Genomic DNA, 57671 nt, shown 5'->3' with positions numbered 1-57671 from the left:
CTGCACCAAATCTTCAAAGGTCGATTTTGCCCAGTTACCTTCACCCTCTGCTGTTGCAGCACCCGCTTCACGGGTGGCATCTCCAAAAGATTTCACTGCCTGGACATTGGCTTTGGCCACAATTTCCTGAAGAACAGCTTGGGCTTCTTGTTCAGTATCACGGGCAATAATGAAAGCATTAACCCCAATTTTCACGGCATGGTTATTGGCTTTGGCTTTTTCACGGATATCGTCGATCTGCTTTTTCAGCTCTTCCGGTGTATTGCCATTGGTAAAGTACCAGTCCGATACACGCGAAGCCATATCTCGTGCTGCACGTGAGCTACCGCCCTGAAAGATTTCAATATGCGGTTTTTGTAGCGGTTTTGGACTGAGGGTGTAATCTTTGAATTGATAGTATTGGCCATCAAAACTGAAATGATCCTGCGTCCAGATACCTTTAAGACTACGGATAAATTCTTCTGAACGTGCATAACGCTGGTCATGTTCAGGCCATTCTTCGCCAATGGCATCAAATTCACCGCGGAACCAGCCACTGACCACGTTAATGGCAATACGCCCATTGGTCAGGTGGTCAATGGTCGCCAATTGCTTTGCAGCAAGCGCAGGCTTCCATGGACCTGGCAAAATTGCAGCGATCACTTTGAGTTTTTCAGTTTTGGCCAGGATGCCATGGCTGAAGCTAACCGATTCATGCTGGTTTTCTGCGTTATAACCGGCAGTAAAACGGATTTGGGTTAAGGCATAGTCAAAGCCGCTTTTTTCCGCAGCTTGAGCCAGACGGACGTTATAGTCATAACTCCAGTCCGTACGCTGTTCAATATCGCTGACCACCAAACCACCACTGACGTTTGGCACCCAATAAGCAAATGTAATGTTTTTATCTTGTACTGACATTCTGTCTACCCTCAGGATGTAATTTTTTAGCGCTCTTAAGCGACTTGTGACTTCGGTGCTTTTTTGCTGTGCAGGCGCGCTTCGGCAGCATCAAGGCTTGGCACTGCAGCAGAAGGAAGGACTTCTTCTTGTTCAATTTGCTTGTTGATACCCAGGTTCTGGTTGGCTAGCTGAGATTTCTCTTTGACCACTTCAGCACGCTGGCCTTTGGCAGGTGCCCATTCAAGAATTGGCAATGCACGTGCTACTGCGAGGGTAATGCGGTCACGCAGCAGTTCACTGTGAATGGTATATTCAGGGGTAAAGTCACGGTCTGTTGCATAGACACCAATCGGTAAGGTTTGTGCCTGGAAAAAGCTGAACAATGGACGCAACTGATGTTCAAGCACCAAGGCATGACGTTCGCTACCTCCTGAAGCTGCCAGCAATACTGGTACATCGACCAGTGCCGTCTGTTCTACAAAGTCAAAGAAGTGCTTGAAAAGTCCGGTGAATGAAGCACGGTAAACTGGTGTGCCGACAATCAGGGCATCTGCTGCTTCAACTGCGGCCAGATCATCCTGTACACGTTGTGGCAACTGGTTACGGTAAATTGCACCGCCCAGTAAAGAACCGATTTCGCTAAATTTAATAAAATGAACATGAATGGGGGTTGCTTCACCGAGTTCATCAATAATGGCTTGTACCAGTGCCTCGGTTTTAGAAGGATTGTTTAAGCCGCCTGATACAGCAACAATATTCAACGGTTTTTGCGCATTTAAAATAGACATTTGGGGATAACCTAAAATATAAAATATCGGAATAGCTTTATTAATCAACAGCAGGCATATTCTGTAAAATAAGCAAATCAAGAAAAGTTATCTTATTTTGAGATATAAAGGAAAAAGTCACCAAAATGTGCTTTTATATGATTTAGTACGTTGATTTATATATTTATCTTGCTTACTGATAAGTATTTTAAATTGGCCGATAAAATTTATATCAAAATATGATTAGGTTTGATGATTTTGCGAAAAACCTTGAAAAAAGGGGATTTTTGAGAAAATAATCTCATATCAGATGAAAAAAGTTATTCATTGCATATCCTTAATAGCACTAGTGTGGTTAGAATAGCTCTTAATGTGCACAAGATCTTTCATGCTGCTTATGAATATTTTAATCGTTGATGATCATCCACTGTTTCGTCATGCCTTGATTCAAGCCGTTCGTTATAGCTTGCCGCAAGCGCAAATTCAGGAAACAGCTGCAGTAAATGAGTTTTATGAACGCTTAGATAATGGGCCGGAACCAGATTTGGTTTTACTGGATCTCAATTTGCCGGGAGCTTCGGGCTTTTCGGCTTTGGTGCATGTTCGTGCACAATACCCGTCCATTCCGATTATTGTGGTGTCTGCACATGAAGAAGTGTCAATTATTCAACGTGCCATAGCCCATGGTGCAATGGGTTATATTCCGAAATCTGCGCATCCAAGCCATATTGGTGAAGCGATCCGTCAGGTACTGGAAGGAGAAATCTGGTTACCGCCAAATTTACCGGCCAACATGAATTTTGACCCGCGTGCAGCGGATGAAACTGCACTGGCAGAACGTATTCAGTCACTTACACCGCAACAATTCCGTGTATTGATGATGGTGGCGGAAGGTTTGCTGAATAAACAGATTGCTTATGAGCTGGATGTTTCCGAAGCGACCATCAAGGCTCATGTCACGGCTATTTTCCGCAAACTGAATGTGCAAAACCGTACTCAGGCAGTATTGGCCATCAGTGCCCTGAATATTGAAGAAAAGAAAATGTAATCTGCTGAATACAGCATTCAACGAAAAAGGCACTTGATCAAGTGCCTTTTTTTGTAATCAGTGCTTTAGATCAGGCGACACAGCTTTGTCTGGGAGTACTGTCTGTGCAAAATAAAGGATTCAGTGCACATTGCAGATCATCAATTTGCTCTTGAGAGACATAGGCTTTCTCTTTCAGATATTCAGCCACACTGTCATCGCGCAAACTTAAAAATGCGGCATCATAAACGCCCAAATCGACAAACAGCGCTGCAGTTTCCAGACTATTAAAGCGGTCTAAATAGACATCACTGCCATACAGCAGGAAAATATGATCTTCATTGGCATGGGGATTGATTCCTAAATGCTTTGCCAATTCCAGTGGTGGGGTTTTAATAAACAGCAAATCAGAGAGTTCATCAAACTGGGTGGTATCGAGCAGATTCTGATCGGTTTTGACTTTACCCAGCCATGCCTTAAACACCAGCACCGCACCACCACGCAATAGCATGCTCCAAATTTGGTGACGTACAGTCTCTGTCAAGTCTTTAGCCTCGGCTGCTAAAGACTGAATCAGCTTGTCTTCCTGTTCAGCGAGGCGATCAAATAAACCCAAACCTTGCGGTTTATAGGCTGCCGGGCTAAAGACATCAAAATTCAACTCATCGAAGACCTGTAAGGCAAGCGGGACAGCACTTTGATACAAGGTATCCAAGGCTTGAATATGAGAGTCCTTTAAGTGGCTGGGTTTAAATAGTTCGGTCCATTGAATTTCGGGTAACAGGGCATTGGCCCCATATTGACGATAAAATTGTTGCGATTGATCTATGCCATAACTTCCGGCTTCAGAAATGTTCATCTTCAACTCCTGTATTTTCTATGATGATCAGTTTCGTGGGCCGTGTTTTGAGGCAGTCTGATAGACAGATTAAACTGACCATTGATTACTCTCATATATGAGCTTGGCTGACTGCAAACGAAATACGACTAAAGTTATGTAATGGATTTTTACTGTAAAAATATTTTTAATAATAACAACTTGAAAAATTGTAACTAATTATACAAATGTATATTTAAATTTTGGTCATCTTTGCCATAGGAAATATGACATTGAATTTTTTGGTCAATAAAGTGGCAGCCAAAATAAAGAAATTGAGCAGTTTTGCCTAAAATTAAAAATAAATTGCCAGTGAGGTTAATAAAGGGTGTTTTTATGTAATTAAAATGCCCATTTCACATACATGAAATGGGCATTTGATCTGCAGTGATTTCTGAATAAAACACTTAAGAACCGGAAATTTTTAAGCCCGACAACCAGGAACGCAGCGATGCCGGTTTTAACGGTTTTTTCAGCAGCACAATATTGAGATCTTTCAAATGTTGTGGCAGTTCAGGATCGGAATCTGCGGTAATCAGTGCCACAGGAACCTGTTCCTGACGGTTGGCCAAAATGAAATCCAGACCAATTTTATTGTTGTTCAGGTGCTGATCGACCAGCCAGACCTGAATATTTTCTTGCTGGATGAGTTCTAGGGCCTGTTCGGGTTCAGTTGCTTTAAAGACCTGATAACCCCATTTGGTCAGTAAGGTCGTCATCCCTTCCAGAATGGTTTCATCATTATCCAGGCATAGAATCTTGTAGGCCTTGCTTTTCAGCGGGGTGGCCTGTACTGGTGCTGCCACGACTTTAGGCGCATCTACGATTGGCACTTCAATCATAAAACATGAGCCCTTGCCATATTCAGAATAGACATGTACCGGATAGTCCAGCAGGCTGGTCATACGCTGCACAATCGCCAGGCCGAGTCCAAGACCCTGCTCGCCCCAAGGCGAAGTATGGCCACAGCGTTCAAATTCCTGAAACAGTTTAATGCGCTGTTCTTCGGCAATCCCGGGGCCGGTATCCCAAACCCCAATCCGGATATGGCGTGGTTTTTCGCTAGAGCGAAGTACCCCCACCACAACTTTGCCTTTAGCGGTATAGCGCAGGGCATTGCTGACAAAGTTCTGAATAATCCGGCGAATCCACTGGGGATCGGTGTCGATCCAGAACTGTGCATCATGCACGCTGAATTTAATGCCACGTTGTGCGGCAATAGATTTAAATTGCAGTTCCAGATCACTTAACAGGTCATGTAAGGGATAAGGCTGACGTTTCGGCTGGATGGTACCACCTTCGAGACGGGCAATGTCCAGCAGGGCAGACAGCATGCTTTCCGCACCATGCAAGGCACGGTCGAGCTGTTGCAGGGTTTTACGGTCTTCATCCGACTGTACGCTTTGTTCTAAAGCGGTACTGAACAGGCGTGCTGCATGCATTGGCTGCAACAGGTCGTGACTGGCCGCTGCAATGAAACGGCTCTTGGACATGTTGGCACGGTCAGCCTGTTCGCGGGCCAGTTGTTGCTCGGAAAGTGCATCGGCCAGCTGTTGGGTGCGGTCTTGTACCCGCGCTTCCAGTACGGCCTCATTTTCACGGAAAGCGGTAATATCGGCAAAGGTGGTGACGAAGCCGCCGCCTTCAATGGGATTACCTCGCATCTGGATGACGCGGCCATCTTTACGGATCCGTTCAAATTCATGCGCGCTGCCCATGGCCATCCAGTGAATCCGTTTGCGCACGTGTTCTTCGACCGAACCAGGCCCGCATTCACCGCGCTCGGCGTTATAACGGATCAGGTCGGCAATCGGACAGCCGACATAGACAATATCTTTAGGATAGTCAAAAAGTTTCAGGTATTGATTGTTCCAGGCCACCAGACACATGTTTTCATCGACTACGCTGACCCCCTGGGTCATATGGTCAATCATGGTCATGATCAGATTCTGGTTAAAGCGTTGCCATTGTGAGGCCTGATCCAGAATATTGGCAACCTGACCGAGTGCCAGACCATTATTCACCATGGCGGTGGTGAGCAGGGTACGCGCCGAAGCAGCACCAATGGTTCCGGCCAGATACTGTTCGGTAAAACGCCACCACATGCCATTGGCATTGCTGTTTTCATTCAGGATCACGTTGTTTTGAGCACAGAATTGCTGAAAGGCATGAGTGGCCGGTCCTTCACCGGTAATCCTTTTGGCCAAGGTAATTAAATCGCCCACTTTCAGGCGGGCAACATCCTGGTGAGAGTAATTGATTTCACTTGAGGCATTGTGGGTCGGCAAAGGTTTGGTTTCATAATAGAAGAAACTTTCCGCCTGAATTTGCTCGGCAATACTGGGACGGAAAATTCGTGACACCCACACATACAGCACGATATTCAGACCCAATGCCCAGGTCACGCCATGGGTGAGGGGAGCAAAAGACTGAAAACCAAACAGTGCTTCGGGGCGTAACCAGTCCATGCCTAAAGGCCCTGCAAGCAAGAACTGCTGGCTAAAATGGCTGTATTCAGCAGGCAGGCTGCGCAGTACGGTAGGCAACAGCAAGGTATAGGCCCACATGACAAAACCGGCAATCAGACCTGCATATACGCCCTGTTTACTGCCACCACGCCAGTACAGACCACCAATCAAGGCTGGAGCAAATTGGGCCACGGCACTGAAGGCCAGCAAGCCAAATACTGAAAGCTGGTCGATGTCATTAAAGAAATGGAAAAACAGGAAACCCAGCAACATGACCGCTAAAATACACACCCGGCGAGTAAATTTCAGCACCAGAGGCAGACGTTTGTCATGACGCGAAAGTATGCCGGTACGCCATAAGGCAGGCATAATCAGGTCATTACTGAGCATAATCGACAAGGCGACTGAAGAGACCAGCAGCATTCCCGTAGAAGCAGAAAACCCCCCCAGGAAAGCCAAAAGTGTCAACCACTCCTGATCATAACTGAGCGGCAAGGACAGTACAGCGACATCAGGAATCGCAAGAAAATGCGGTGCAGCATGCAAGGCCCAGCTGGCAATTGGAATAATCGCCAGTGTGGTCAGAATCAGATAAGTGGCAAACCAGCGACGTGCACCGCGAATATGTTTTTCATCCCGCAGTTCAACCACCGCGACATGGAACTGTCGTGGTAAGCAGATAATCGCCAAGGCTGCGAGTAAGGTTTGCACCCAGAACGTTTCGGGAACACCAAACAGCTGAACCTGTTTAAAGGTTTCTGCGACATCCGTGGAAATTTGCCCCAGGTTTTCGGGGGCATCAAATACAAAGAACAGGGCCACACACAGCAGGGCAAACAGTTTGACAAAAGACTCAAATGCCACGGCTAGCATTAAACCGCCATGCTGTTCGGTATTGGCAATTTGTCGGGTACCGAACAGCATGGCCAGAATGGCTAAAATTCCAGTCAAAAACAGCACACTATTGGTGGTGCTTTGTATGCCGGTATTCTGTTGCAACACTACAGCAGCACTCAAGGCAATGGCTCTGAGCTGCAAGGCTAAATAGGGAATAATTGCGATGACTGCCAGAATGGTGACCAAGGATGCCAGAGGGCCGCTTTTGCCATAACGTGCAGCCACAAAATCTGCAATGGAAGAAATGGCATGATGCTGGCGAACACGTCCTAAACGGCGCCAGATATCATAACCCACACCGACAAAAATCAGGGGACCAAGGTAAATGGGCAGGAAGATAATGCCTTCACGCACCGCAGCCCCGGTTGCACCGTAAAATGTCCAGGATGAGCAATATACCCCTAAGGTTAGACTAAAGAGAAACATGCGACCGCGGGTACTTAGGCGACTGGCGTGTTTTTCACCAAAAAATGCACAGATAAAGAGTAACGCGATATAAAGGGCGAGCACGCCGATAATGAGCCAACTATTCATATTGCCTACAGCATAAATTTATGTCGTAATAATAACCTATCTAGTAATCTTGCCGCTTTAATTGATCAAAATTTAACACCAAAGTAGTAATTACAAGAACCTAATAAGATTGTTAAGTTAGATAACGAAATAATTCGAATTAAAAAAATCACCTATGGCTGGGTGCACACAGGAGCATGATTATGGATGAGGCACATGTAGAACGTATTCTACAGAATCCCAAATTTAAAGAAATGGTCAGCAGAAAAAGCAGATTAAGTTGGACATTAACAATCATCATGTTGATTGTGTATGTCGGCTTTATGCTTTTAGTTGGTTATAACAAAGAATTCTTAATGAGTTCGGTTGGCGGCGGCGTTACCACTTTGGGTATGCCGCTCGGCTTGAGCATTATTGTATTGTCTTTCATTTTATGTGGTGTTTATTCGTATATTGCAAACAATAAACTGGATGCATTAAATGAAGAAGCGATGCGAGAAGTTGCAGCAATTGCGAATGAGAAAGGACAGTAATTAGATGAAATGGAATTCATTGAAAGCGAAAGCAGTTGCTGCTTCTACGCTACTGATGTCAGGTATGGCAATGGCTAGTCCAGATTTGGGTGCTGCTGAACAGCAAGCAACCAACTGGCATGCAATTATTATGTTCGCGATTTTCGTGGGCTTCACCTTGCTGATTACCAAATGGGCAGCAAGACAAACCACCAGTACTGCAGATTTCTATACTGCGGGTGGCGGTATCTCAGGTTTCCAGAATGGTCTGGCGATTGCCGGTGACTATATGTCAGCAGCATCATTCCTGGGTATTTCCGCAATGGTATTCAGCTCAGGCTTTGACGGTTTGCTTTACTCACTAGGTTTCATGGTGGGCTGGCCAATCGTATTGTTCCTGGTCGCAGAGCGTTTACGTAACCTGGGTAAATTCAACTTGTCTGACGTGGTTTCATTCCGTCTGGAAGAAAAACCGGTACGTACTTTGGCAGCTCTTAGCTCTTTGGTTGTTGTTGCCTTTTATCTGATTGCTCAGATGGTAGGTGCAGGTCAGCTGATCAAATTATTATTTGGTCTGAACTACAACATTGCTGTCGTGATTGTGGGCCTTTTGATGATGGCTTACGTAATCTTCGGTGGTATGCTGGCAACCACTTGGGTACAGATCATCAAAGCGGTGATGTTACTTTCAGGTGCAACTTTCATGGCTTTCATGGTAATGAAAGGCGTGGGCTTCAGCTTCACCAACATGTTTGAACAATCGATTCAGGTATTCTCTAAAGTACATGAAATCAGCCTTGCAGAAGCAGGCAATATCATGGGCCCAGGTAAACTGGCAGCGAACCCGATTGATGCGATTTCTTTGGGTCTGGCATTGATGTTTGGTACTGCTGGTCTTCCACATATCCTGATGCGTTTCTTTACCGTAAAAGATGCTAAAGAAGCACGTAAATCAGTGGTTGTGGCTACAGGTTTCATCGGTTACTTCTATCTTTTAACTTTCATCATTGGTTTCGGTGCGATCCTTTACGTATCAAACAACCCGCAATTCATTGATGTGGCGAAAATGGCTGTAACTGGCAAGCTAGAACTTGTTGGTGGTAACAACATGGCTGCGGTTCACTTGGCTGATGCTGTTGGCGGTGACTTGTTCATGGGCTTCATTTCAGCAGTAGCATTCGCAACGATTCTTGCGGTGGTCGCTGGTTTGACATTGTCTGGTGCTTCAGCAATTTCACACGACTTGTATGCAAACGTATTCAAGAAAGGCCAAACTACACCTGAATCTGAACTACGTATGTCTAAAATTGCAACTCTAGGTCTTGCGATCTTTGCGATGATTTTAGGTATCCTGTTCGAGAAACAAAACGTTGCCTTCATGGTAGGTCTCGCATTCTCGGTTGCTGCATGTGCGAACTTCCCGGTACTGGTACTGTCAATGTTCTGGAAAGGCTTGACCACTCGTGGTGCAGTAGCTGGCGGTGTTGCAGGTCTTGTTGCTGCAGTAACTCTAATTGTACTGTCTAAAGCGGTTTGGGTAGATACTTTGGGTGTTTCTGAGACACCAATCAACCCATTCAATGGTCCAGCAATCTTTGCAATGCCATTATCGTTCCTATGCTGCTGGTTATTCTCTGTGACTGACAGTTCGGCACGTGCGCATGCAGAACGTAAAGCTTTCGATGCACAGTATGTACGTTCACAAACAGGTATTGGTATCTCTGGTGCATCAGATCACTAAGATACAGTTACTTTAAAAAAAGCCCCATCAGGGGCTTTTTTTATGACTTTAGCAAATGGAACACAACGTGATTGCAAGGCTGGGCTTCGGTTCTCAATCCTATTGTTAGCATGGATGAGTCTCTCTTTTATCAAACATAAATCTGGCAAAGAAGAGGGCGACTTTTATCATTTTTCTACAAATGTTTCACTTGCAGCTCCAAGCATTCATGCTAAGTTGATTAAAAGAAACATAAAAAATTCAGGCATAAAAAAGCAATATTTTGGAGCAGTACATGCAGGCGATTATGGATGTGTGGAAGGTATTTCGCGTATTGCCTTCAGCTTGGCTACTTTTATTACAATTTATTATTTTAATTCTGTCGGTTGCCGTCAATTACAGCACGCCTTACCGTACGCTTAGCTGGCTACTGGGGGTGCTGGTTTTACTGGTGATTGCCAAAGTCATTCGGCAAACACCGATGTTTACCATTTTGGGCTTAAGTTTTGTCAGTGGTGCCGTGATTTTTTCTTCCCTGATTATATTAGGTATAAAAAATCCATGGCTACAAGTCATTGCCCATGGTTTTGAAGCCGCAGCTTACTTTAGCGCGGCCTATGGTTTGTTGCGTTATATGTTTGAAGACCGCTATTTAACCCGAGATGAACTGTTTGCTGCAGGTGCGGTATTTACGTTGCTGGCCTGGGCATTTGCTTTTTTATATAACGTTTGCCAGCTGCTGGTACCGGGAAGCTTTCAGAATCCCAATGTTGCAGGTTTACAAAGCTGGCTTGATTTATTGTTTTTGAGTTTTAGTTTGCAGTCTGCAACCGGCTTATCGGATTTAATGCCCATAAGTGCCCCCGCACGGGTACTGGCACTACTGCAAATGTTTTCCGGGGTTATGTATCTGGCCCTCATTGTTTCACGCTTGATTGCCTTGCAATATATTGCCCATTTACCCAAGCATTCTAAAGATAAAGACCAATAAAAAAGGACGCATAAAGCGTCCTTTTTTGAATTCTTTTTCTAATTAAAAATTAGAAACGGAATTTAGCGTTTACGCCAACAGTTTGTGTATCAAGCGCAAGTTGTTCAGCATTCGCATTTACGTAAGAAGCGCCCACTGCAACGGCAGGAGTGATGAAGTAATTTACGTTTGCACCCCAAGCTGAGTCTGGTGTACCAGCAAAGCTAGATTCAGCATAAGAAGCACCAACGCTTAACTTAGGCGTAACGAAAAGAGTTGTACCTAGGTTATAAGCAGTGTCGTCACCGTAAACTAAACCAGATTCAAAACCGATTGCCATGTTGGTTCCGTCAATAGCACCAACATATTTGGTACGTGCAGTAATTGCATCTTGATCTTCACCGATCGTAGCAGTTTCACCAACTGATTTAACAACGCCATTAGCCATAACATTGAATGCATCAAGAGCAGTTTGATCAGCAACGCTTGTATAACCTACTGCAACCAAGAAATTAGGCGCAGCAAATGCACCAAGTTCTAAGGCATAACGGTCGCCTTGATCATCAGTGGCGTTGTTATTTTTGCTGTCTAAAATTGTGTGGCTATAAGAAGCGCTAGCATATACAGGTACAACTTGAGTTGGCACATAAGCTTCAGCTTTAACGCCATAGTTATGAGCGATAACGTCGATATCGTCTGAACCTAACTCGCCGTAATTATAAGCAACAGATACGTTAGATGCTTGGTTTAAGAAAGCTGCTTCAGCCAATGGGCCTTTAGAAGAGTCAACATCTTTAAGGTAATAAGTACCTTGCAAACCACCGGTGAAATCTTTGTCATTTGCTGTGGTGTCGATGTATTCAGACTGACCTTGTACTTCTACTTGATATGCTTGAGCACCGGTCATGGCTAATAATAAAGCAGTGGCTAAACCGAGTTTTTTCATATTAATTTCCAGTTCTATTTTCTATTGCAGGTGAATTAAACTACTTTCATTGTATTGTAACAAAACATTAAGTCAATGAACTAAAAGAACATTATTTTGTTGTTTTTTTGTTATACATAATGTAATTGGTTGAAAAAAGTACAATTAAACTGTGTCAGGTCAACTTGAAAAATTTGTTTTTAGAACAAATGAATATGAACATTTTTAAAACTTATTTTTTCAGAAATATGCAAAAAATAAGGACTTTGTGTAATGTTAAATTGGATTAAATTTAAAAATTAATTGTAAAATCCAATTGAAATATATTTTATTGCATGATCTGTATGGCATTTTAAGGCTATTCATTTGATTCTAATAATAAAATTCACCTAAAATGGGATAGTGTTGGTTGAAAAATGCACAAATTTTAATTTATTTAGTGCAAATATCGTGCTGTTGTGATGAATTTTAAATCTTACCGTTTTGATAGGCTTTACTTTTATAACGGTTTTTACGATAATATATCTATCAATTCATACTACATTGCAATAATGTGATGATGATCTGATTCTCCATAAACAAGTTTTTGTTTTATATGCCCAACTTTCCCCAAGGTTGGGTTTTTTTTTATGTCAGAAAAATATTGCAGTTGGCTGCGAAGTAAGAACAGGCCATAAAAATGGAAGCATAATCATATTAATAGCAAAACTTATTTTTAGTCATTAGAGAGTAAATCCTTGAGTAGAAACCCTAGAATTAACTTTTATTGCACCAATATGGTGCTTAATTTGGAGTGGGGGATTAGATTTTTCTTGAAATTTAAGTATAAAAAACCCCAACTTTCAAAGAAAACTGGGGTTTTTCGCCAAAATCTTCGGAAAAATTAAAAAATCTGCTGAGAATATATTTAATTTGCCCTAATGCAGTGCATTATGCACTTATTTGTGGCATGTGTAAATATTTTCTTATCATGCAAGTAGCAATATTTAGATAAGCAGCTAATTGAAACAATATAAATTGGGGGGCTTCCTAGAAATAGTCCTGCATTATTTTGTCGATATCTTTAAGGGAAACAGGATTTTCTATTTAAGCGGCTTGCTTAACTGCAATTTATAGATATGCAAAATTTTTAATTGCACTCAATGAAAAGCAGGTTGCTACTATCTGAAGGAAAGAATAAAAATTAAGTTGAAACTCTACAGATATGCACTGGATCTTAAAGCTTTATTAAAGAATTTAGATTTTTTTTAACTTTTATTTGAGAAAATATTATAAGTGGTTGATAGAATGCAGATATTTAAAAACATTGATTAATTTTTAACTCTTTTTAGATCAAAATCGTGTAATATATTTATATATAATTTGAGTATGATCACAGGTCATTTGGTGTGTATGGTGAGTAATTAATTTATGTATAAATTACGCTCGGAACATATCAGCCGGCGACTGTTTTGGTCGATGATCATTATCGCACTGTCTCTTTTGTTTTTATCTGTTCCCTTAATTGTCAGTAGTTATCATAGCTATCAGAAAGCAGATCGTGCCTTAACTGAAATTTCTGCGCTTCGTGCTGTAGCTGATTTAGCCAATAAAATTTCCCGTGAACGGGCACCTGCTAATAAGGTGATGTCGAGTAGTGCCGATGAACTCGCAGAAAATATAAAAGAATTAGAAGCTTACCGAAAAGAAGTAGATCTGCAGATTGAGCAGACAAGTGCAATTTTAGCTACGGCAGGTTTTTCTGTTCAGGCTCAAGCCTTATCTTCTCATGTAAAAGGGGCTTTGGCTCAAGGTCGTCATGCGGTCGATGTTTATAGTGCCTTGCCGCGATCTGAACGGAGTGCAAGACAGCTGGATCAGGCGATTCAGCAAATGTTTAAGGCATGGGATAGTTGTAAAGCAATTATAGAAAATGTATTGGTACATTCTGAAGCTAAAGGAACTTCAGTCTCAGACTACTATACGCTGATTTTAATTTTGGCTGATTTACGTGATCAGGCTGGTCGAACTGCCTCTAATATTATGGCAGCAGTGACTTTTAATGAAAAAATCCCCGAAGATAACTTGGCGCGGTCATTGCAGACGCAACATCAGGCCCATTATTTATGGGCTTTAGTGAATACCATACAGCCTGAGCAGGATAAAACCCCAGAATATCTAGCTTTACATCAGCAGGTAAAAGCACAGTTTTTAGATCAAGGTATTCCAATAATTACTCGCCTGATGAATGAAAGTATCCATAATCAGGCCTACTCATTGACCGGTACGCAACTCACAGAAGCAATGGTTGATAAATTCCTGACAGTAGTCAATCTGCAAAGCTATATTCTGGATTACAGTGTTACGGTGGCTCAAACCCAGAAGAAACAAGCCCAGCAAAAACTGATTTTAACCTTACTGGTGGCGCTGATCTGTTTAGTCGCAGTTTCTTTTACCATGATCTATGCGCGTAATCATGTTTTTATACCGTTACTTAAAGCCAGAAATACCATTCTTCGACTGGCCCAGCATCAGGTTATAGAGAGTAAACAGACACCATTATCTGCTAAGCCAATCACCTTATTAGACGCCCTTAAAGAATTAAAGCGGGTACTACAGCAGCGTGATGCACTGGAATTTCAGCTCAGAAATATTGCCAATACGGATAATTTGACTGGTGTATCTAACCGTTTGGCTTTAGAGGAATATATCCGTTATCTGGAGAATAAGCCGAATCAGTTCAAGCACACCGGCTTAATCATTATTGATATCGATGACTTTAAGCATGTGAATGATACTTTTGGGCATATTGTCGGTGATGAAGTCATTAAACTGATTGCAGAAAAATTGCAATTGAATGTAAGAGCTTCGGATTTAATTGTTCGTTATGGTGGTGATGAATTTTTGGTTTTAATTGAGCACATTAATTTTCCGGAGGCTTGGGCTATTGCCAATAAAATTCTTCAGGAGATTGGCAGATCTGAACTGTATATTGCTGAACTAAACCAGAATATTCGTGTTTCTGTTAGTGCTGGAGTAGTGGTAGGGGGAGCATCGTGGATGTCATTACTGGAAAAAGCTGACAAATCATTATTTCAGGCTAAGGCAAAGGGTAAAAATAAAGTAGCGGGGTGATGCTAAGATCACCCTCTATTTAGTTTTCTCAATTAAATAATTAATAAAATTTGTGCAGGCTACTAACATAAATTTTGCGTCGATATAACTGAGATTTGATTCTTGGAGCATGGCATGATGAATACCATCGCTATCAGAAGCGTAACCGTAAAGTTGGCTTAAACTTGCTTTAAGTGCAGGGTGTAAACCAAGTTTATCTTCAATAATTTTTAGGGCTTTTCCTAAAGTTGCTTTTTCATCATTGGTCACTATTTTACAAATAGATTCGACAGCACTAATTGATTCTTTAATTGAGTTTCGATAATCAGGGCTTTGACGATCTGAGAGCAATTTCAAAGCTTGATTGAGATGTTCTTGAGCACTTGAATATGGATTTGTATTTATTAGGGCATCTTCAATGGATTGAATTTCTTGTTCTGATGTTATTGGTGTAATTTCATTGTTGATGATTCGATATGCACTATTTTCTTTTTCTAACAGCCGATTCATTAGAGTAATAAAAACTTCTTCTTTTACACTATATTGTTCTGGGTAGTTTTCTAAAGTTTCTTCAATAAAACTATAAATGGTATGCCATTCACATCGAAAGAAAAAGGATCTTATATGCTTGATTGCATCAATTGTTTTCAAGGGAATGGTGTCAGTAGGTTCTTTAAATAAATTAAACCAATAGGAATATATCAAATTTCTTAAATTTGAATCTCTATAATAATTCCAGCGACCATAGTCATGTTTTTTATTCCAAAAACAATCATTGAAAATACTCCAGATACTATTTCTTAACTCAAGATTTATACTTTCTTTTTGGATAATGTCTCGAACAGGTTTATATCCATATCGTTCTGAAAATCGCATTTTGCCCTCAACAAATTTAAAATTTTCTATAAATATTTTTAATCTCCCCTAACCCTTCTTTACGAAAGAGGGGGAACCATACTCCTTTAAAAATTTAGAGGCACTCCCTCCTTTGAAAAGGAGGGATGGGGAGGATTTAATAGATCACTTCAACAACGGCTTCAAGAACTTAGCTGTATGTGAAACTTTAGATTTCACCACTTCTTCAGGTGTACCTTCAGCAATAATCATCCCGCCACCAGCACCACCTTCAGGACCCAGGTCAATCACCCAGTCAGCAGTCTTAATTACATCCAGATTATGCTCAATCACCACAATGGTATTCCCCTTGTTGCGTAGCTCATGCAGAATGTCGAGCAGCTTGGCAATATCATGGAAATGCAGACCTGTCGTCGGCTCATCCAGTACATACAAGGTTTTACCGGTATCCCGTTTTGCCAGTTCGCGTGCCAGTTTGACCCGCTGCGCTTCACCGCCGGAAAGGGTGGTTGCAGACTGACCCAGACGGATATAACCCAAACCCACCTGATTCAAGGTTTCCAGACGACGGTGAATGACCGGGATAGCCTCAAAGAAATGCATGGCATCTTCAACGGTCATTTCCAGTACGTCGGAAATATTTTTGCCTTTATAGCCGACTTCTAACGTTTCACGATTATAACGCTTGCCATGACAGGCATCACAAGGCACATACATATCCGGTAAGAAATGCATAGCCACTTTAATCATGCCATCACCTTCACAGGCTTCACAGCGCCCGCCTTTCACGTTAAACGAGAAACGTCCTGCTGCATAACCACGGGCTTTGGCTTCTGGCGTTTGTGCAAACAGTTCACGAATCGGGGTAAATAGACCGGTATAAGTCGCCGGGTTAGAACGTGGGGTACGTCCAATCGGGCTTTGGTCAATATCCACGACTTTATCGAGGAATTGTAGTCCATCAATCGAGTCAAACTTTTCCGCGGTTAACGTGGTTGCACCGTTCAGTTGAGTTGCGGCAAGTGGTAACAGGGTACGGTTAATCAAGGTCGATTTACCTGAACCCGATACACCGGTGACACAAGTCATCACGCCTAAAGGAATGGTTAAATCGACATTTTGCAAGTTATGACCGGCCGCGCCCATCAGCTTGATTTGCTGTTCCGGTTTTGGCGGCTGAGTTCGAACTTTCGGAACCTCAATTTTTAACTTGCCGGACAGGTATTGACCCGTTAGCGAATTTTCATTGGCTGCCAATTCTTCATAGGTTCCTTCGGCAATGATATGACCGCCATGCACACCTGCACCCGGACCAATATCAATAATATGGTCGGCGGCACGAATGGCATCTTCATCATGCTCGACCACCAGCACGGTATTACCCAAATCACGCAGGCGCACCAGTGTTTCCAGCAGACGGTCATTATCGCGTTGATGTAAACCAATGGATGGCTCATCCAGGACATACATCACGCCCATCAGGCCGGCACCAATTTGCGATGCCAAACGAATACGCTGTGCTTCACCACCCGATAGGGTTTCGGCAGAACGGGACAGACTGAGATAATTCAAACCCACTGAAACCAGAAAATGCAGACGTTCACGGATTTCCTTGAAAATCTTGTCGGCAATTTCGCCTTTGGCCCCTTCAAGATTTAAATCCTGATAATAGCTTTCGGCATCGCCAATCGACATTTTGGTGATCTGGGCAATGGTCTTGTCTTTGACCCGGACATTGCGGGAAATTTCATTCAGACGTGAACCGCCACAGGCATCACAGGCGGCATTAGACAAATACTGGGCTAAATCATCACGTACATAGTTCGATTCCGTTTCACGGTAACGACGTTCCAGATGCGGCAAAATGCCTTCAAAAGGTTGCACCCGATTATGTTTACGACCGCGCTCATCGATATAACTTAAATCGACTTTTTCTTTGCCAGTCCCGTACAGGAATTTCTTTTGGGTCTCTGCATCCAGCTCATTCCACGGCGTATCCAGCGAAAAGCCAAAATGGGCGGCGACTTTTTCAATCATGCTGTAGTAATAAGGACGTTGTCTGTCCCAGCCACGAATCGCGCCCTGGCTAATCGAAATTTCAGTATTGGGAATCAGTTTCTCTGCACTGAAATGGCTGCGGGTTCCCAGACCATCACAGACCGGGCAGGCACCAAAGGGATTGTTGAACGAGAACAGGCGTGGTTCCAGTTCTGCAACAGCACGGTCGCATTCCGGACAGGAGTGTTTGGCAGAGAATACGCGCTCAGGTTGCTCGCCTTTCATCCAGGCCAAAATGGCAATATCGCCCCCTAGGCGCAGCGCAGTTTCGAAGGATTCGGCAATCCGGTTACCCAAGTCATCACGTACTTTAAAACGGTCAACCACCACTTCAATGGTATGCTTTTTCTTTTTATCCAATTCCGGTGGCGTGTCAATTTCAACAATTTCACCATCCACACGCGCACGGACAAAACCCTGACTTTGCAGCTGTTCAAACAGGTTGCTGTATTCACCTTTACGCTCACGTACCACTGGGGCTAGCAGCATCAAGGCTGTACCTTCTTCCAGACTTTTTACCGCATCGACCATTTCTGATACGGTTTGTGCCACCATCGGCAAGTCATGTTCAGGACAATATGGTGTTCCCACACGGGCATATAGCAGACGTAAATAGTCGTAAATTTCCGTGATTGTTCCCACAGTTGAACGCGGGTTATGGCTGGTCGATTTCTGCTCGATGGCAATGGCCGGACTTAAACCTTCAATCGAGTCGACTTCCGGTTTTTCCATTTGCGAAAGGAACTGGCGTGCATAAGCAGACAGTGATTCCACATAACGGCGCTGACCTTCGGCATATAAGGTATCGAAGGCGAGGGATGACTTACCTGAACCCGAAAGTCCCGTAATCACCACAAACTTGTCGCGTGGAATATCGAGAGACACATTTTTCAGGTTATGGGTACGTGCACCTCGAATACGGATGTGACTTTGGCTCATGCAATGATCCTAGAAAATTCATCAAAAACCTATATATGATAGCGCATGAAAAATGTTCAAGCTGTATTAAAAAGAATTTAAACGACATTTTGTGTCGGACTGGTCAAGGATTGAAACTCAAGGCATGGAAATGGTCTTTCTCTGTACCTGCAAGTCATAGATTTAGATATTGAAATTCAGTATTTCGACTAATTCACCGTTAAAATACAAAATATCGTCTGAAAAATAAAAAACGGAAATCTCATGATTATTACAAAAGTTATGATCGCCCTGATTGCTGGGTTGCATCTCTATATTTTAATTTTGGAAATGTTTTTGTGGGATAAACCTCTGGGCATGAAAGCCTTTGGCAATACTGCGGAAAAGGCAAAACTGACCAAGGTGCTGGCACAAAATCAGGGTCTGTATAATGGTTTTTTAGCCGCAGGCCTGATCTGGTCGCTACTTGCGCCTGTAAGCTATGCACCTGCACTGGCGAATTTCTTTTTGGCTTGTGTGCTGGTGGCAGGCATTTATGGCAGTCTTACTGCAAGTAAAAAAATTATTTATATTCAGGCATTGCCGGCACTACTGACCTTGATTGTGCTGAATTTAGTTTAAATAAGCGATATTTTGCAGCTTAGACTATGCGGCTTAATCAATTGAGCTGTTTGGATGGGTTGGGATGCTGGCTTTATTTTTGAAATGTATTTTAGGGGCAGCGGTTGTACTTATTATTTCCCTTCTGTCCAAGAGTAAAGCGTTTTATATCGCCGGTCTGGTACCACTCTTTCCAACTTTTGCTCTGATTGCCCATGTGATTGTGTCTCAGCAGCAGGGTGCAGAAGCTTTGCAGAAAACAGCCCTGTTTAGTTTGTGGTCTTTAATTCCTTATGCCATTTATCTGCTGATGGTTTATATGCTGGCAAGCAAAATGTTGATGTGGTCCTGTTTAAGCATAGCAACCCTTTGCTGGATTGTGGCTGCGGCAGGGCTGATTTATGGCTGGCAGATGTTTCAGCAGTAATGATTTAATAAACAAAAATTAAAGCATCAAAAATATTTGCTATCGCGGAAGAGCCATTCGCAACTGTTCGAGGCATGAGGTGTATACACCGCAAGATTTAATAAGTAATGTTTCTGCGAAAAATTTTATATTTTTTGGTAATCGACGAGTTTTGCGAATGGCAAATGCCTTTGGTTACTTTGGGCGAAACCAAAGTAACGAATGAGCTGTTTCAATTTATGTTATAGCTGTAAGACTCCGCCGAAAAGAAATAGGTATTTTGGATTAATCATCCACACCTAACCACTGACGTTGATCATAAGCACTATCCCAGAACAGCCATTCTAGTTTGGCGGCTATAGTATAGGCGTGATGCATTTTCTCTAAAGTATCTGCATCACAACGAGCAGCTACGCTATCAACCGTCGCAATTACGTTACGAACTGCCTGATTAAACTCTTCACCGGCATAGGTATCAATCCAGGCCTGATAAGGATTATTGGGAATGGAATGCTGAACAATTGCTTTGCCTACTTCGGCATAAATCCAGAAACAGGGCAGTAAAGAAGCCAGAACCACCGGATAGCTTTCTGACCAGGCTGTGGCGGTTAAAAATGAAGTGTAATGATGACAAGCCAGAGTCAGTGGCGTGGTTCTAAATTCTTCTTGGCTAATGTCAAATTCCTGCATAAAGTCAGCATGCAGGCTGCGTTCTACCACAATGGCAATCTTGGCGGCATCTGAAAACTGCATGACATCCTCGGCTGTAAATGCTTTTGCAGCACAGACAGCCAGTGCACGGCCATAAGCCAGTAAATAATGCGCATCCTGAATTACATAATGACTAAAAATGTCTTTGCTCAAAGTCCCTTGTGCAAGTTCTTGGTTAAATGGCAGGGCTAAAGTTTTTTCGTATAAAGCCAAGTTGCGTTGCCATACATCTTGAGAAAAGCTCATGTCATCATCCTGTCGATGTTAAAAGAAAAATTTACAGAAGGCGGGACTATAACAAGAGTTTTTAGCTCAAGATATGCAGTAGAAAAAATAGTGTATTTGTACTCAAAAAAAATCATACCAAGAACTTTGGATTAAAGTAAAAAAGCCGTCATAATTGAAGCGATCAAATTTCAAGTGCTCTCTTTTAGGTTCTGTCCAATGCACTTGATATAAATTATTTGTCTATAGGTCGATTTATCATAATGAAACATTTTGGTTTCTCCATTATTTTTACCATCGTGTGTCTGGCTATATCTGCATACTGGGGTTTTACCCATGGCCCGGAAGCAGGTTTAAAGACCATGTTCACGGCATTGACCATTACTGCCATTCTCGCAGTCATGGAAGTGTCACTTTCTTTCGATAATGCGGTGGTGAATGCCTCGGTACTGCGTGGCTGGGATCATTTCTGGAAAATGATCTTCTTGACGGTTGGTATCATCATTGCCGTATTTGGTATGCGTTTGGTGTTCCCGATTGTCATTGTGGCCGTGACTGCTGACATGGGTATGTTCGAAGTCGTGAAAATGGCCCTGAATGATCCGATCAGTTATTCCGAAAAGCTGATGGCCCATCATGCCGAAATTGCAGCCTTTGGTGGCTCATTCCTGTTGCTGGTATTCCTGAATTTCTTTCTGGACAGCGAAAAAGATACCCACTGGTTCAAATGGCTGGAAGCACGTTTATCCAATCTGGCGAATGTACCGGCAATGTCAGTTTTTCTGGCTTTAATTGGCTTGCTGATTATGGCAGCCAATGTAGAAGAAGCCACACGTTTAGTGGTGACCATGGCCGGGATTTGGGGGATTGTGATTTACATTGGGGTTCAGGTATTAAGCCACTTGTTAGGCGGTGAACCCGAAATTGATGAAGAGGGCAATGCTGTAGCACATGATGCCAGTGGTGCATCTACAGGCGTTATTAAAGCCGGTTTAGGTGGTTTTATTTACCTGGAAGTGCTGGATGCATCGTTCAGTTTTGATGGTGTAATCGGTGCTTTTGCCATTACTTCAGATGTGGTGATCATCATGCTCGGTCTGGCGATTGGTGCCATGTTTGTGCGTTCGATGACCATTTATCTGGTGGAAAAAGGTACTTTGGATGCTTATATCTATCTTGAACACGGCGCACATTATGCTATTGGCGCTTTAGCCTTCATTATGTTGGCCAGTGGTACCGGTGTGCATGTGCCGGAAGTAGTCACCGGTTTAATTGGTGTGGCGTTTATTGTCTGGGCAGTCATTGCTTCCATTCAATATAGCAAACGTCAAGAACGAATCCATTAATGGTTTTTTAAGAAAACCGAGTACAATAGGGACGCATGGAAATGCGTCCTTTTTTATGGGGGTTCATTCCTGAAAAATCAGCATTTATAATATGAATGTTGTAGGATAATCCATCGAAATGAAATTTATAGACCCAAGCCAATTAATATGATGAATGCTTTAGAACGCCGTTCAACCTTTGCCTTAAGCAGTATTTTTGCACTGCGTATGTTGGGCTTGTTCATGATTATTCCTGTGTTTTCGGTGGCAGGGCAGTCATATCAAGGGGCAACCCCTGCACTGATTGGTTTAGCTGTTGGGGTCTATGGTTTAACCCAGGCCATTTTACAAATACCATTTAGTTTGCTGGCCGACCGCTTTAGTCGTAAGCCTTTGATCATTATTGGTCTGTTGCTGTTTGCCCTTGGTGGTGCGGTTGCGGCGATGTCCGAGACCATTTATGGCGTAATCATTGGCCGTGCCATTGCCGGTGGTGGTGCAGTTTCAGCGGTGGTGATGGCACTTTTGGCCGATGTGACCCGTGAAGAACAGCGCAGCAAAGCCATGGCAGTCATGGGTATGAGTATTGGTGTATCCTTTATGGTGGCCTTCAGTCTGGGGCCTTGGCTGACCAGTCTGGTGGGAATTTCTGGCCTGTTCTGGGTGACGACCGTTATGGGTTTGGCTGCCATTTCGATGCTGCTCTTTGTTCCTAAAGTCACCCGTCATCATAAAAATTACCAGCAAGGTTATGCTGCACAGTTGAAACAGGTATTGAAAATGGGCGATTTAAACCGTCTGCATGTTTCAATTTTTGCCTTGCACCTGTTGTTGACTGCGATGTTTGTATATATGCCATCGCAACTGATTCAGTTTGCTGGTATTCCTTTATCCAGTCATGGTCTGGTGTATTTGCCACTGCTCATTATTAGCCTGTTTTTTGCCTTTCCGAGCATTATTCTGGCGGAAAAATATCGCAAAATGCGCGGTATTTTCCTGACGGCAATTGCTGGAATCGTATTGGGCTTACTGGTGCTGATTTTTGGTTATGAATCCAAATATGTTTTATTGGCAGGCTTAGGATTATTCTTTATTGCCTTTAACGTCATGGAAGCCTTATTGCCTTCATGGTTATCCAAATCTGCACCAATCCAGTCCAAAGCGACAGCCATGGGCGTAAATTCCAGCAGCCAGTTTTTAGGGGCATTTTTCGGTGGCATGATTGGCGGTCAACTCTTGTTACTCAATAATACCTCACTGGGCTGGAGCATTCTGGCAGCTATTGCGGTGGTCTGGTTATTGATCAGCTTTGGTTTGGCCCAGCCACGTTATCTTTCTTCATTGGTATTGGCCTTGCCCGAGACAAAACAAACGGATGAGTGGACTTCTCAACTTTTGGCAATTCGTGGTATTGAAGAGGTTGTGGTGATGTCCGACCAGCAATTTGCTTATGTTAAAATTGATAAACAGCTGATAGATGAAGCTGCGCGACAAGATTTAACGCAGTTGTTGGGTAAAGAGGTAGCCATTTAAGCATAACTCTTATAAAGTAAAATATAGAAATGAATAGGAAGTGTACGTCTGATGCGTGGTGTTAATAAAGTTATTTTAGTTGGAACTTTAGGTAAAGATCCTGAAACCAAAACTTTTCCAAATGGTGGTTCTCTGACTCAGTTTTCAATTGCAACCAGCGATTCGTGGACTGATAAAAATACTGGTGAGCGTAAAGAACAAACTGAATGGCATCGTATTGTGTTGCATAACCGCTTAGGTGAAATTGCACAGCAATATCTACGTAAGGGTTCAAAAGTTTATATTGAAGGTTCATTGCGTACGCGTCAGTGGACAGACCAAAGTGGTCAGGAACGCTACACCACAGAAATTCGTGGTGAACAGATGCAAATGCTGGACAGTAACCGTCAGCAAGGTGAACAAGCTGCGAGTGGCGATAACTCGGGTTATAACCAGCCACGTTTCAACAATAATCAAGGCGGCGGTTATAACAACAATAATAACAACCAAGGCGGCTATGGCAATCAGGGTGGTTATAACAACAACCAGAACAATCAGAGCAATAGTTATGGCAACAACAACCCGGGTGGTTTTGCGCCAAAACAACAGCCTGCACCGGCAGCAGCTGCACCGGCAGATTTAGATGATGATCTTCCGTTCTAAATTGTAATTAAAACGGCAAGTCATCTTCAAAACCCTCCTATTGCGGAGGGTTTTTTAATGGACAATTGATGAGTAATTTTTATTTCTTGGCAGAAACCCACATGGTAATGACGGCACGGAATACAACCTCCTGCGCCGTGTCTTTGACTTCAACCTGAACCTGATAATCACTGCCTGCATTCCACTGGAAATTGGCCTGTACCGGTGTAGCTATTGCAACCAAATCGGTATTGGCTTTTTTCAGGTATTCCACCTGCATGCCTTTGGGAATCCAGCGATGAGTAGCCGGTACAGTGGCATCGGTCATGGTTCCCCCGGCAAGCTCTGCCATATTACACATGGCAATGGCATGTACGGTGCCCAGATGATTAAGTACAGCGCGGTGCTTTTTCATTTTGATTGCGCAGTATTCCGGTTCCAGCCTTTCAAATAGGGGAGAGATACTGCTGAAATAAGGCGCTTTTAAGCACAACATTTTTGAAAATGTCCATTTGCCTGCAGGTTTGTTTGCTAAAGCTTTCCATACTTTTAATGCTTGGCTCATCCGAGATGTCCCTGTTTTAGTTTGCAGAGTATTATTCTAATACAGAATATTATTCTGTTATTTGGCACAAATGACTGCTTTTTAATAAAAAATGGTCTATGATTTTGCCTGGTCTCATCATGTATCGAAGCATATGGATATGCAGCAAGCCGATTTACTACACCGCATTTATCCCGGACGCCGTGCCGAACTAAAACGTATTCTGCTGCAACACGCCTTAGAGTGCTTTGCTGAATTCGGTATTGAAGCCACCAGTATTGAAATGATCCGTGAGCGTGCGGATAGCAGTGTAGGGGCGATTTATCATCACTTTAAAAACAAGGAAGGCATCGTAGGCGCACTCTTTAGTGCAGCCTTGCAAGATCAGATGCAGCAGCGCACAGCAGCATTACAGCAAGTCCGAGGTGTGCAACAGGGTGTGACGGTCATCATTGGTCGATATATTGACTGGGTGGTGCAGAATCCCGACTTTGCCCGCTTCCTGTTTATGGCGCGTAGGGCGTTAGGGACAGAGCAGAATGCAGCAGTTGCGGTACAAAACCAGCAACGTAATCAGGCGGTATTTGTCTGGTTACAACTGCAGGCCGATGAAGAGATTGCGCAACTTGCAAAGATTCCAAGAGAATTGCTGTTATCTTTAATGCTGGGTGCAACTGAAAGTTATTGTCGGGCCTGGCTATCACACAAAGTCAGTACTTCTCCAACCCTATATAAACAGGCATTGATTGATGCAGCCTGGCAATCTATCGCGCAGTTTCCCGCTTATCCTTAAATCGATCCAAACGATAAAAAGTAAAGTAGGATAGAATTAATCTAAAAATCCGATAATTTTTATAAAAAAGTACGGTTTTGCCTATTTGAGAATCTTTCGTATTCTAGCTTCACAAGATAAGCAATCCCGAAAACAAGCTAGAGGAATATTTCATGAGTTTAATCAATACTGAAGTGAAGCCATTCAATGCAACAGCGTATAAAAATGGTGAATTCATTCAAGTCTCTGAAAAAGACATAATTGGGAAATGGTCAGTAGTATTTTTCTATCCTGCAGATTTCACTTTCGTTTGTCCAACAGAACTCGGTGATTTGGCAGATAACTATGCTGAATTCCAGAAAATGGGCGTAGAAATTTATTCAGTATCGACAGATACCCATTTCACTCACAAAGCTTGGCACGATTCTTCTGAGGAAATCAAGAAAATCCAGTACACCATGGTGGGTGACCCAACTTGGACCTTGGCGAAAAACTTCGAAGTGTTAATTGAAGCTGAAGGTCTGGCAGACCGTGGGACTTTCGTCATTGATCCGGAAGGCAAAATCCAGATTATCGAAATCAATGCTGGCGGTATTGGCCGTGATGCGCAAGAACTTTTACGTAAGGTCAAGGCTGCACAATATGTCCATGCTCACCCCGGTGAAGTTTGCCCGGCAAAATGGAAAGAAGGCGATGCAACCCTTGCACCTTCAATCGACCTGATCGGTAAAATATAATCTCAAGTTAAAATACTCTCCCAAAAATCCAGGACTTCGATTCTGGATTTTTTTATGTAGGTTCTCGGTAAAAGAGCAAGATAGATCATTCTGACTATATGACAATGATGATATTGATCTAAATGAAATGATTTTTTGTATTAAATTTGAGGGAAAAAATCCATTATTCCATTCTTGGGACGCTGTATATTGCGCTGTGGCTAGGCTGGAATCTTTAAAAAATCTAAGATAAGTGCATATTGTTTCCTAGAGATAGGAGTTTGAAATGAAAAAAATAATTGGCGTTTACCGCAACCAGAACATGCATTGGGTCGGTGACGGTTTTCCAGTAAAAAACCTGTTTTCCTATGATCGCCTAGGGCAGGCAATCAGTCCATTTTTACTTTTGGATTATGCAGCACCCTACCATTTTAGCCAAACGACGCAGCAGCATGGGGTCGGCTCGCATCCACATCGCGGCTTTGAAACCGTGACCATCGTCTATCAGGGTGAAGTGACGCATAAAGACTCGGCGGGTGGTGGTGGAACCATTCAAAGCGGTGATGTGCAATGGATGACGGCAGGAGCAGGTCTGGTACATGAAGAATTTCATTCAGCCGAATTTGCCCAAAAGGGTGGCCTGTTTGAAATGGTGCAGCTTTGGGTCAACCTGCCTGCAGCAGACAAAATGACCGCACCGAAATATCAGGCCATTATAGCAAAAGATATTCCAGTCATTAATTTTGAACAGGATGCCGGGTATATCCGGGTGATCGCCGGGAACTATGCCGGGCATACAGGTCCTGCTTCAACCCATAGTCCGGTCAATGTCTGGGATGGTGAATTAAAAGCCGAGCAGATTCAGCATCTGCATGTGCCTGTCGATCACAATGTACTACTGGTGTTGCTGTCGGGTGAAATACAGCTGAATGGAACGCAGCAGGTACAGGACAGCTCGATTGTGATGTTTGCTCAAGATGGCGAAATTGATATTCGAGTTGAAGCACTGCAAGACAGCAAATTTTTGCTGCTGACCGGTCAACCGTTAAATGAGCCAATTCAAGGCTATGGACCCTTTGTGATGAATAGCAAAGATGAAATCATTCAAGCATTTAATGATTTTAATAGCGGTAAGTTTGGTGAAATCCCGGTTACAGCTTAAGTCGGTATTCACTGGATTGATTCAAAAAGAAACAGCCCCTAAAAATTGAGGGGCTTTTTTGCGAACTGAATTTTTTGTTGTCGGTATATTTGTATAGTTGTGGCTGATGAAAACGTGATGGAGTTATCAGGTTTTAACTTTTTCTATCATAATAATATTGGAGGGTTTTGTAAAACGTTAGTTAAAAAAATGGTTAATATATATTACTTTTTTTAAAGGTTTTTTGTTTTTTATGCTTTAAAAATAAAATAATTTATTAAATTTATTTCAAGGTTTTTTCTATATAAATAAATGTAATTTTTGACTTTATATGCATCATGATGAGTTTTGTTAAAAACATACATTCTGGAATATTTTAATACCGCCTTTTAAGCCGGCTTGGTTCATAATTTCAATAATCTTATGTGTAACTGACGGATAATAATTTTGGATATTGCAGTTATTGGCAGTGGCATGGCTGGGCTAGCTACCGCAAGAATTCTTAAAGATGCAGGACATAGCGTTACTATTTTTGAAGCCTTGGCAGGTCGTGGTATGGATAGCCATAGCATTGAATTCGAGGGCGGCCTGATTGATGCCCCTCTGCGTGTCATGAACCCGCATTTGTGGAAAAACACCCTTAGTCTGGCGGCCTATCTGGGTATCCAGACCTTTCCTGTGCGTACCTATATGGCATGCAGCTGGTTATTTGAAGACCGTACCGAAACCTGGCTGACCACCTCACGCAGCCGTATTGGTAATTTTCCGATTATTAATAACCGTAAAGGCATTCAGCAATATGGCTGGCGCATGGTGAAAGGCATGCTGCAGTTGAAGACGGCGATTGCGAAATTCTTCAGATCGAAGCATCAGGACATCACCCTGGCTGAATTCATTAATCATAATGATATCGAAGAAGTGTTCTGGCATGGTGCCGTAATGCCGGTGCTGTATACCATTTGTACTTGTAACCCGAAAACCATTGGCGACTGGCCTGCCAAACCCTTGCTGGTTTTCTTGCGTCAATTGACCGATGGCGATGCCTTGCTGCGTCTGCAGGGCGGTACACCGGCCCTGGTCGACAAGCTGATTGAAGGCATTGAAATTCGTGGTGGTTCTGCCATTACCCATATTCAACAGCAGCAAGAAAGGGTATTGATTGAAAATGAACAAGGCGAACAGCAGCTGTTTGATCGTGTGATTGTCGCCACACCGACCAATAAAATTGAAACATTCCTGGATAACCAACAATTTGCTGATGATATTGCGCTGTTAAAGAAATTTAAATTTGAGCAGGGCCAGCTGGTGATTCATACTGATCAATCGGTAATGCCACCAAAACGCAAAGATTGGGCCGTACTCAGCTACATGATGGACCGTAAATTTACCCGTCAGCAATTTACCGTCTGGCTGAATTCGGTTGAGCCAACCTTGGTCGGTAAATCGCCAGTATTCCAAACTTGGCAGCCGGTGACAGAGATTGATCCGAAAAAAATCATCTCCTCAGTGACTTTAACCCGTGCTGTAGTGGATTCACAAACAGTGGCATTAAATAAAGAGCTGCAAGTCCGCCATAAAGATTTAAACCGCAAAGTGTTCTATTGCGGTTCATGGTCTTGTGATGGATTGCCTGTACTGGAATCTGCCGTGACTTCAGCCATGCATATTGCAGAGATTTTAGGTGCACCATTGCCGTTTGCCGGATTAAAACCTAAAGTTGAGGTTGCTCCACAACTCGGCTACTAAAATATGAAATGGCTTCAAGCGATTCGGCAGAAACTTCCTCAACATAAATACGCAATCAATGCGAAACAGTTAGGAGATGATGCCGCACTCGCCTGGAGCAATCTGGGCTATTGGGATGATGCAACGTCATCCTATCCAGAAGCTTGCCGTCAGTTGGCAGATCAATTGGCGCAAGCTGTATCTTTAAATGCCAAAGACCGACTGCTGGACCTAGGCTGCGGGCAGGGGGCAAGTTTACTGTACTGGCAACAGCACTATCGGCTTCGGCATATTGAAGCCGTGGAACTGCAAGCCAGTTGTGTCATGCAAATTCAAAAACATTTTCCGCACATTACGGCCATTTACTCACAATCCTTTTTAAATTTAAAACAGATTCCTTTTCAACAGCGCTTTGATGTGGTGCTGTGCATTGATGCTGCTTACCATTCCAATTTAAATTCATTTCTCGATTCAGTAGACAGTGTTTTAAATTCAAAAGGCCGACTGGGTTTCCATTATTTAATCTTGTCCGAGCAATGGCTGAATTTAAATGCACTACAAAAGCAAAAATATAAGTGGCTGCTCAAGGCTGCAGATGTGAATCTGGAGCATTTGATGACGGCATCTGGATTAGAACAGACCTTGCAGCAACATGATTTTAGCAATATTGAAACTCTAGATTTATCCAAAGCCGTTTTATACGGATTTGCAAACTACTTTCAACATTTGCGGCAATCGCCAAAGCAGGGCACAGGTGTGGATGCCTTTAAAATTCGCATGACCGCAAAGCTTTGTCAGCAGCTGTATCAGGATGGGTTGGTCAATTATGTACAGATTAGTGCAACAAAGAATGCCTGAGCATGGTGCAATTTTTAATTTTTAAAAGCACAGTGCAAAAACAACAAAGCCTCACTAAAAAGCGAGGCTAAGTATAAAATGGTGCCGGCACACGGATTCGAACTGTGGACCTACTGATTACAAGTCAGTTGCTCTACCAACTGAGCTATGCCGGCAACGTGCAGAGAATAATAGCGAATTTTGTTGAAAACGCAAGCCAAAAAATGAGCGGTTGAAAGAGATGACTTGGTCTTGATCGGTTCAATTTTTCCCGGTCATCTCGTCAATTGAATAATTGGTTCTCAATTTAAAAGACTATTTACTCCTTAAAATCTGGTCCAGGTCTTGAGCACATTCTTCCAGGGTTAAAGCCATATCGATTTGCATTTGTGGTTTAAGTTCGCTGGCCAGTTTGCGCCATTGTTCGATCAGTCGGAGGGCTTTTTGAATTTTATGTTTATTCATATCCTTGGCAATCGTTGGAGTATAACCACCACGTTTAGCATTCTTGATTTGTTTGACATAATTATTGCTGGTATTCATATCTACTCCCGAATAGCAGTTTTTCTATGTGTTCAATGTGCTGTTACAGGTCGACTTAAGGCTCTGTTATATGATTGTTATCATGGAAATATTGCATTTATATGATCATATCTCGACTGTTTTTTTTACCTTGTGAGCTTGAAATAATGAGATGCAGTAATTGTGCCATTTAGGTGACATGTTAATTAAAGATCGGACTTTGAAGGCTTTTGGTAATCAATGTGAAGCTGATTTCATCGCGTTTGTTGCAGATCAATCATCTAGAGATATTACATTTACAATGATGGAAATTGAAACATGGCTGGAGTTGGAAGATTAAATTTAAGGCGTAGATTAATGCTGATGTAGCGCAACTGATTAATGGCAATGCACAGGATAGATAAACATGACTGAACAAGATAATTCACAACCAGATCAGCAAAAACACCCTAATCCACCCAACCCACAACCGGACCAACCCGACCAGCATATCGGGACAGCCAATCCGCAAAAAAATCCGGACGAACAGCCTGAAAATCCAATCAGACAACAAAAATAAAGGATTTTCTGTAGGTCTTGAATGAGGCATTTCGTTCTTATCATTTCATCGGTAGGGATAAGTGACTGTTTTCTGGCAAAGTGCTTGGATGAGGGTTATTTATCAATAGGCTCAAGGAGAATATATAAGATGACAAAACGGACCAAAATGATCAGTACTGTCGTGGTACTTATGTTTATCGCCATTGCTGCATTGCTGTATTTTCAGTCCAATAAAGAACAGGAATCTGGTGGCTTTGAGGAGGGGACAGAGCAATACTATGGCTATCGCTATGCACAAGACAATCTTAACTCTATAGATCAATGCGATGATGATAAAGATGATCCATCCATGAATTTCAACGAGGAATTTTTTCAGGGATGCCAGAAATATTTTGAAGATAAATAATGTTTCAAAAGCAGAGAATATAAAAACCTCAATTTTGACGATTTTTCCCAGTTTATTTTCACAGTTTTAGAACTGCTGGGTATTTTTGCTGAATAGTATGCGATAAAAAAAGGCTTAAACTATTAGAGTTTAAGCCTTTCATCACTGCTTTGGATTGCAGTTCTTTCGAATTTGGCGAAAGAGGGAGTCGCATTTAAAGTATAAGTTATTGATAATATTTAAATAAAATTTTATTAATGTTATTTAATCCCCCAATTATCCCCCAAAAATTTAATTTAAAAACTTTTTCTTTGAAAAAGAAGTGTCAATTACTTTAAACTATGGATATAAAAAATATTTTGATAATATTAGTTGATGAATACTTTAAGTTTTAGAACCGACACTCTTGAATGGGCTGCAGGCAATATTGGTTTGCGGTTAAGTGATGTCGTGTCTAAAATTTCTAATTCTACTAGAACACAAGAGAAGCTTTTGACAGGTCAATTTTCTGTACCTCAAGCTGAAAGATTGGCTGAAATAACAAAAGTTCCTTTTGGTACTCTTTTTTTAGATAAACCTCCAACTTTATATAAGCCTGAAATTCCTGATTTACGTCAAAAGCAAAATGCAGAACCTTTAAGTGAAATTTTCTATGAGGTTTTAGCTGATATTCAAGAAAAACAAGATTGGTATGTGGATTTTCTGAAAGATCATGGTGCAGAAAAATTAAATTTTGTCGGAAAATTTAAAAATGATATCAATGTAAAAGCAAATGTGGTGGCAGAGGATATCCGCTATACACTAAAGTTATCTAACATTAAAAAGAATAGCACTAGCCGAGATAACTATTTAAAGCTAATGATTGATAAATGCGAGGAAGTTGGAATTCTTGTATTTAAAAATGGTGTTGTCAAAAATGCATCTAAAAAAACATTAGATCCAAATGAATTTAGGGGATTTGTGTTAATTAATGATTTTGCACCAGTAGTTTTTCTGAACGGAAGAGATGCTCCTTCTGCATTAGTATTTACGTTAGCACATGAGTTGGCTCATATTTGGTTAGGATCTTCTGGTGTAGATGATTTAGATATTTATGGAAATGATCCAACAGAAGTATTGTGTAATCAAATTGCCGCTGATGTGCTGGTACCTAAAAATGATTTTCTACAATACTGGGAAATCTTTGAAGGTAATTTTTCTAAAATTGCTGATCATTTTTTTGTTAGTAAATTGATGATTTCTAGAGTAGCTTTGGCGAATAAAAAAATCAGTAAGCAAGAATATCAAGAACATTATGATTATGAATATGAATGCTTTAAAAAATTAAGAAATGATCAGTCTGGCGGGGGAGGTAATTTTATTAATATGGTGCCTGGAAGAAATAGTCAGCTGTTAACAAAAACAATCGTTAATCACGCTCTCTCTGGAAATATGCTTCTTAGAGATGCAGGTAAATTATTGAATGTAAGCCCGCAAAATATTTTAAAATTAGGTGGTGTTTAATAAAATGTCTAATAAATATTTATTTGATACCAATATTTTTATTCAATCTCATAATTTAAATTATCATCCATCTTTTTGTACAAGTTTTTGGGATTGGATTATCGCTGGGTACAATGCCGATAAATTTTATAGTATTGATAAAGTTAGTAAAGAAATTATTCGCCCTCCTGAATCAACAGATGAACTTTCAAAAATGCTTAGGGATTCTGTTATTCCAAAAGAATTTTTTGTACAAAGTATTACCGATGCAAATATTGCACAATCATATGGAAAATTAATAGGATGGGCTTATTCTAGTAATCATTTTTTACCGAAAGCTAAAGATGAGTTCGCTAAAGCTGATTCTGCTGATGCACAGTTAATTGCCACGGCTATGACTTATAATTATGTTATTGTGACCGAGGAACGTTCAGATCCGAATTGTAAGAAAAGAATTTTAATTCCAGATGCTGCAGCCCAATTTGGTGTTCAATGTATTACATTGCCAACATTATTGCGGAGACATGCCGAGAATAATTTTCAGTTGGTTTAAGTTTTTTATATGCATGAAATATAAGGATATTGAAAAAAATCATAATTTTTATGAATGCTGTCCATAGACTATTTTACTGATTTCATAAGACTTCGATCATTCGCTCTGAAAGTGTTAAATTTGGATTAAGCAAATGTTAAGTTTGATCATATGTATAACTTGAATATAGAGTATATAAGTTATTAGGCAGATCAAACTAATGATTTAACTCGTAAGCCTTATGGGCTAAAGCTTACGGTAGAATCCTTGTGGTTAGCCACTGATAGCAAAATTGCGAAGATGATTATGAACGGCATTGGAAATGAGGCGGTTCAAATCAGCATTTTTTTCGATATGTTCCTGTAATGTTCGCTTATGACGAGATTTGTCATAGTAGATTTCTTGCTCCATCCCAAAAGGTTGAATCGATTCTTTATAAGTGTCTTTCACAGATTGGGGGGCATTATTAACTAATTGAGTAAAGCTTAGCCCTTTAAACCCATTGAACAAAAGTGCCTTTAAATTAGTCAGCCGATTATCCATTTTATTTAACACATTAAGCTTGATGTTCTTTTCGGCACGGATGCGCCATTTGCATTCAGGTAAAGGCTGCTTGTTTTGATCCGTTGTTTTGACATAAAGATGCCAGTATTCATCTGCTTTTTTATGATTGATTCCAATGTTATATCCACTTTCTAGTTTTTTCATCATTGCGAGAGGGGTTAATGGAATGGGAGTAAATACGCCTAATTGGTTCTTAAAAACACGGATGTTTTCAGCTGTACTAGGAAGACAAATAGATTTAAAAAGGGCTGTAACAAGCGCTTTGTGCTTAAAACGATAGAAATCAATTGCCAGTTCAAGTTCCATGATTCGAAAGCTGTCTTTATTGCATTGATAATGATCTAAATGCTGGATACGGCGCCGTAATTCGTGCAAAGAATTCATATCATGCAGACGAATAATGAAGCCTTTTCTGTGTTCTGAAATGTAGTGAGCAATCCCTGTTTTTTCGGTTAAGTATTTTTTAATGTCATGCCGTGTAGAAGATTTCTCAATTTCAAAATATAAATCTAAAAAATCAACTTGAGCTTTAATCATGATACTCATAGCTTTGAAATCATAATTATTGATGTTTGAGTAAATAACCGTTTCCCAATCATCTGCTGATTGTGCATTTTTGGCATACATTTGGGTTAATGAATCCATAATGGTGATCATTTCTTCATACGGTGTGAAAATGGATACGCTGAAAACTTGGGGGATAGTCGATGGTAGAAGTAGCGGTCGCTCTGATTTTGCTTTGAGAAATGAGAGCTGAAAATTGATAGCTTGCATTTCTGCATAATAATCCTCGTGAAATGGATCAATTAAATCTAAATGATCAATGTCATTCATAAGTTTTTTGTATTCTGGACTCAGTTGAATATCATTCATGGCTTCTAAATTCCTGTAGATTTATTTGCAATAAAAAACGGCTCTAAGAGCCGTTTTTACTTAGGGTGAAATTTATTAGGAACAAATTTCAGTTTGCTTAAGCTCTTCAATTGCTTGATCAATTTTTTCATTAAGTTCATCAATCAATTGATTTAATGGTGTTTGATCGATGTCTAACTTTTTGATCATTTCATCAAGGTCATAATTAGGAATAATTTTTTCAACTTCTTTCCAATCAGTTTCACTACCGATCAGATCATCCCATTTTTTACAAGATTTGATCTTATCGAAAGCTTTTAAAGCAATTTCAGTAGCTACTTTAGTTTTAACGTCCATGTTGAACTCCTTGGTTCATTTGGTTGCAGGGTGTTGATGATGACTTTATAAAGGCAAGTAAAGTGTTTTCTGAGTAACAGATTTGCCTTCCAATTTCTTTAAACGCCAATTTGTAGACATGTTTGGATTGCCGAATGTTTCTCACAAGCCAGTGATGCCATTGATCCGCAGTCTTATGATGCAAATGGCTTGCTAGAAATTCAGCTGTCTGCTTACGGTTGTAAAATTTGGATTCTGTCATTTTTTAGCCCTGTGCCTTCATCCATGCCTGAACCTCAGACATTCGGAATACAGAAATATTCGAGCCAATTTTTACGGGAGAGGGGAAGCGATTCTGCTGAATCCAACGCCAAAGAGTTTGCGAAGATACACCGATTAACCCCTTGCTATCGGGGCGATTGGCGAGATCTTTCATTCTCAAGAATTCTTCTTGAAACATTTTTTGCACCTATCAATGTAAGTTATTGGAATTCCATGTAATTAGTTGTTACTGCATGGGATAGGTGTATTTTAGGAAGAAGGTATGGGGGATAGTTCCAATTGGAATTCAATTGGAATTTTTACTGGTTAACTTCTTTTGGTTTTAATCTGGGAATATTGAATTGCATATTCCAAATACTTAGCTAGAGTTTTTGGATCCATTGTTTTTCCATCAGGATCCAAACTATCAATCATTGGTAAGAGTTTTTCTTTATGTTCATTTGAGTTTGGTGTGCTGATATCAATTTTTGCAAATTCTGCAAATGCAGCAATTATCAGACCTATACTCTTCTTTTCTTTGATGTGCAAAGGTTTATCTTTATTTGAAGATTCTGGGGTTGATTCATTTAGATTTAGACCAATTTTGGATAGTTGATCTCTACTGAAAAATAAATTACTTAAGTTGATATCTAAATTTAACCTTTTATGCTCCTCTTTTTTATTAAATTGGAAAATATCAATTTCTTCGATTGAATTGTAGTGATTGTAATCTATGTCTTTGTTAAATAAAGATGCATTAATAGAGCGTGTGGTAATTTTTTTTGAATTATATAAACCAGTAATTTCATTAATTGAAATAGAAGCAATATCCACATTTAAAAGGCTAAAAACATGTTCATTTATTTTTATTCTTGCATAGCCTGAATGCGGATAAATACGATGAATGGAACAGTCATCATCATTAAATCCATTTTGCGAAAATTCACAAATGCTGACGCCTTTAATTTGGATAAATAAATCTATTTCATTACCAAATAAGAAATCATTATAAATATCTTGGGAACAGTAATTGTTGCCAAATTTTTTCTTGAAAGAAGGAAGAGCTTTATTGAATGGAATGACACCAGCCATAAAAATTTCTAAGCCATTTTATATTTACGAAAAGGAATTACATTATTCCGTAAACTATCAATGAAATCAGACCATTCTTGCATCATCTTGATTCGATAGTCCATATGTTGAGCATGGTTGTAAGCTTGTGATACGGCATTACCTACTTTATGGGCTAACTGGACTTCGATTGCGTCATGCATATAGCCTTGCTCATGCAGTGTGGTTGAAGCTAATCCGCGAAAGCCGTGACCTGTCATTTTACCGTTATAGCCCATAGTGCGGATTGCACATAAAAGAGCATTACTGCTTATAGGTTTAGCCGTACTGTAATTATAGAACACGTATTGCTTCATTCCAGTGATTGGTTGAATCACTTCCAGTATGTCTAAAGCTTGTTTTGAAAGCGGCACAATATGTGGTAAAGCCATTTTCATTTTATCGGCAGGGATACGCCATAATTTGTTTTCAAAATCAATTTCATCCCATTCCATTAAACGAAGCTCCGCCGTTCTTACAAAAGTAAGCGTCATAAGCTGTAAAGCAGATTTGATAATAAGATTACCGTGATAGCGATCCATACGTTCCAGAAAAGCAGGAAATTCAGTTATATCTAAACGTGCCATATGCTTAACTTTACGGGGCTTTAGAGCTTCTTGCAGGTTAGGGGTAGGATCATGCTCGATTATACCTTTACGTATCGCAAAACGGAAAATACGGCCTGCTAGGGGGATAGAGCGCTTAGCCATCTCCTGTGCGCCACGTTCCTCAATTTTTTTGGCGCAGGCGAGCACATCTTTACCTTTGATTTGATCAATAGGAAGATTACCTAAAGATGGAAATAAATCTTTTTCAAAAACAGAAAGGTCACGTAAATAAGTGGCTTCTTTGATGACTGCTTTACGGTCTTCCATCCATTCCATTGCAAGTGATTTAAACAGCATGCTTTCATCAATTTGCTGTAAGCGTTGATTCTTTAACGCATTGGGGTCAATGTTCTGATACAGCTGGATACGTGCTTCATCACGAGCACGGCGGGCTTGGGCAAGTGTGATTTCAGGATAGCTTCCGATGGTTAACGTGCTTTCACGACCATTAAAACGATATTTTAAGCGCCAAAACTTACCGCTTGCAGGAGTAACTTCTAAATACAACCCTTTTTCATCTGAATAGCGTTTCTTTTTCTCAAGTGGTTTGATCTTTCTAATTTGAGCATCTGTGAGCATTTTGAGGCGCTTCCATACAATTTGGGGGACAAAAATCCGCCGAGATAATTTATCCCCCAATTATCCCCCTCGTTATGGGGGATTGCAACGGATGTCATGAGATTGCATGAGACAACAAAAAAGGCTTAAACCCTTTAGATTTAAGCCTTCTAAGACATCATGTGGCTACATGATAATGAATCTTGGCGGTGAAAGAGGAAGTCGTAAACATAATATAAGATACTGAAATACATAATAATAAATTTAGATAATTTCAAATATACCGACAAATATACCGACAAGTGAAAAAAGTTATGATGTCGGTACACGTATCGTCAATTTGATTCCTTACCTCTCGATTCTTGTATTTTTGAATATAGAACTGACTTTTTAGCTTAAAAAAATATAAAGATGAGCATGTGAGTTGCTGCTCCATTTATTGGACCGGGTAGGGCCAGATTTAGAATCTAATCCTCTATCTTCTCCCTTGCGCGTAGTTGTTGCGAAACTCATTGCTCCAGTTGATATGGATACCCATATTTTGGGTATCGGTATAGTTTCAGATACCCCAAAACTTTGGGAGATTGAACTAAATATCTTTAAGCTAGTCACTTGGTCGCGTTTCAAATGTGAGCAAGTTCCCCAGTGGGGTGAATATTCCTGATCCGCTACTACACTTTAAAGGCAGTTAAGAGATGCACTCAGATTTGAGCGTATCTTTGAGCTACTCACAAAGTTCATCTTTCATCACTGGTGAAAGTTAAGAGATGCCAATATTTTGGGTTACGGGAATCTCTGAAAGCCATACGGTGAAAAATAATTTGCAGCGTATCTTTGTGCGTGAACAATATTCACATGCAAAAATCTTTGCAGTTGCTCATAAAAACTCATATTCGAGGTCTGTCTAGATTTGGACATACCCGACAATATCGGGGGTGTATCCAGTTTTGGATATGCCCATACTCACTTTGAGGATGGCTTTTAAAACACAGGTTTAGCCACCGCAATTTTGCACAGGCTTCGATCCGGAACTTTTCGGAACGCACTTGCACCGGTCCACTACGAAACTTTCGTAGTTCATCACTACTATAGAAAACTTCAGTTTAACGAACGCAATTTTTCGCTGGTTGCTACCAGGGGGAAAGCTAGAGTTTAGAGAGCGCAATTTTGCGCCGTCATGATATTGGACCTAATAAAACTTAATATTCAAAGATGCCCGGGTGTTGACATTTGTTGACATTCAAACGCTTTGAGCTTGTTAAAACTTGTTATTCAGGATAGCTAAAAATAACTATGGATAGCTAAAGGCTAGAACCTGACAAAACCTGACATTTTGTTTTACGTAGTTATACAGAATAGGTTTTCAATAAAAACGGCGTAAACCTTGCTGTACTTAGCTTTGAACATGGTTTTGATGGTCAATTTGATGTGGTGCTGTAAAACAATAAACCTCACAAAACTAGACATTCAAAACGCTGTGCCTGTTATCAATTGTTATGGTTTGGACTTATCAAAACTTAACATTTGAACCTGAAGAAACCTGAGATTCAAAACAGTATGATTGTTAAGAAATGATAAGGTTTGAACTTAGTAAAACTTAGTATTGCAGACGGCGTAAATCCTAAGTAATCCTAAGGTCACAATCTGACATTCACCTAATGCCCATCCGATTTAAATAGACAATAAACATTTGCAGCCGTTCCTGTTCTCTTTTTTCCAGTTCCCTTACGAGTGCAGCAAATGTTCTACAGTGCATGTTTTTAGGCTTTTGATGTACTGACCACTCTCTAAGGTCTTGTGACCATTGCAAGCGACTCCTTAGCCGCCTGACGCGTAGTAGCGGTATATCTGACTTATTCCATTGTTGTGACATATAGTTGAGTTGCTGGCATTGTCTGCAAGCGTATGTTCTGCATTTAAAATATAGTTTGGTGCAGCGTTTACCACATGAGCATACGAACCAGAAACGGACACCGCCATAATTGCATAGTGTATGGGATAGGTTCACTACAAAGGTGCCGTAGTTGTTGCTTATAGTGGCGCTTACTTCCTTTCTGTGTTGCAAGTAATCTGGACTGAATAGCTTTGTTGGATTTAGCTGTTTGATGCTTATAAAACCATAATTTTCTACACTACCTTTCGACATAAAACACCATGTATTTGCTTAATTATTTAGGCGATCAAATTAAATCTAACATTATACTCTGCCAATTTCCCACCCTATAAAAAGAGTGATATAGCTACTAGTTATAGCTAGCTTATGACTATGGATAGCTAAAAATGACTATTGAAAACTAAGGCTGGAACCTGTCAAAACTTGTTATTCCAGACGGCTTACATGCTAAGAAATGCTAAGGTAAAAACCTAACAAAACCTAACATTCACAACGGCGATGTACCTGTTAACAATTGTTAAGGTCAGAACTACTGGGGAGAATCAAGGCTTCCAATACCAGGACTACTCATAAAGCCTTATGCCATGTTTCAGTACCTTCTAGCATGGTTTAAATTGAGCCGATACAGTCGCAAGAGTTGTTGAAGAATAGTGGGTCTTTTTAATGCCTGCCATTTAGACAAAAAAACGTTCACGTTTTGATGTGGTAACAAAAAAAGGTATATACAGGTTTTGATGTGGTAACAGTAAAATTTTGATGTAGTAACATAGTCCACGTATAAAAAATGATCAAAAGTACGGACATTCAGCACATACCCATAATTTTATGATTCATCTCTAAAACCTATAATAAAACCACCCCATAAAAACCTCTTAATTCTCCATCATTTTGACCAGAAAACACCCCCTAAAAATACAGCTATTTTGCATGTAATATCTTACATAAATTATTGAAAAATATAATTAAACATATTGATTGTCATGGTAAAATAATAAGCAATTTATAAGGTTTTTATTTAGTTTTTTTATATCTAATTAGGGTGAAGATTTGGGATTTTTCTAGGCATTATTAGGCCATCCCTATAGCCCTATAAACAAAGAAAGAGGTTATATATGGCTATACTCGACCACACACTACCACTACAAGTTAAATCCATTGACATGATGGGTATGCTTGACCAAGGCTCACAACTTGCGCAGTTTTGGCAAACTCAAAAAACTGACGGTGAATTAAATCGTCTGTACAAAGAAACCAATGGCGACCTTAACAAGATGATGGAGATTGGCAAAACCTCTCCAATGGCTCGCTTTGTTATGCCTCAATTACAAGCTCAACAGGCAGCACAGCAAAAAGCTGCTTTAGATCAGCAAAAAATTGAAGCGGATATTGGGAAAACCAAATCAGAAATTGGAAAAATAGAATCAGAAACCGGGAAGATTGGTGTAGAAACTGGGACTATTAAAATTGATAACTCTGTAAAGCTCCTTGAGAACGCTAACCAGGCACTTAAGGTAGCAGCCCAGACTGGTGATGCGAATGCTGCAAGACTGGCACTCAATAACGCCCACAAAGCAGGCACAATTACACCAGAATTGTATGAACAGTACAGTCAGCAAATTACCTCCATGAGCACCAAGCCTAAAGAGTTAATGCAGTTTGCACAAAGCATCATTCTTTCTGGTGAAAAAGATGCAATGAAGTACATTCAGCCTGATCAGAATACAATTTTGAACAATAAGACATCCCGAGAGAATAACAAGAATACTGTTGCTGCTCAGATTTATGGCATTAAACAAACAGCTGCCACAGCTGATAAAAACCGCGGAGTGCAACTACAGCGCCTTGAGTTTGACAAGATCGTACAGGCGCAAAAAGAAGCGCGTGATAATGGTGAGTTCGAAACAGCTCAAGGGAATGACGGCGTTACTTATGCGGTATACAAGTCCGGTCCGAATGCTGGAAAGGTTGAGCCACTATTGTTAGGAAGTGGTCAGCCCCTCAAATCACAGGCTAAAGGTGGCTCTAACGGAATGACCGAGCAGCAAAGCAAGGATGCTTTGTTTGGTGCCCGAATGCAGGAAGCTAATAAAATCCTGACTGCACTGGAAGCTAAAGATATTAAAGCACCTGTAATGAATAGCCTTCCATATGGAGATAAATTCTCGAATGCTTTACCTAGTATTTTAGGTGGAGCAAGCGCTGAGCAGCAACAATACACTCAAGCGCAACGAGATTTTATTAACGCCGTACTGCGTAAAGAGTCCGGTGCTGTAATCGCGGATTCAGAGTTTGCGAATGCACAAAAGCAATACTTCCCACAAATAGGTGACTCTAAAGACGTTATTGCTCAAAAGGCCAGAAACCGCAAATTAGCAATGAATATGATTATTAGCGGATCAGGTGCTCAAGGAAAAGAGCAGATTGCTAAAGCTACTACCAATAGTGGTGTGAAGGGTGCCACTGTGACGTTAAATGAAGTTAAGCAGGCCGCCAAACAAGCCAATATCAGCACTGAAGAGATGGTCAGAATCCTGAGAACGCAAGGGGTTCAAATCAAGTAAGTGATAGATCAGACCGTCTGCTATGCACTGAATGTGTGGCGGACACTGATTCCAAATTTGCGCCGTCATTCAAGAATAAAAAGTGCTATGAAGCGCCCCCATCTCCCAAGGAGAGAATATGAACTTAGCTCAATTACAAAGGTATGCTTCAGACCCCAATGTTAGAAAAATGTTTGATTTGGTTGCATACACTGAAGGTGTGAAGCATGGCTATAACACCATGTTTGGCAATCAGCGCATTGATAACCTATCAGCCCATCCAAACATCAGAAAGCAATTTAAACAGACTGATGGAAAAATGAATGTCACCACTGCAGCAGGGCGCTATCAGTTCCTGAAACCAACATGGGACGGTCTATCACGCCAGTATGGATTAAAGGACTTTTCTCCACAGTCGCAAGACATCGCTGCAGTTGCTCTTTTAGCTCAAAACGGCGCTCTGCCTTATGTTTTAAAAGGTGACTTTGCTACTGCAATTCAGAAGTCCGGCGGAACATGGGCATCACTTCCAAGCTCCCAATACAAGCAAGGAAAACGCTCCTGGAATGATATAAGTAAGTTTCTTGGTGGGAACCTCAAGCAACCGGATCAGGCATCACAAGAACCAAGTCGATTCTTGTCACCAGATCGGATTGCCAAAGTTCTACCTCAACTCACTAAGGGGCAGGAGTCACAGCAAAGGTTTTTATCACCGGACCGGGTTGCCAAGGTGCTTCCTCAACTCAACCAGCAGCCAGATCGGTTTTTATCCCCAGATAAAGTGACTGAAGTACTCCCTCAAATTAACCAACAGCCAAGCCGTTTTTTAAATGAAGATCAAATAGCCAAAGTTTTACCTCAACTGGCTAAAGGGTAGATAAGACATGACAAGCCAATTAACAATAGATCAAATGGTCCAGCTTGCCAAAAAAGCTAAAAATCAGCCAGTTAATACAAATATACCTAAAAAATTAACTGTAAATGAGATGGTTGCATTAGCAAAATCATCTAAGTCTAAAAGTAATTATCAGCCTTTTGACAACACCAAAGAAGCGCGCCAAAAACGTGAACAGGAAGCACTCAAGAAGCAAGGTCCAACCCAACCATGGGAATCTGTTTTGCTTAGTCTTGCTGATAAGGGCGCCCCGGTGGTTCAAGGCTTCTCATATGCAGGGGACAAAATTAGCAAGGGGATTAATAAGGTTGCAGGAACCAATCTACGCACCGATTCTTATGAGGGTGTCACCAGAGGGCTGAAAACAGCAAATAAAAACCATGAAACTGTACGTAAAGCAAATAACCAAGGTCCTGATTATTGGCGGATCGGAACAGATGTAGCAACAACAATTCCGCTATCCATGGCGAGTGGTGGTGTTGGTGTGCTTAAAGCTGGCACTCCACTTATGTCAAAAGCAGGTGCGGCATTCCTTGGTGAGAATGCAGCGCTTGGTGCTTTGCTTGGTGCAAGTGGTGTTCATGAGAATAATTCCGAACGTCTCAAGAGCATGAGAAATGGTGCTATTGGTGCTGCAGTTGGTGCCGGTGTTGCTAAGAAAGTCGGGGACGGCGTAGCCAAAGCAGTAAACATTAAAAACAATCGCATGGCTCCAGGTGTTAAGGAAGTTAATGATCTAGGGAAAAAGTTCAATGTTAAAACTACGGTGGGAGATGTAAGTAAAAACCAACTGGTGCAGAAAACCGAAGTTGCAATGGAGTCTATCCCTTTGGTTGGTACATCCAAGTTTAGACAAACTCAGCAAGCACAAGTGAAAGACTCAGCCGTTAAGGTGGTTGATGCGCTTAAAACTAAGCTGGATGATGTTGACTACAAGGCTATTCCAAAGATTCAAGCAGCAGCCAATGCGGGCGATAAGAATGCAATTCGCATCCTTGGCGTTGTAAATGGGGCTGGTGATGACACTGGTAAAATTTTGCAGGCAGCCGCAGAGATTAAAAACTGGCGTGGTCAGCGTATATCGTCACAAATGTATGACCGGGTGCAGAAACTAGCTGGTGACGGCGCTATTGCACCAAATAAGACGGTTCAAGCGATTGATAACATCATTGCTAATGATTCTAAAGTTATCCCTAATAATGAGCTACAAGGGGAATTGCTCAGCATTCGCAAAACGCTTGCTGATATGAATATCAAGAAAGACTTTAAGGAGATGCGCGCCGTACAATCCAGACTCGGTGAACTGGTCGATGAGTGGGGACGTCAAGGGAAAAGCACAACCGGGTTTACCAAAATTAGAACGGCCATTGATGATGACCTTTTAGATTTTGCGCAAAGCTCTGGAAATACAAAGCTATTCGGTGAGCTGAAGCAGGCCAATGCACTGTATAAGCAGTTGCAGGAAGGAAAGGATAAGGCATTTGCAAATGCACTACGCAGCGCTGAGCCCGATCAAATTTTCAATCAGTTCATGAAAGTTGGGAAAGGGGATAAAGCAGCGAATTTCTATCAGAATTTAGATCCAAAGGGTCAAGCAGCCTTGCGCTATCAGATGGCTGAAAACGCCTTTGAGAAAGCATGGGACCCAAACAAAGAGGTATTCAGCCCTGCTAAGTTTGCTCAAGAATTTGAGAGAATGAGAGTTCCTTATAGCAATATCTTCAAGGGTGGTGACAAAGCCCAGATGGATGGATTTGTTAAGTTAATGCGCCATGTTGAGAGAGCAGGCCAATATGCTGAAAATCCACCAACAGGAAACAGAGTAGTGAACATAGCCTTTGGTTTAGGTGCTGGCATGAATCCGGCACTTGCTGCCAAGGGTGCTGGAATTTCGGCTGTCGCAAAAGCATTGCTCACCACTGAACCAGGGAAACGAATTTTACTTGCTGCTAAGGACGTTCCGCCAAATTCTCCCCAGATGGCTAATCTGCTTATGCAGGCTCAAAAACTTGGGGCGGTTAGTGGTGCTACCGTTGGTGCAAAAACAGCAAAAGATTAATATTTATGCTATATATTCCCTTGCTTGGGCAGGGGAATATTATGAATAATTTAAAATTACACATCAAATTAAGTAAAGCTAACATAGTACAAGGCGCGTATCTTGATCCAGCTAAATACCACAATAAAGAAGGTCTGGAGCACATTCCCCCAAAGAGAAGGTTTCAGCTAAGCATCAAGGGGAGTGTTAAAAACTTACTGGCAGACAAAGATCTGATTATTTTTGATAATAATAAAGACGCTTTTACGAATATTCACCAGGAGAACACAGCAGATAGCATCATTGTAAACATTAACGTATTTGATAAAGACGATAATAATTTACTCGCAGATCCGTATGTAGATATTCACGATAAATCCCTATACATCGGTGACCTTAATTTTAGTTTTGAGCAGTTTGAATTTATTAAAAACATGGTCGATGACCAGTTTACCACCCTTGTCATTGAGCTGGTGAAGCATGTCACTGGTGATGAAATTCTTGAAAGTCGAGAGAGAAATAAGGGGCACGTCATAAGTCTTGACTATGATTTAGATAATTTGAACTACTCAACTGAGCGAAAAGAAGTAGATGGGGAAGATTTAAGGGTACTTCTCATTAAGCATGATCTGAATAGCGTAAAGGTTGGCTGTTTTTCTACCTCATCCTCAAAGCCCAAGTATGTGAAAAAAGGGGACTGGGTTGATGATGTGTGGTCCCTAGAAGACAGGCTTGAGCGAGAAGAGCCAAATAACGAAGTTACACTTCTTGATGAAATCGATAAAGAGAGAAATAATTTCCCAAAACACATATTTAATGAATTGAAAAAAATTAACTCATTGAACTATGTGCTGATTTTTTTGCTAATCATAGTAATCTTTAAGATATAAGCCATCGATCAAAGCACCTAATCCGCTACTAATTTCCAGTCCTATAAAAAGACGGATTTGTCTAATTAGACTGTGCCGATCTAATCATATCTAAAGCATCGACACGTTATCTATGTCATGTCGATGTTCTGCTACTTTATCGACACGTTACGCCTATCATGTCGATTTAATTTTCGGAGTCCATAAAAAAGGATTAAACCTGCATGGTGATAATGACCATACAGCCAATAAAAAGCTCCCCATATTTAGGGAGCTTCGATTAAAGCAATTGCAGCTCATCGGCTCGAATCTCGGTTATTTCCCGATCCGTTCCTTTACTGTCTTTCCACTTCCTTGTACGCAATGAGCCTTCGATATAAACCTTTCCGCCTTTCTTGAGGTACTTACTTGCAATCTCGGCTAATCGGTTGCTGGTGGCGATTCTGTGCCATTCTGTAGCCTCTTTGCGCTCTCCAGTGGTCTTGTCTTTCCAAAACTCGGTAGTTGCAACGCTGAATGTTGTAATGCTGCCACCGTTGGGAAACTGTTTAGTTTCAGGGTCGCGACCTAGAACACCCATCACTACCACTTTGTTTAAGTTCGCCATTCTTCACACCTATTATTTCTATTTCTCTGTAATTTATCTGCGATTTTGCGTTTTTCCCTTGTATGCCTTTCTCTGTGTGGCTTTCCGCATCGCATCACCCTTGCGATTCATATGCGATGTATGCGACATGAACAAGTAAAAATCGCACGTTCCGCATACGAATCGCATACCATTTGCGACATGGAGAACCCTACACCACAAGGGTTTCAGCCAAAAAACGCAAAATCGCAACTATTTCAGCAATGCCGGATTCAATTCAATGTAAGCGGATCGGTTAATGGTCACCAGTCGAACATAATTGAACTCGATTAACTCGTTTAAACAAGGGTCGAACTCCTTCGCTTTTCTTATTTGAAGTGGTGCGCCTTTCATTGCTATCGTTCTTTGCAACAGGTTGGTTTTTTCCTTTTTGCATTTGGTTAAGAGGTACTTAATCAGCTTCTCAGAATCACTCTCATCAGCAACCTCAATGTCCGAATACCTGAACCACTCAGACAATGAATGTCGAATGACGGCGCAAGCTGCCCGCATGGTTTCTAAATCAATTTCAGACCTGTTTTCAAAGTAAGCTAAGACCGCTCCTAAACGTCTGGCAAGTTCATTTGCACGACTGGCAAAAGGCTGCATAAATTCAAATTGTTTTCCGCTACCTTGTAAAATCTCACACTCATTGTAGAACTCAAGTTCCAGTAGCTCTGCTTCATTTGATAGCTGCATCACTGGAAAGTATGGAACTTCTCCAGAATCATTTAAAAGGACAGGTAGCTCGTCTTTTAAAATATCTCTACAGCGATTCCAAAATTTAGTTAATCGGGGGTCATTGTGTGAGTTTTTCAGCTTTTTTCTAAACTCAATCGTATGCGTCCTTTGTCCAGCAATACTCTCTGGAGCAGTTAAAATAAATCGAGGTAAAAAGCCCTGTCCTCTTAATGTCTGATCGTTTAAAGCCCCAGCCAATACCGCACGTTGTCCAAGTAAATTAAAGGTCAGGCGAACATCATAAGCCGTTCCATTGTCATCGGATGAAGCGCGGTTTCTCTGGCAATACCCATCGTCAAATAATTTAGTGAATGCACCTAATGCACTTTTAGCCGTGTCGCCCTTCATTGTGTGACCATCAAAGAATTGCCCAGCCTCATCACTACTTAACGAAGCATTTTTCACAATTCCTTTAATATAAAACTTGGTCAAGGTTTCGATGGTAATGTCGGAAAAAATACTGGTCGGATCGGTTGGTCTTGGATTATCTAAAGCCCATTGAGCAAACTCTTTTGATTCAATTGTTTTTGACTTTGTGTTCCAATCCTCCAGTGCCTTTTTGTACTCGTCATTTTTCTGGCGCTCATGTTCCCGGATAGGTATCTCAACTAACTTTTGACATGATGACTTGCGCCCACCGCTACCACCTTCAGTTAAGAAAAATAGAGAGGAAGGCATTCCTTCCTTGTTGGTTTCTCTAGGCGCATTCACCTTACTTTGTGCTAAAAATGAAATACTGGCTAACACGCATTGAGCTGCCATTGCTAAGGGAGCTTGAACATATTCAGCGGTGGCTAAAATTGCCTCTCTGACAACTTCAGGAAGTTCATTAATAGGGTAAGGTTTTGATTGAATTAAAGTGTCATTTCTCAGGCTTACTGGAGCTTGCCAGCTTCCAGAAGTATCTGCTTTCTTATCTGCAGGCATCTCCTCAACTTGAGGTTGTACAAATGAATCAGATTCAATTGATTTTATGATTTGCTGCTTTTTTTCAGTAAAAAACTGCTTAACCTGATTGGTTGAAAGTGTCTTAAAACTCTCATTTACCTGAACAAATAAATCCTGATTATGTTTGGATGGATTAAAGCCCACCATCATTCTAAGTATTGATTCCGGCATACCGTTGTTTATAATCTGATACGCTGCATCAATATCCTTATGAAGCACAATGGCCTCTCCAGCCTTCGCAAGTTGCACAAATAAATCTATATTGTCAGTACCCAATACATACGGCGTATATTTATTATTTGTGTTGCTTGCAAATACTCCATTTTTACCAATCGAAAAAGATACTTTTTTAGAGTCAATCTCTTTATAAGGTGTCCGAGTGGTGTCGTATTTTTTGGCAATACCTCTGATTCCATACCCGATGACTTCAGTCAATTGCTGAGGATTGACCAGGGGGAGCGCTTCACATTCTTCGCAGTTATATTCTGGCAATTCAGAAAAAATATAGCTCTCCGGCTTCACTTTAAAATTCTGCTCATCAATACAGCTTTGAGCAAAGTCTTTAAGAGAATGATATTCGGTTCGGGTGCCTGTCACTGGATCGGTGCTGACTGCAAAAGCAATTGCAGTTTTATCACAAGGGAGTTTTGCATTCATGCTGCACCCCCTTCCATAACAGCATAAACCGCAGTTTCTAATGATTCTTTTAATTGTCCAGCCACTAAGAACAGGCCGTGTATAGCTGCTGCTGTGTGGCCTTTAGCTAGATTAAAATCTGATAACTCATCAATAGTGACTACAATGCCATTCGCTAAGTCGATATAAGCGGAAATATATAATTTAGTTTTTACACTGGCACTTTCAATATCTTCTAAAGCACCATTCGCCAGCACTTCACACACACTGAGCATGGCCTTTGCTTTATCATCTGAAAGGTCGCACTGGTCGTAGCTAGTGTACAAGCGAAGCAATACGCTCTCTAGTGATTCAAGATAGACTTGAGCATCTTCTAAATGATTTGCTGCTGTTTTATTGATTTGATTAGGCATGATTAATGCGCTCCTGAGTTTGTAGGAGCCTTGCCAATTACGACCAAGTAATTTAGGTGGCAAAGCTGAAAGGGGTTGGTCGACCAGTAACTCAGGTGACTGGCAAGCGCGAACGCTTCCCCCTCCAGCTCCGCCATAACATGCGAACGCATAGAGATATTACGCATACAAAAAAAGCCCATTAAGCGGACTGTATGCGCTGAGTATTCATAGCCGACCAAAGCTAATTCATCATGTGGATGAACGCTATTAGCATAAGCGGAACGTCCATAGCTTGCAACAAGAAAAACAGCTATTGCCCAGGCTAAAAACAGTTTTAATATGTTTAGGGGTAGGTCTTTCATACTTCAAACTCCCCCCAATAAAGGCAATTTCAACTGAATCTTATCCATTAATTCCTGAATCTTCCTTCGAAGCTCGGGCTTAACTTTTTTCCCAAAGTACTGGAGGTCACGCCCAGCGTTACTCGCTCCATCTTCAGCGTACATATACTGCAAAGTGAATTGGTTTAACTGGTAATGAAGTGATTCTTCTTCATGGCTTAATTGCTGGGCCATTTCTTCATAAGCATTGATATACATCTCAATATATTGGTCATTTACACGACCTGAAGTTCGAGAAATAAGGAAGGTAAAGCCCTGTTGAGTGATTTCATACATCGGGCGTTTTTCACCTTTAGCATCGGTGTATTCAACCAGCTCAAAGTTGCGCTCGTTAAATTCTTTAGAGCATTTGAAGCCACGAATAGTACGAAGTACATTTTTATGATGTAAGCCAAAATCTTTAGAAAACTTTAAACTGGAGATAGTGAGTTTTTTATTCATGCTTGCCACTCCTTCAGTTCATATCGTGCATGAGTGCCAGTACCTGAACTGTTACGCTCGTTATGCGTTGTAATGTCATAGCCTTTAGTTTTTAAGCGGTAAATGGCTGCACTCAATCGAAAACATCCGTACTGCTCTAATGCTTCGATTGGTGAAATGGTTTTGCCTTGTTTAAGGTGGTTTAGAATTTGCTGTTCTTGGGTGTTATTCATGCTCAAGCCTCCAATCCTTTTGAAGCCATCCATGCTTCAACATCTTCAATGCGCCATGCGGTGATGCGCTCGGTTAGCTTGATCGGGGCAGGGAACTCGCCAGCACGCACCTTGTCCCATATGGTTGTTTCACCCATTGGAAGTAAGCCTTGACGCTCAGGACGTGCCTTGATGGTTCGAGTTGTTCCATCTTTGGTGGTGTACTTGCGTTCCTTGCGTGCAGCAGTAGTCGCAAGGCGCGACATGCGGTAAAAACCTTTTGGAGCAGTAGCTTGTTGTTGAGCAGACATAAAAAAACCTCTAACTGTGTGCCGTAGTGCAACGGCGTTAGAGGTAGTTTGTGGTTTGCAATAGCAGTTAGAAACTCGTGAGCTAGCACAATGGGTATCGCGCTAGCACAATGGGTATTTTGCTAGCACGATGGGTAATTATGTTTTGGTCTTATTTTTGGTTGGGCTATATTTATTCGATAGCCACTTTTCTATTGTTTTAGTTGATAAATTGAATTCATTAGCAAATTGCCTTGCACATGCCGCATAAGAGTGGAACAAGCCTTTCTCCCAGGCTTCATAAACAGCAATTCTTGGTTTATCATATTTTTCCGCTCGTGTTTGCCCCCCTTTACTCTGTCCTTGAGTGGCTTCCATTGCGGCTTCCTTTTTAGCTTTCTCTACTGCTTTGTCTATAAAGTGCTTAACTATTTTATTGGTGAGATGCGTTGCTGAAATTTTTTCTAGGTCTGATAAATAGTCGATTACATCAACAAGATAGTTATGATTATCTGGGCCAAAAACTAATCTGTGTAATGAGTTATTGCCCTTAGCAGCATCTTCTTGGCAGCAGTACTTATAAGCAGCATCTAAAGTATTTAGAGCGTAGAAGTGAACCAAAAAATCCGCAGATTGATTCTCTAGTGACCAATACTTAACATTATTTATAAAGTCTTTGATATAGCTATCAGCATGAGGCACACACTCCAGTTTTAAAATCTTTTCAAATACGTGCCTAGTTGTTTCACCGTCTTTAGCTTGTCTGGTAGAAAGGGTGCACACCCTATCAAATATTTTTCTAAAGAAATCGTAATGTTTCCCTTCCAGGGTTAGTGCTTCGCCTATCGATACGGTAGGAACCTTGAATAATTCACTCATGTTTTGTGCCTCCCACAGCACTCCCAAAAGCAGCCAGGTAAACAAGTTGGGTGCTTGCTTGTCGGATGCCTCCTATACCTGGCGATTCAATAATACTGAAAATTATGCGGTTTTAGTGTTCTGTTTGAATTGAATCAGATTTTCACCGACATCATTTGGCTTAAACTTCGATACGTCCCCACCTTGACGAAGGGTATCCAGATAATCTGACCATAGCTGCATCATTTCACGTCTACGGCGTAAAAACTTGGTTCGGTTATAAGCTGTACCATTCGGGTCTCTGACCTTGTGAGCAAGCTGATGTTCTACAATGTCTGTTCTGTATTCGATTTGTTCATCTAGCAGGGTTCGCGCCGTTGCACGGAATCCATGAGCTGTATGTTTCCCTTTAAAGCCTAATCGTTTTAATACTTGGGTAAGGGTATCTGTACTCATGCACTCAGATGAGGTTTTGACACTTGGGAAGACGTATTTTGAAGTGGTCCGCATGTCCTCAAGCTCTTTGAGAATGTCGTAAGCCTGAATTGATAATGGCACGATATGGTCTTGATTGGTTTTACTTGCTGCAAATGATAGGCATCTATTTTCAAAGTCTACCGATTCCCATAGTAAGGTTCTGATTTCTCCTGGGCGCTGATAAATATACGCTGATAGCTTTATTGCTAACTCAGTTCGGATCCGTGTACGTGGGAAGTCTTTGGTTAAGCGCCACGTTTTACGGAGTAGCTCAGCTAACTCTCTCTCATCCGTCACAGCATTGTGATTGCCCTTGATTGGTTGAGGTAGGCTAATGTCTGGAGCAGGATTGTAGGTGATGATTCGGCGCTTTAATGGAAGTTTAAGCACCATATTTATAATTGACTTCACACGTCTAGCAGATTCAAGCGCACCACGTTCTACAAGAGCATCGGTCACATCACGCTCCAGTTGCTCAGTGGTCAGTTGTGCTACTGGTAACTTGCCAATAAAGGGGAGGATATCTTTATCAAGTTTGCGTATTGTTTCACTGTCGACCTTTCCTTCACGTCTGCGCAGTTCTAACCATTCGTTAGCAAATTTACTAAAAGTATTCTCTATAGCTTCTAGCTGCTCACGTTTCTTATTATTGCGTTGCTCGGCTGGATCGATACCATCTGACAGCATCTTCTTAAATTCATCACGCTTGGACCTTGCCTGCTCAAGGCTGACCGTTGGGTAGGTGCCAATTGCCAAAGTGTTATATTTTTGTGTTATGGGTCTGCGGTAATCCATGCGCCAATACTTGGCTTCAGTTTCATCAATCAGTAAATACAGTCCACCGCCGTCAGGGTGTCTTTGCTTCTTTGCCCCATTTATATCAAAGCTAAGATTTTTGACCTCTTTAGCAGTCAGCTTATTAGACTGTTTTGCCATTTCGATTTCTCCTGGTTGTCGGTACAAAATCAGCGCTTTTGAAGAATAGTGGCCAAAATTTAGCTGATTTGAACTTATACCGACAAATATACCGACAAAGTTGTCGGTATACTACCGTTATTCATCGTGGTGCATCGGGCATAAAAAAAGACTCAATCCCTTTAGAATCAAGTCTTTTGCACTACGGTGAACTACCGTAAATATCGAATTTGGCGGTGAAAGAGGGATTCGAACCCTCGATACGCTATTAACGTATACACACTTTCCAGGCGTGCTCCTTCAGCCACTCGGACACTTCACCATTGCGCCGCGATGATAGCGAAAAAAAGCCCTTCTGCCAAGTTGAAACAATTGATTTAGAGCAAAAGTTTTTGCTCAATGATATGATTGCGAAAAAATAGTGTTCAAAACGAAGACGAAATATGCAAAGTACTGCACAAAAAGCCGCATTGCCCGCGATTACTCTGGCAGCATTAGGGGTTGTGTTTGGAGATATTGGAACCAGTCCACTCTATGCGCTGAAAGAATCATTCCATACAGTACATGGCTTGGGGATTAACCCTGAAAATGTATTGGGTATTTTGTCGATTATTTTTTGGACCATGACACTGGTCATTACCATTAAATATGTCGCCATTGTTATGCGTGCAGATAACAATGGTGAAGGCGGAATTATGGCGCTGTTGGCCCTAAATTTGCGTAATACAAATTTTAGTGATCAAAAAAAGTTACTGTTAATTGCGATTGGCTTTATTGGTGCTTCCCTGTTTTTTGGGGATGGCATCATTACCCCCGCAATTTCAGTGTTATCTGCAGTTGAAGGGCTTTCTATCGCTACAAATGTTTTAGACCCTTATATTATACCAATCGCCATTACGATTGTGACCATATTGTTCATCATGCAAAAGTATGGAACAGCCTTTGTGGGGAAGTTTTTTGGTCCAATAACTTTATTATGGTTTTTAGCACTGGGATTCTTGGGAATCTCTAGCATTATTCAGACTCCTGTAGTTTTGGGGATGTTTAGTCCACATTGGGCTTTCCAGTTTATTGTCACTCATCCCTTAATGACCTTCTTTATTATGGGCGCGGTCGTACTGACCGTGACAGGCGGGGAAGCCTTGTATGCCGATATGGGCCATTTTGGTCCTGTTCCTATTCGTTTGGCCTGGTTTTTTGTGGTGTTACCTTGTTTGTTAATTAACTATGCAGGTCAGGGGGCATTATTACTTCGCGATCCAAGTGCGATTCAAAATCCATTCTATTTATTGGTGCCTGAATGGGCTCTATACCCCATGATTTTCTTGGCAACGATGGCCGCGGTCATTGCCTCTCAAGCTGTTATTTCAGGGGTGTTCTCTTTAGCACGTCAAGCCATTCAATTGGGTTATTTACCACGACTGACCATTAAACACACCTCAGACTCAGAACAGGGACAAATCTATGTGCCTTTACTGAACTGGGTTTTACTGGCCTCTATTATTGTACTGATCTTGATTTTCCAAACCAGTTCACGCTTATCTCATGCTTATGGCCTGGCTGTGACCATGACCATGTTATGTGACACCTTACTGATTGCTGTGTTTATTCGTTACACATGGAAATGGAACCTACCGAAACTGATGCTGCTGATTACTCCATTCTTGGTATTGGACTTGGTATTGGTAAGCGCAACCTCACTCAAAGTATTCTCTGGGGGATGGGTTCCACTGTTGATTGGTGGAATTGCTTTCCTTCTATTAATGACATGGAAAGAAGGGCGTGAACTGACCTTCGCCAAGCTCCAGCAAGATACCTTACCTTTAGATATATTCGTGCAAAGTATCGATGAGCAAGCCAATTGGGTAGAAGGGGAAGCTATATTTCTCACGGGTACTCCCACCGTGGTGCCGCATGCCATGTTGCATAATATGAAGCACAATAAGGTCTTGCATCAGAAAAATATTATTTTGACGGTTAAAATTCAAGATGTTCCTTACGTCGCTGATCAGGATCGCTTCCAAGTAGAAATGATGAATCGGCATTTTTATCGGGTTGAACTGTTTTACGGTTTTAAAGATGAGATGAATATTCCGCAGGCACTCGAAGCAGTCTACCAATCGATTGAACTCGAATATAATTTGATGCAAATCAGCTTCTTTGTTTCGCGTGAACGAATTATTAGTACAGTGGGTGACGGTATGGCTTCTTGGCGTGAAAAGCTGTTTATTTCGATGCAGCGCAATACCAGTCCGGTGAGTGACTTTTATCGGATTCCTCCCAATCGTGTGGTTGAATTAGGTAGTCAAATCGAAATCTAAGTTTCAGATTGTGCAGACAATAAAAAACCAAGGTGGAAAATCCTTGGTTTTTTATTTGGAGGATGAAAGCCTGAAAAAGAGCGTGATTAGTTCTCTGTTACCTCTGTCATTGGTACTTCAGGAGAGACCTTTACCGGAGCATCGCTTACAGCAGCTTCTGGTGCTGCTTGTACTGCATCATCTGGCTGTGTCGCTTCAGGGGTGGCTGCAAAGGCTTCCTGGGTTGCAGTGGTCTCAACATGATTTGCTGGTGTGGCAGCCGCAGATTCATTGCTTAGTTCTGCTTGAGGCATATTTGCTGCATTGACTTGTGCATCAGCAGCAGATTGATTGACCGGCGCAGTTGCAATCTGTTGATCTGAACCTTGTTCCGCCTGTTGCGCAGCTAATTCGCTATTCGGTTGTATCTGATTTACATGGTCAGATACAGCCTGAGCTGTTTGCTCAATAGCGGATTCATTTGCTTGTGCGCTAGATGAATCAACTTGTGCTGCTGTATTTATCTCTGACATCTCTGAGCTTTGTGCCACAGTTGCATCTGAAGCTGAGCTGGCTTGTGCTGCGGTTTCAGAACCCGCTACATTCGACTTGGTAGCAACTTGACCTGCATCTACAATGCGGATTTGACCGCTAGCCACTAATTCTTCAATCGAACCTGCCTGACCATTTACTGCAGTGCTTACTTTGACTTTAGATAGACTTTCTAAGGTATCGCCCGGTTGAATGGCTGGTTCTGCGAATGCCGTTGCACTCATCATTCCTGTAACCAGACTTAAACCTAAAAGCTTAAAATGCATAAAATACTCCGTAGCAATCATTATTCAGATTTTTTGCGTATTTTTACCTTGTCATAAGCAGCATCGGTTTTTCAATCAAACATACGTAAAGCTCTTAAGACTGGTTAGAAAAGCTTTAGAAAATGAGACAGACTGTTACAACAACTGTGCTTTTGTTGAACAGTTTTAGGCTAATTGTTAAGCAAATAAAATTTGCTACATATACTTCATTTTAACTGCTTGTTAAGCTCGTGAAAAATGAGGGTTGGTCTCAAAATGGCAGTCAAGAAAGGTAAAACGGGTCAATCTGTAATGCAAATTTTAAAGCGGAATAGTTTAAAAATTATCTTGGGCGTAGTTGCAACCAGTAGTTTTGCAATTGCCTTTGGACAAGAAAGAATTCAACAGCTGATTTCATTGCCATCAGCCTCCAACTCGGCCTGTCTGGATCAGTTTTACCGCGATATTCCGCCGTATCTGGCCAAAAAAAGCCTGACTAAAAATGCCTTTCCGCTGTGCTTTAATGGCTTTAACGTGATGTATTCGGGGGTGTCGAAAACACCTTTATGGGTGGCAGAAGCCCTGACGCCACAACGCTTGAGCCATAAAATTCCACGTGAAGACAACTTCCATGAAGAAACACGTCTAAAGACAGAATATCGAGCGACCTTGGCAGACTATAAAGCTTCGGGCTATGACCGCGGACACATGGCACCCAATGCCGATATGCCGAATAAAGATGCGCAGTTTGACAGCTTCTCATTGGCCAATATGGTGCCGCAAGCTCCGAAGAATAATCAGCAGGTTTGGCGAGAGCTGGAAGAAGCGACTCGCGCGATCGTGACCAAGCAGAAGCAGGATGTCTATATTGTAACGGGACCGGTGTATTCAGCTAAAAAATTGAAGACAATTGGTAATGGGGTGATTGTTCCAACAGCGACCTATAAAGCCATCTATATCCCAAAAACAGGGGCAGCAGGGGTGTACTATGCCGACAATACCCTGAAAAATACTGCACCCAAAGTGCAGGTGATCAGTATCTGTGCTCTGGAAGATCTGACAGGAATTAATATTTTCCCCCAGTTAACCGAAGACCAGAAGCGCAATACTTACAATTTGCCACTAAAGGCAAGTGCAGTGAAAGCAACTCAGAAAATTGCCTATTCACATTGGGATGCAGAAAGCCAATGTGCCGAAGAAGTCAGTGCAGATGAGCTTAACGCTTTGCAGAAAAAGTTTAAATCTTCCTCTGCAAGTTCAGCAAATTTAATCCCTGCACAAGAGAATAATGGTAGTGCAGCAACGAACGGTCCAAATACTCAAGATGCGATTATTAAACAGTTGATTGAAGGGCTTTTGCAGTACATTTTACAGTTGTTGAAATAAGCCTTTTTTAGGTAGGATGAAAGTCGTCATCCTACCTTTTTAATAACAACAAAGATCAGTGAGAATACAATGTTCAAGCCTTTTGAAAATGGTACCGAATCGCATGCCATTCACGACCTTACCTTAGAAAATCAAGAAGACTGTGTCAGTATTTATGGCAATTTACAGCTGACCAAAGATCAGGCTGGGCTTCAGGCAGCGAAAGCCTTGCAGGCTTTTGTCAATGCTGTGGTCAGTGCTTTGGAAAATGAAGCTCATCTTCCGGAAAAAATTGACCGTCAGGATGAACAGGAAATTGAAAATCCATTTTTATAAGCAGCGCTTATGTTCCATGTGAAACATAAAAAAAGCTCACCGACGTGAGCTTTTTTATTCTTCAGGATGTTTGATATTAATCGTGAATTGCTGGTTGATTAATCATAACATGCTGAATAGATATGACATGCATCTGATGATTTGAAGGCAATTTTATACGTATTGTTGTTGTCGCCTGTTAGAACCCATTCAAAATGTCTATATTCTCACCAATAAAAATGTCTAGTTTATGATGGTTTTTATCACCATGGACTGGATATAAAATATAGATGCTGATCACTATGTCTGACAAAGAAATTCAACGTCTTGCAGTTCTGCAAGACGTTCGAGATCA

General features: G+C 41.3%; 51 protein-coding genes, 2 tRNA genes and 1 pseudogene (1 of these 54 running past the window's edge). 27 read left to right on the top strand and 27 right to left on the bottom strand.

Annotation, left to right across the window (positions count from 1 at the left end; genetic code table 11):
• Together sfnG and msuE are read right to left on the bottom strand one after the other, a co-directional pair.
• Positions 1-897, bottom strand: the 5' portion of a protein-coding gene (sfnG, locus tag B9T38_RS09205) for a dimethylsulfone monooxygenase SfnG (RefSeq protein WP_086196512.1). 210 nt of this gene lie to the left of the window's left edge; 897 of the gene's 1107 nt are visible here — the first part of the coding sequence; the start codon lies at positions 895-897; its stop codon lies off the left edge, out of view.
• Positions 898-932: 35 nt separating this feature from the next.
• A complete protein-coding gene (gene msuE / locus B9T38_RS09200; RefSeq protein WP_086196511.1) occupies positions 933-1667 on the bottom strand; it encodes an FMN reductase in 735 nt (244 codons plus the stop codon).
• Positions 1668-2043: 376 nt separating this feature from the next.
• Between msuE and B9T38_RS09195 the strand changes: the two genes are divergently transcribed.
• A complete protein-coding gene (locus tag B9T38_RS09195; RefSeq protein WP_086196617.1) occupies positions 2044-2694 on the top strand; it encodes a response regulator in 651 nt (216 codons plus the stop codon).
• Positions 2695-2764: 70 nt separating this feature from the next.
• On the opposite strand, the gene B9T38_RS09190 is transcribed toward B9T38_RS09195, so the two are convergent.
• A complete protein-coding gene (locus tag B9T38_RS09190) occupies positions 2765-3532 on the bottom strand; it encodes a hypothetical protein (RefSeq protein WP_086196510.1) in 768 nt (255 codons plus the stop codon).
• A gap of 425 nt (positions 3533-3957) precedes the next feature.
• Positions 3958-7449, bottom strand: coding sequence for a hybrid sensor histidine kinase/response regulator (locus tag B9T38_RS09185; protein WP_086196509.1), 3492 nt, complete (start codon positions 7447-7449; stop codon positions 3958-3960).
• 182 nt (positions 7450-7631) lie between these two features.
• Here B9T38_RS09185 and B9T38_RS09180 point away from each other — a divergent pair, with 182 nt between their 5' ends.
• From B9T38_RS09180 to B9T38_RS09170, 3 genes are all read left to right on the top strand, one after another.
• Positions 7632-7961: a DUF485 domain-containing protein gene (locus B9T38_RS09180; protein WP_086196508.1), complete on the top strand. Its 330-nt coding sequence runs from the start codon at positions 7632-7634 to the stop codon at positions 7959-7961.
• A gap of 4 nt (positions 7962-7965) precedes the next feature.
• Positions 7966-9681 (top strand): cation acetate symporter, encoded by a 1716-nt coding sequence (locus B9T38_RS09175; protein ID WP_086196507.1) that lies wholly within the window; start codon positions 7966-7968, stop codon positions 9679-9681.
• Positions 9682-9955: 274 nt separating this feature from the next.
• Positions 9956-10651, top strand: coding sequence for an ion channel (locus B9T38_RS09170; protein WP_086196506.1), 696 nt, complete (start codon positions 9956-9958; stop codon positions 10649-10651).
• Positions 10652-10700: 49 nt separating this feature from the next.
• Here the strand turns inward: B9T38_RS09170 and omp33-36 are convergent, their stop codons facing one another.
• Positions 10701-11576 (bottom strand): porin Omp33-36, encoded by an 876-nt coding sequence (gene omp33-36, locus B9T38_RS09165; RefSeq protein WP_086196505.1) that lies wholly within the window; start codon positions 11574-11576, stop codon positions 10701-10703.
• A 1389-nt stretch (positions 11577-12965) separates the two neighbouring features.
• On the opposite strand from omp33-36, the gene B9T38_RS09160 reads away from it, so the two are divergent.
• On the top strand, positions 12966-14669 hold the full coding sequence (locus B9T38_RS09160; RefSeq protein ID WP_086196504.1) for a GGDEF domain-containing protein: 1704 nt from the start codon (positions 12966-12968) through the stop codon (positions 14667-14669).
• 15 nt (positions 14670-14684) lie between these two features.
• Here B9T38_RS09160 and B9T38_RS09155 read toward each other — a convergent pair whose 3' ends face one another.
• Entirely contained in the window at positions 14685-15524 is an 840-nt protein-coding gene (locus B9T38_RS09155; RefSeq protein ID WP_086196503.1) for an AbiJ-NTD4 domain-containing protein, read from the bottom strand.
• A gap of 144 nt (positions 15525-15668) precedes the next feature.
• Complete coding sequence (gene uvrA, locus B9T38_RS09150; RefSeq protein ID WP_086196502.1) at positions 15669-18500, bottom strand: excinuclease ABC subunit UvrA; 2832 nt, start codon at positions 18498-18500, stop codon at positions 15669-15671.
• Between the two features lie 243 nt (positions 18501-18743).
• Here uvrA and B9T38_RS09145 point away from each other — a divergent pair, with 243 nt between their 5' ends.
• Together B9T38_RS09145 and B9T38_RS09140 are read left to right on the top strand one after the other, a co-directional pair.
• Positions 18744-19100: a DUF1304 domain-containing protein gene (locus tag B9T38_RS09145; protein ID WP_424623801.1), complete on the top strand. Its 357-nt coding sequence runs from the start codon at positions 18744-18746 to the stop codon at positions 19098-19100.
• 64 nt (positions 19101-19164) lie between these two features.
• Positions 19165-19506 (top strand): GlpM family protein, encoded by a 342-nt coding sequence (locus tag B9T38_RS09140; protein ID WP_086196501.1) that lies wholly within the window; start codon positions 19165-19167, stop codon positions 19504-19506.
• 264 nt (positions 19507-19770) lie between these two features.
• Here the strand turns inward: B9T38_RS09140 and tenA are convergent, their stop codons facing one another.
• Positions 19771-20442: a thiaminase II gene (gene tenA, locus B9T38_RS09135; RefSeq protein ID WP_086196500.1), complete on the bottom strand. Its 672-nt coding sequence runs from the start codon at positions 20440-20442 to the stop codon at positions 19771-19773.
• Between the two features lie 239 nt (positions 20443-20681).
• Between tenA and B9T38_RS09130 the strand changes: the two genes are divergently transcribed.
• From B9T38_RS09130 to ssb (B9T38_RS09120), 3 genes are all read left to right on the top strand, one after another.
• Positions 20682-21767, top strand: coding sequence for a DUF475 domain-containing protein (locus tag B9T38_RS09130; protein WP_086196615.1), 1086 nt, complete (start codon positions 20682-20684; stop codon positions 21765-21767).
• A gap of 147 nt (positions 21768-21914) precedes the next feature.
• A complete protein-coding gene (locus B9T38_RS09125) occupies positions 21915-23279 on the top strand; it encodes an MFS transporter (RefSeq protein WP_086196499.1) in 1365 nt (454 codons plus the stop codon).
• 51 nt (positions 23280-23330) lie between these two features.
• On the top strand, positions 23331-23921 hold the full coding sequence (gene ssb / locus B9T38_RS09120) for a single-stranded DNA-binding protein (RefSeq protein WP_086196498.1): 591 nt from the start codon (positions 23331-23333) through the stop codon (positions 23919-23921).
• A 79-nt stretch (positions 23922-24000) separates the two neighbouring features.
• Here the strand turns inward: ssb (B9T38_RS09120) and B9T38_RS09115 are convergent, their stop codons facing one another.
• The gene (locus tag B9T38_RS09115; protein WP_086196497.1) at positions 24001-24465 is read right to left on the bottom strand and encodes a hotdog fold domain-containing protein; all 465 of its coding nucleotides are present in this window, start codon (positions 24463-24465) and stop codon (positions 24001-24003) included.
• Between the two features lie 139 nt (positions 24466-24604).
• On the opposite strand from B9T38_RS09115, the gene B9T38_RS09110 reads away from it, so the two are divergent.
• The 5 genes from B9T38_RS09110 to B9T38_RS09090 all read left to right on the top strand — a co-directional run bounded on the left by B9T38_RS09110 (position 24605) and on the right by B9T38_RS09090 (position 29656).
• Complete coding sequence (locus B9T38_RS09110) at positions 24605-25237, top strand: TetR/AcrR family transcriptional regulator (RefSeq protein ID WP_086196614.1); 633 nt, start codon at positions 24605-24607, stop codon at positions 25235-25237.
• Positions 25238-25389: 152 nt separating this feature from the next.
• Entirely contained in the window at positions 25390-25953 is a 564-nt protein-coding gene (gene ahpC / locus B9T38_RS09105) for an alkyl hydroperoxide reductase subunit C (RefSeq protein WP_086196496.1), read from the top strand.
• 265 nt (positions 25954-26218) lie between these two features.
• Positions 26219-27094: a pirin family protein gene (locus tag B9T38_RS09100; RefSeq protein WP_086196495.1), complete on the top strand. Its 876-nt coding sequence runs from the start codon at positions 26219-26221 to the stop codon at positions 27092-27094.
• A 426-nt stretch (positions 27095-27520) separates the two neighbouring features.
• On the top strand, positions 27521-28819 hold the full coding sequence (locus tag B9T38_RS09095) for an FAD-dependent oxidoreductase (protein WP_143222682.1): 1299 nt from the start codon (positions 27521-27523) through the stop codon (positions 28817-28819).
• A 3-nt stretch (positions 28820-28822) separates the two neighbouring features.
• On the top strand, positions 28823-29656 hold the full coding sequence (locus tag B9T38_RS09090; protein ID WP_086196494.1) for an SAM-dependent methyltransferase: 834 nt from the start codon (positions 28823-28825) through the stop codon (positions 29654-29656).
• 79 nt (positions 29657-29735) lie between these two features.
• Here B9T38_RS09090 and B9T38_RS09085 read toward each other — a convergent pair.
• Both B9T38_RS09085 and B9T38_RS09080 read right to left on the bottom strand, forming a co-directional pair.
• A tRNA-Thr gene (locus tag B9T38_RS09085) sits at positions 29736-29811 on the bottom strand.
• Positions 29812-29950: 139 nt separating this feature from the next.
• Positions 29951-30178 carry a hypothetical protein gene (locus B9T38_RS09080; RefSeq protein ID WP_086196493.1) on the bottom strand — a complete coding sequence of 76 codons (228 nt, stop codon included), beginning with the start codon at positions 30176-30178 and terminating at the stop codon, positions 29951-29953.
• Between the two features lie 385 nt (positions 30179-30563).
• Between B9T38_RS09080 and B9T38_RS16765 the strand changes: the two genes are divergently transcribed.
• From B9T38_RS16765 to B9T38_RS09065, 4 genes are all read left to right on the top strand, one after another.
• Entirely contained in the window at positions 30564-30716 is a 153-nt protein-coding gene (locus B9T38_RS16765) for a hypothetical protein (protein WP_166170752.1), read from the top strand.
• A gap of 129 nt (positions 30717-30845) precedes the next feature.
• A complete protein-coding gene (locus B9T38_RS09075) occupies positions 30846-31103 on the top strand; it encodes a hypothetical protein (RefSeq protein ID WP_086196492.1) in 258 nt (85 codons plus the stop codon).
• 354 nt (positions 31104-31457) lie between these two features.
• Positions 31458-32585 carry an ImmA/IrrE family metallo-endopeptidase gene (locus tag B9T38_RS09070; RefSeq protein WP_086196491.1) on the top strand — a complete coding sequence of 376 codons (1128 nt, stop codon included), beginning with the start codon at positions 31458-31460 and terminating at the stop codon, positions 32583-32585.
• Positions 32586-32589: 4 nt separating this feature from the next.
• The gene (locus B9T38_RS09065; RefSeq protein WP_086196490.1) at positions 32590-33117 is read left to right on the top strand and encodes a DUF4411 family protein; all 528 of its coding nucleotides are present in this window, start codon (positions 32590-32592) and stop codon (positions 33115-33117) included.
• Positions 33118-33369: 252 nt separating this feature from the next.
• Here B9T38_RS09065 and B9T38_RS09060 read toward each other — a convergent pair whose 3' ends face one another.
• From B9T38_RS09060 to B9T38_RS09040, 5 genes are all read right to left on the bottom strand, one after another.
• A complete protein-coding gene (locus B9T38_RS09060) occupies positions 33370-34533 on the bottom strand; it encodes a hypothetical protein (protein WP_086196489.1) in 1164 nt (387 codons plus the stop codon).
• A gap of 75 nt (positions 34534-34608) precedes the next feature.
• On the bottom strand, positions 34609-34869 hold the full coding sequence (locus tag B9T38_RS09055; protein WP_086196488.1) for a hypothetical protein: 261 nt from the start codon (positions 34867-34869) through the stop codon (positions 34609-34611).
• 244 nt (positions 34870-35113) lie between these two features.
• A complete protein-coding gene (locus tag B9T38_RS09050; protein WP_086196487.1) occupies positions 35114-35308 on the bottom strand; it encodes a helix-turn-helix transcriptional regulator in 195 nt (64 codons plus the stop codon).
• A gap of 128 nt (positions 35309-35436) precedes the next feature.
• Positions 35437-36201: a hypothetical protein gene (locus B9T38_RS09045; RefSeq protein WP_086196486.1), complete on the bottom strand. Its 765-nt coding sequence runs from the start codon at positions 36199-36201 to the stop codon at positions 35437-35439.
• Between the two features lie 8 nt (positions 36202-36209).
• Entirely contained in the window at positions 36210-37406 is a 1197-nt protein-coding gene (locus B9T38_RS09040) for a tyrosine-type recombinase/integrase (RefSeq protein WP_086196485.1), read from the bottom strand.
• A gap of 403 nt (positions 37407-37809) precedes the next feature.
• On the opposite strand from B9T38_RS09040, the gene B9T38_RS09035 reads away from it, so the two are divergent.
• The 5 genes from B9T38_RS09035 (at position 37810) to B9T38_RS09010 (ending at position 45642) form a co-directional block, all read left to right on the top strand.
• The gene (locus B9T38_RS09035; protein ID WP_086196484.1) at positions 37810-38049 is read left to right on the top strand and encodes a hypothetical protein; all 240 of its coding nucleotides are present in this window, start codon (positions 37810-37812) and stop codon (positions 38047-38049) included.
• Between the two features lie 2342 nt (positions 38050-40391).
• On the top strand, positions 40392-41840 hold the full coding sequence (locus B9T38_RS09025; RefSeq protein ID WP_086196482.1) for a hypothetical protein: 1449 nt from the start codon (positions 40392-40394) through the stop codon (positions 41838-41840).
• A gap of 118 nt (positions 41841-41958) precedes the next feature.
• The gene (locus tag B9T38_RS16975) at positions 41959-42696 is read left to right on the top strand and encodes a glycoside hydrolase family 24 protein (RefSeq protein ID WP_251992222.1); all 738 of its coding nucleotides are present in this window, start codon (positions 41959-41961) and stop codon (positions 42694-42696) included.
• A gap of 7 nt (positions 42697-42703) precedes the next feature.
• The gene (locus B9T38_RS09015) at positions 42704-44773 is read left to right on the top strand and encodes a hypothetical protein (RefSeq protein WP_086196481.1); all 2070 of its coding nucleotides are present in this window, start codon (positions 42704-42706) and stop codon (positions 44771-44773) included.
• Between the two features lie 41 nt (positions 44774-44814).
• Positions 44815-45642 (top strand): hypothetical protein, encoded by an 828-nt coding sequence (locus B9T38_RS09010; RefSeq protein ID WP_086196480.1) that lies wholly within the window; start codon positions 44815-44817, stop codon positions 45640-45642.
• A 259-nt stretch (positions 45643-45901) separates the two neighbouring features.
• Here the strand turns inward: B9T38_RS09010 and ssb (B9T38_RS09005) are convergent, their stop codons facing one another.
• The 10 genes from ssb (B9T38_RS09005) to B9T38_RS08960 all read right to left on the bottom strand — a co-directional run bounded on the left by ssb (B9T38_RS09005) (position 45902) and on the right by B9T38_RS08960 (position 52861).
• Positions 45902-46228 (bottom strand): single-stranded DNA-binding protein, encoded by a 327-nt coding sequence (gene ssb, locus B9T38_RS09005; protein WP_086196479.1) that lies wholly within the window; start codon positions 46226-46228, stop codon positions 45902-45904.
• 231 nt (positions 46229-46459) lie between these two features.
• On the bottom strand, positions 46460-48592 hold the full coding sequence (locus B9T38_RS09000; protein WP_086196478.1) for a DUF3987 domain-containing protein: 2133 nt from the start codon (positions 48590-48592) through the stop codon (positions 46460-46462).
• Complete coding sequence (locus B9T38_RS08995; RefSeq protein WP_086196477.1) at positions 48589-48984, bottom strand: hypothetical protein; 396 nt, start codon at positions 48982-48984, stop codon at positions 48589-48591. Before B9T38_RS08995 ends, B9T38_RS09000 begins: the two co-directional genes overlap by 4 nt.
• A 2-nt stretch (positions 48985-48986) precedes the next feature.
• Complete coding sequence (locus B9T38_RS08990; protein ID WP_086196476.1) at positions 48987-49328, bottom strand: hypothetical protein; 342 nt, start codon at positions 49326-49328, stop codon at positions 48987-48989.
• Positions 49329-49331: 3 nt separating this feature from the next.
• On the bottom strand, positions 49332-49808 hold the full coding sequence (locus B9T38_RS08985; protein ID WP_086196475.1) for a Rha family transcriptional regulator: 477 nt from the start codon (positions 49806-49808) through the stop codon (positions 49332-49334).
• Positions 49805-50020, bottom strand: coding sequence for a helix-turn-helix domain-containing protein (locus tag B9T38_RS08980; RefSeq protein ID WP_086196474.1), 216 nt, complete (start codon positions 50018-50020; stop codon positions 49805-49807). Before B9T38_RS08980 ends, B9T38_RS08985 begins: the two co-directional genes overlap by 4 nt.
• 2 nt (positions 50021-50022) lie before the next feature.
• Complete coding sequence (locus B9T38_RS08975) at positions 50023-50310, bottom strand: helix-turn-helix transcriptional regulator (RefSeq protein ID WP_086196473.1); 288 nt, start codon at positions 50308-50310, stop codon at positions 50023-50025.
• Between the two features lie 138 nt (positions 50311-50448).
• Positions 50449-51168: a hypothetical protein gene (locus tag B9T38_RS08970; RefSeq protein ID WP_143222680.1), complete on the bottom strand. Its 720-nt coding sequence runs from the start codon at positions 51166-51168 to the stop codon at positions 50449-50451.
• A gap of 102 nt (positions 51169-51270) precedes the next feature.
• A complete protein-coding gene (locus tag B9T38_RS08965) occupies positions 51271-52560 on the bottom strand; it encodes a tyrosine-type recombinase/integrase (protein ID WP_086196471.1) in 1290 nt (429 codons plus the stop codon).
• Between the two features lie 210 nt (positions 52561-52770).
• Positions 52771-52861: transfer RNA gene (locus B9T38_RS08960), tRNA-Ser, on the bottom strand.
• Between the two features lie 121 nt (positions 52862-52982).
• Here B9T38_RS08960 and B9T38_RS08955 point away from each other — a divergent pair.
• Positions 52983-54860, top strand: a complete 1878-nt coding sequence (locus tag B9T38_RS08955; protein ID WP_086196470.1) for a potassium transporter Kup — start codon at positions 52983-52985, stop codon at positions 54858-54860.
• Between the two features lie 682 nt (positions 54861-55542).
• Here B9T38_RS08955 and B9T38_RS17200 read toward each other — a convergent pair.
• A pseudogene (locus B9T38_RS17200) lies at positions 55543-55657 on the bottom strand (hypothetical protein); the annotation flags it as partial.
• Positions 55658-55912: 255 nt separating this feature from the next.
• Here B9T38_RS17200 and B9T38_RS08945 point away from each other — a divergent pair.
• Positions 55913-57022 (top strand): DNA/RNA non-specific endonuclease, encoded by a 1110-nt coding sequence (locus B9T38_RS08945; RefSeq protein ID WP_086196468.1) that lies wholly within the window; start codon positions 55913-55915, stop codon positions 57020-57022.
• A 69-nt stretch (positions 57023-57091) separates the two neighbouring features.
• Positions 57092-57337: a hypothetical protein gene (locus B9T38_RS08940; protein ID WP_086196467.1), complete on the top strand. Its 246-nt coding sequence runs from the start codon at positions 57092-57094 to the stop codon at positions 57335-57337.
• Positions 57338-57671 lie beyond the last annotated feature (334 nt).

Origin of the sequence: Acinetobacter sp. ANC 4218, from assembly GCF_002135245.1 — a bacterium.
GTDB lineage: Bacteria > Pseudomonadota > Gammaproteobacteria > Pseudomonadales > Moraxellaceae > Acinetobacter.
This window is presented reverse-complemented; position numbering and strand designations above follow the sequence as displayed.

Coding starts and splice junctions, on each gene's coding strand:
- msuE (WP_086196511.1), bottom strand. CDS start 1,667: ATGTCTATTTTAAATGCGCAAAAACCGTTGAATATTGTTGCTGTATCA.
- B9T38_RS09195 (WP_086196617.1), top strand. CDS start 2,044: ATGAATATTTTAATCGTTGATGATCATCCACTGTTTCGTCATGCCTTG.
- B9T38_RS09190 (WP_086196510.1), bottom strand. CDS start 3,532: ATGAACATTTCTGAAGCCGGAAGTTATGGCATAGATCAATCGCAACAA.
- B9T38_RS09185 (WP_086196509.1), bottom strand. CDS start 7,449: ATGAATAGTTGGCTCATTATCGGCGTGCTCGCCCTTTATATCGCGTTA.
- B9T38_RS09180 (WP_086196508.1), top strand. CDS start 7,632: ATGGATGAGGCACATGTAGAACGTATTCTACAGAATCCCAAATTTAAA.
- B9T38_RS09175 (WP_086196507.1), top strand. CDS start 7,966: ATGAAATGGAATTCATTGAAAGCGAAAGCAGTTGCTGCTTCTACGCTA.
- B9T38_RS09170 (WP_086196506.1), top strand. CDS start 9,956: ATGCAGGCGATTATGGATGTGTGGAAGGTATTTCGCGTATTGCCTTCA.
- omp33-36 (WP_086196505.1), bottom strand. CDS start 11,576: ATGAAAAAACTCGGTTTAGCCACTGCTTTATTATTAGCCATGACCGGT.
- B9T38_RS09160 (WP_086196504.1), top strand. CDS start 12,966: ATGTATAAATTACGCTCGGAACATATCAGCCGGCGACTGTTTTGGTCG.
- B9T38_RS09155 (WP_086196503.1), bottom strand. CDS start 15,524: ATGCGATTTTCAGAACGATATGGATATAAACCTGTTCGAGACATTATC.
- uvrA (WP_086196502.1), bottom strand. CDS start 18,500: ATGAGCCAAAGTCACATCCGTATTCGAGGTGCACGTACCCATAACCTG.
- B9T38_RS09145 (WP_424623801.1), top strand. CDS start 18,744: ATGATTATTACAAAAGTTATGATCGCCCTGATTGCTGGGTTGCATCTC.
- B9T38_RS09140 (WP_086196501.1), top strand. CDS start 19,165: ATGCTGGCTTTATTTTTGAAATGTATTTTAGGGGCAGCGGTTGTACTT.
- tenA (WP_086196500.1), bottom strand. CDS start 20,442: ATGAGCTTTTCTCAAGATGTATGGCAACGCAACTTGGCTTTATACGAA.
- B9T38_RS09125 (WP_086196499.1), top strand. CDS start 21,915: ATGATGAATGCTTTAGAACGCCGTTCAACCTTTGCCTTAAGCAGTATT.
- ssb (WP_086196498.1), top strand. CDS start 23,331: ATGCGTGGTGTTAATAAAGTTATTTTAGTTGGAACTTTAGGTAAAGAT.
- B9T38_RS09115 (WP_086196497.1), bottom strand. CDS start 24,465: ATGAGCCAAGCATTAAAAGTATGGAAAGCTTTAGCAAACAAACCTGCA.
- B9T38_RS09110 (WP_086196614.1), top strand. CDS start 24,605: ATGCAGCAAGCCGATTTACTACACCGCATTTATCCCGGACGCCGTGCC.
- ahpC (WP_086196496.1), top strand. CDS start 25,390: ATGAGTTTAATCAATACTGAAGTGAAGCCATTCAATGCAACAGCGTAT.
- B9T38_RS09100 (WP_086196495.1), top strand. CDS start 26,219: ATGAAAAAAATAATTGGCGTTTACCGCAACCAGAACATGCATTGGGTC.
- B9T38_RS09090 (WP_086196494.1), top strand. CDS start 28,823: ATGAAATGGCTTCAAGCGATTCGGCAGAAACTTCCTCAACATAAATAC.
- B9T38_RS09080 (WP_086196493.1), bottom strand. CDS start 30,178: ATGAATACCAGCAATAATTATGTCAAACAAATCAAGAATGCTAAACGT.
- B9T38_RS16765 (WP_166170752.1), top strand. CDS start 30,564: ATGACTGAACAAGATAATTCACAACCAGATCAGCAAAAACACCCTAAT.
- B9T38_RS09075 (WP_086196492.1), top strand. CDS start 30,846: ATGACAAAACGGACCAAAATGATCAGTACTGTCGTGGTACTTATGTTT.
- B9T38_RS09070 (WP_086196491.1), top strand. CDS start 31,458: ATGAATACTTTAAGTTTTAGAACCGACACTCTTGAATGGGCTGCAGGC.
- B9T38_RS09065 (WP_086196490.1), top strand. CDS start 32,590: ATGTCTAATAAATATTTATTTGATACCAATATTTTTATTCAATCTCAT.
- B9T38_RS09060 (WP_086196489.1), bottom strand. CDS start 34,533: ATGAATGATATTCAACTGAGTCCAGAATACAAAAAACTTATGAATGAC.
- B9T38_RS09055 (WP_086196488.1), bottom strand. CDS start 34,869: ATGGACGTTAAAACTAAAGTAGCTACTGAAATTGCTTTAAAAGCTTTC.
- B9T38_RS09050 (WP_086196487.1), bottom strand. CDS start 35,308: ATGTTTCAAGAAGAATTCTTGAGAATGAAAGATCTCGCCAATCGCCCC.
- B9T38_RS09045 (WP_086196486.1), bottom strand. CDS start 36,201: ATGGCTGGTGTCATTCCATTCAATAAAGCTCTTCCTTCTTTCAAGAAA.
- B9T38_RS09040 (WP_086196485.1), bottom strand. CDS start 37,406: ATGCTCACAGATGCTCAAATTAGAAAGATCAAACCACTTGAGAAAAAG.
- B9T38_RS09025 (WP_086196482.1), top strand. CDS start 40,392: ATGGCTATACTCGACCACACACTACCACTACAAGTTAAATCCATTGAC.
- B9T38_RS16975 (WP_251992222.1), top strand. CDS start 41,959: ATGAACTTAGCTCAATTACAAAGGTATGCTTCAGACCCCAATGTTAGA.
- B9T38_RS09015 (WP_086196481.1), top strand. CDS start 42,704: ATGACAAGCCAATTAACAATAGATCAAATGGTCCAGCTTGCCAAAAAA.
- B9T38_RS09010 (WP_086196480.1), top strand. CDS start 44,815: ATGAATAATTTAAAATTACACATCAAATTAAGTAAAGCTAACATAGTA.
- ssb (WP_086196479.1), bottom strand. CDS start 46,228: ATGGCGAACTTAAACAAAGTGGTAGTGATGGGTGTTCTAGGTCGCGAC.
- B9T38_RS09000 (WP_086196478.1), bottom strand. CDS start 48,592: ATGAATGCAAAACTCCCTTGTGATAAAACTGCAATTGCTTTTGCAGTC.
- B9T38_RS08995 (WP_086196477.1), bottom strand. CDS start 48,984: ATGCCTAATCAAATCAATAAAACAGCAGCAAATCATTTAGAAGATGCT.
- B9T38_RS08990 (WP_086196476.1), bottom strand. CDS start 49,328: ATGAAAGACCTACCCCTAAACATATTAAAACTGTTTTTAGCCTGGGCA.
- B9T38_RS08985 (WP_086196475.1), bottom strand. CDS start 49,808: ATGAATAAAAAACTCACTATCTCCAGTTTAAAGTTTTCTAAAGATTTT.
- B9T38_RS08980 (WP_086196474.1), bottom strand. CDS start 50,020: ATGAATAACACCCAAGAACAGCAAATTCTAAACCACCTTAAACAAGGC.
- B9T38_RS08975 (WP_086196473.1), bottom strand. CDS start 50,310: ATGTCTGCTCAACAACAAGCTACTGCTCCAAAAGGTTTTTACCGCATG.
- B9T38_RS08970 (WP_143222680.1), bottom strand. CDS start 51,168: ATGAGTGAATTATTCAAGGTTCCTACCGTATCGATAGGCGAAGCACTA.
- B9T38_RS08965 (WP_086196471.1), bottom strand. CDS start 52,560: ATGGCAAAACAGTCTAATAAGCTGACTGCTAAAGAGGTCAAAAATCTT.
- B9T38_RS08955 (WP_086196470.1), top strand. CDS start 52,983: ATGCAAAGTACTGCACAAAAAGCCGCATTGCCCGCGATTACTCTGGCA.
- B9T38_RS08945 (WP_086196468.1), top strand. CDS start 55,913: ATGGCAGTCAAGAAAGGTAAAACGGGTCAATCTGTAATGCAAATTTTA.
- B9T38_RS08940 (WP_086196467.1), top strand. CDS start 57,092: ATGTTCAAGCCTTTTGAAAATGGTACCGAATCGCATGCCATTCACGAC.